The organism is Streptomyces sp. NPDC079020 (genome assembly GCF_044542225.1).
GTDB lineage: Bacteria > Actinomycetota > Actinomycetes > Streptomycetales > Streptomycetaceae > Streptomyces.
In genome coordinates this window covers 114814-168938 of record NZ_JBITUB010000011.1, presented here as the reverse complement: position 1 = coordinate 168938, position 54125 = coordinate 114814, and the positions used below count along the sequence as shown (strand labels likewise).

Here is a 54125-nt window from a genome sequence, read left to right as displayed (position 1 = left end):
CAGCGGATCGGTGTCGTGCACCTCCGTCCGCAGGCACGGCACCTGGACCATGCCGAGGTCCAGGAGCGCCTGAAGGTACTGCGCGCACTCCTCCTCGGTGGCACCCCGGTCCGTCGCCAGCCAGCCGGAGAGCTCGCCGTAGCGCAGGGTGCCGCGCTCCTCGAAGAGGCCGAGCAGGCGCTCCAGAGTGCCGCTGCGCCGCAGGAAGAACAGCCGGTCCTTCACCGCGTCGAAGGTCACGGCGGTGTCGTCGTCGCCCGCCGTGACCCAGCGGCGCACATAGCGCACCCGGTCGTCGTCACGGCCCCAGCCGGAGGCGAGGGCGACCGGCAGATCGGCGCGGCGCACCGGGTCGGCGATCACGGCGTCGGCGAGCCGGCCGAGGGCGACGACGTTGAGCCGCACCTGCCCCTGCCAGTCCGCCCCGACCCGTACGCCCAGCCCGCCGTCACCGTCCAGGGAGCCGAGCGCGACGCCGGTGAAGGTGGAGAACGGGCTGGTCTTGCAGACCGTCCGGTAGAGGTAGGAGAGCAGCGAGCGTTCGATCTTGCGCTGCTTCTTGCCGGGCGGACCGTCCGCCGCCCGGTGCGTGAAGGCGCCCAGCTGGGCGTCCAGGGTGGGCGAGGCCAGCAGCAGGCCCTTGCGCAGCCGGCCCTCCCCCGCCAGCCGGCGCAGTTCGGTGCGGCTGCGGCCGGTCTCGGCGGCGAGCAGGGCGGCGCCCTCGCTCCGGCGCTCGTCGAGCCCGCGCCGGCGCTCCAGCCAGCCGGCCAGCGCGTCACCGGCCGCCGGGTCGAGGCCGCGCACCAGGGCCAGGGCCCGGTCGGCCGTGTCGGACTGCGGCAGCCGGTTGTTGAAGACGTCCCGGCGGAGCTTCAGCAGGGCGCGGCGCAGCGGCTCGTCGTCGCTGCCGCCGATCAGCCCGTGCAGCCGGTCGCCGACCGCCTCGGCGTCCCGGCCCAGCCGCTCCGCCGTGTCGAGCATGTCGTCGGCCCAGCGGCGGCTTTCGGGGCAGCGCAGCGCCCGCACGCTCTCGACGGGCAGCCCGGCGACACGCAGCATGAACGCCGGCCGGGTGACCGCGGGGTTCGTGGATGTCTGTTTCATCGTCCGTACCCCCGGCTCAGGCGATCTCGTAGCGGAAGTCGGCGGGGGCGGGCCGTTCGTTGCCGACCATCATGATCAGCAGTGGCGCCTCGCCCGTCTCCGCGAGGCCCAGTTCCTCGATGTACGAGATGTTGTCGAAGCCGAGCGCCACCCCGCAGCCGAGGTCCACCGCGGAGGCCGCGGTGTACACGCTCTGCGCGACGGCCCCGATGGCGGCGTTGACCAGGCGGTAGCCCCGGTCGCCGACCGCGTCCAGGACGGCGGTCGTACGGACCGTGGGCACCAGGACCGCGCCCGCCTGCTCCAGGTTGTAGTTGGAGAGGAAGTAGTTCTTCTGGAGGAACTCCCCCGGCCGCCCCTCCTTGATCAGCCGCAGGCTGTGCGCCTCGGGGTCGTACGCGTAGCTGCCGGGGGCCAGCCCCTCGACATGGCTGACGAACGCGTACAGCTTCGCCAGCCGGGTGCCGCCGGTGTCCCCGCCGATCCGCGATCCGGTGGTGGCCGCGGCGAGGCAGGTGGCCAGCTGTTCCTGGCTCACCGGCCGTTGCGCGTCGAAGCGGCCGAAGCTGCTGCGCCGGTCGCGCAGGGCGGTGCGTACGTCGGTGTCCAGCGCCCGCGCGGGGGCGAGCGCCACTTCGGGGAGCGTCGGGTCGGCGGGGTGCGCGGCGGCCGGGGCCAGCGCGTCCGGGGCCGGGCGGGCCGCGGCGTGGGCGGAGGTGACCGCCTGCATCCTCTCCAGCGCGTCGAAGGTGAGGACAGTACGGGAGCGCTCGACGTCCCGGCGCCGCACGGAGACGGGAGCCGTGGTGCCCGCCGCACCGGACCGGTCCGCCGCACCCGCCCACTTCAGGGGGACGACGGCGAAGATGCCCTCCTCCCGGGTGCTCACCCCGAGCAGTGCGGCGAGGCGCTCCTCGTCGAACCAGAACGCGGGCTCGACCGCGAGGCCCCGGGCACCGGCCCACAGCCGCCAGGTCTGCACACACGCGCCCACGTCCATGGAGACGGCGTGGAAGGAGAAGTTGTTGTACTTGAAGGAGTTCTGCCAGTACTTGATGCCGAGCACCAGGTACTGATCGGTGGCGGGCCCCGGTGCCCCCTCCCCCAGCGCGGCCCGTACCTCGCCCGACACATCGCCGGTGAGCAGCCGCTGCATGGTGTGGTGCCGGGTGGAGTAGTAGTGCACCCCGGGCGGTACGGGCCCGGCGGCGCCGGAGACCCAGTGGACGCTCACGGGGTAGAGGCCGCCGCCGGAGGCGGAACCCCGGGACCAGTTGGCGAGCGGGTAGTGGGGCAGGGCGCTCAGGTCCGTGTTGGCCTGGACACCGAGCCGGCGGCCGGTGAGCCCGTAGGAGTCCCGGAGCATCCCGGAGAGGACGGACAGGTCGAACTCCCCGTCCGCGCCGGCGTCCTGGGCCAGGCCGCGGCCGAGCGTCGCGTGTGCCGGATAGCCGGCGGCGGGCAGCGGCAGGCTGTCGGCCCCCGGGTAGAACTTGGCCTTGCGCGGTCCGTCCGACCAGTTCGGTACGAAATCCGCGGGGTCCATCGGGACCCGGCCGCGCTGCATGATCGCGGCGGCGTATTCATGGGCGTACCCCATGGCGAGCTCCTTGGTCACGGGAAGGGATGGGGCGCGGGGTTGAGGTCGGCGTCGGTGAGGTCGGCGTCGCGCAGCCCCGCCTCGCGCAGCGCGGTGCGCAGCCGGGGCATGCCGAGCGCCCGCTGCCGGCTCCAGCCGAAGTCGATCGGCAGCAGCCCCGGCACGATGACGGAGACGGTGGTCAGGCCCAGGGCGCGCTGTTCCGGCATGGTCTGGTCGACGACGATCACGTCGAACCCCGCTGCGGTGACGGCGTCCACACACCGCCGCAGGTCCTCCCGCAGGTCGTCGGAGACCGGGATCACCGGGTGCCGCCCACCGCTCCGGTCACCGCCCGCGCCCGCGCCCCCGGCTCCGGCTCCTGCTCCTGCTCCTGCTCCTGCTCCGGCTCCGTACAGCTCGGCGAAGGACCGCTTCGGCGGGCGCGGCGCCCCCGGTTCGCCGAGCAGGAAGTGGGCGTTCTCGCCCATCTCCGGGATGCCGTAGGCCAGCGGGTGGTCGTGCAGCGCCTCGACCTTGTCGAAGTCGTACGCCATGGCGCGCAGCCGCGCCTCGTCGCGTTCGGTGCGCCCCTGGAGGTTCACGGCGTCCGTGGCGATCTCGCAGAGCGCGCCGGCCAGCGCCGCCTCCGGGTCGAGTCCGGCGCCCGCGCCGAAGCACATCCGGCCCGGCCCGCCGTCCGGGCGCACGGCGACGCCCGTGACGACGGGTACGGGGAAGGTGATCCGGGTGTCGAAGAAGCGGGCCTCGTAGCCGTACATCTCCAGCCGGTCCACCATCCGCCGGGTGGCCGGACGGCCGCTGGTGCGCACGTCGATCTCCGGCAGGGCGGCCCGCCCGTACCAGGCGAGCAGGAACGCGTCGCGCTCCACGACCTCCATCAGCCCGAAGTAGACGGCCTCCTCCAGACAGCCGCCGGACGCGCAGCCGTTGGAGCTCTCCTGCACGAAGCGGTTCTCCAGTCCGGGCGCGTGGTAGTACGTGAGCACCTCCGGGACCAGGACCGTGCGGTGCTCGCGCAGCGAGTAGCCGCGCACCCAGGGGATCCGCCGGTCCGGGGTGAACGGGGTGACCCGGGGGTTGGCCCGGTGGAAGGCGTCCGAGTACAGCCCGCAGACCCGCGGGTCGAGCGCGTGCTCGCCGCGCCCGCGCAGGCCGTGCAGGGAGTCGTGCACCTGGGCGCGCTTGGCCCGGGACCGCATGCCCGCGTACCGCTCAAGGCCTTCCAGGACCCCGATGCGCAGGCTCTCGGCGAAGGTGTCGGCGTGGCCGCCCCAGAACGTCTCGCGGAGGTACTCCCCCGAGCGCATCGAGAAACGGCCGATGGTGGCGGAGGTGGAGGCCGAGGCGATGTCCTGGACGACGGACGGGCCCAGCGAGCCGCAGACCGGGTTGGCGTACGGCTCGACGGGCAGCTCGTAGTCGGCGATGTCCCGGACCCGGAAGCTGCCGGGCTTCCGTTTGGGCGCGGGCCGCAGGGTGAGGGTGGCGGCCTCCTCCGTGTCCGGCTCCGGACGGCCGCAGTCGGGGCATTCCGGGTCGGGGACGAGCGGATGGCCGCGGACCGCGAGGGTCCGCAGATCGACGAGGTGGACGAAGGGGAAGGCGCCGGTGTCCGGGCCGGTTCCGCTCAGCCGGGCGGCGATGACACCCGCGAGGGTCTCGGCGCCGAACGGGGTGACATGGGGGGTCTCCCCGGCCGCCCGGGTGCCGGAGCCGAGCTCCAGCGCCTCGCGCAGGGCGACGGAACGGACCCCCTGCCAGCGCCGGTCCAGACAGCGCGCGCAGGGCTGCGGCACCCCGGACCCCTCGGCGGGGGCGGGGAAGGGGCCGACGACGGCGTGCTGTCCGTAGTAGCGGACGGGCACGGCGGGCGCCCGCGTCCCGTCCGGTCCGACGGCGTCCGGCCGGCTCCCCTCCGGTGCGGCGCTCCCGCCCGCCGTGCCGCCCGCGAAGGCGTCGTGCACGCCCAGCGGGGCGACGTCCAGCGGCGGCGGGTCGCCGAGGTGCCGGGCCAGCCCCTCCCCGATGAGCCCCGCGAGCAGACGGGTGGACTCCGCGAGTACGGCGTCCGCTGTCTCAACGGGCATCGGGGCCGCCCTCGCCGTCCACGGTGAGGAGCACCCGGGCGGTGCTGATGCCGCCCGCCGGGAGGTCGGCCGGGGTGGTGGACACGTACAGGGCGTCGCGCCCGGCCTCCCGCAGCCGGTCGAGCACCGCCTCGAAGGTGGTCGTCTCCCCCTCCGCCGCGACGGACTCCCCCGTCACCGCGACCGATCCGGCGGCGAAGTCACCCAGCAGCGGGTCGCCCAGGTCCGGTTCGGCATCCGGGTCCTCGGCCGCCAGCTGCACCTGGCCGAGCAGGTCCCGCAGGGCGGAGCAGGCCGCTGTGCGCCGTGACAGACCGGCCCCGACCGCCCAGCGCCCGCCCGCGGGGCCGCCGTCCGCCTCGCGGGCCAGCACCACATGGGCCGAGGTGCGGGCCGCCTCGCCCAGGTCGAGAAGCTCCACCGCGACATCCAGGTTGGCCGCCGACTTCAGCAGGAACACCAGTTCCGGGTCGGCCGCGTCGGCCGCCACCGGGCTCACCCCGGTGGTGCCCCGGACGGCCCGGAGCAGCGCGTCGTGCGCGAGCGCCGACATCAGGCCGCGCCCCGCCGCCTCCCGCGCGCTGCCGCCCGCGCCCGATCCGGCCGAGGTCGCCAGGTGCAGCCGGTCCCGGTTGTGGGCGCCGAAGGTGCGCACCGCGGCGGCGGGCACCCTGACCGGCTCCTTGCCGATCAGCGAGGTCGCGGTGACCCACGCCCGCGGGCGTACGCCGGTGCCGCCCCCGGTGGTCAGCGCCTCCGGGGCGAGTACGAGGTCCGCCGCGCCCTCACCGGCGGCCCCGGTGTCCACGGTCTCCACCGGCACGACGTGCTCGACGTACGCCTCCGCCGCCGCGTACAGCGCCCGCATCCGCGCGCCCGCCAGATGGTGCACGTCGAACGCGGCGATCCGGCGCCGCACCCCGGCCCCGAGCGCCACTTCGACCCGGCTGATCTTCAGCGGGGTCTGGGTCAGCCGCTCGTCGTCGTACCGGCCGAAGATCCCGGTGAACGGGCGTACCAGTGCCGTGCTGATCCGGTTGAGGTCCTCGACCAGCGCCTCCGCGTCGCGGGCGGTCTCCACGGTCGGGGTGACGGGGAGCGCCAGGCCCGGCGGCAGCGCGTCGGGCTCGCGGACGTCGAGGGCGGCGCAGCGGAGGCAGCGGGGGTGGGGCTGGACCGGCTCGGCCATCACATCGAGCGACTCCAGGTCCTGGACGAGGACCTGGCCGTCCGTCTCGGCGGGCAGGGCGCCGGTGGCGATGCGGAAGATCTCGTAGCCGAGGAGGTTGCCGACCATCGCGGCGACCGGGCCGGACAGCGCGTCCCCCGGGGCCGTGACCGCGCCCGCGGCCTCGCCCCAGAGCTCGGCGGCGGGCCCGGGAGCCACGTTGCCGCCCAGCCGCAGCACCGCGCAGGACCAGCAGCCGGTGGAGGTGGCGGTGGCGAGCGGGCCGACGACGAGACGGCGGCCGAACGGCCAGGCGGGGATCAGGGTCCGGCCCTCGGGCACTCCGGCGGCCAGCAGGCGGTGGGTGCGCGCGCCGGCCCCGGCGCCGGTCACCACGACCACGTCGTAGCCGTCCAGCGCCGCCCAGCCGGCGTCCGTGCCGGGGACGATCCGCCCGATGTGCGCGCCCGCCCCGTCCGCCTCGGCGGCGACGTCGTCGAACGCGGCGGCCGTACCGATCCGGGCGCACCCGTTGCGCACCAGGCTCAGCGCGCACCATCGGGCCACCTCGTCGTCGCCGAGGACGGCGACACGGGTACCGCGGAAGCGGGCGAAGCGTTCCGGGGCGCCGTCGGCGTAGTGGTCGACGTAGGCGATCTGGGCCGCGAACCGCTCGGCGACCGCGTCCGGCAGGGGCTGTGCCGTGCTGTCCGCCGCCGGTATGTCACGGGCGAACCCCCGTGCGTACAGGGTCTTGACGAGCTCGGCGGCCATCGCGCGCTGGGCCGGTCCGAAGCCCGCGCAGAGTTCGGAGAGCCGGTGGTGGCCGGTCAGGTGCGGGACGACGAGGGAGGCGAAGCGGTAGGCGGTGCGGCCGGTCAGATGGAAGCCGCCGTCGGCGTTGTGGAAGAGCACCCCGCCGGGGGTCTCGGTGAACAGCACGTCCTGGCGGATGCGCGGCCGGGTCCCGGCCAGCGAGTCGAACGCCCCGGTCCCCTTCCCGGCCGGCGTCCCGGTCGTGGCGGCTGCTCCGCCTGCGGCTACGGCTTCGCCTGCTACTGCTGCGGCGGCTTCGGCACTCTCGGCCATGGGTTCACACCTTCTCTGTGCGGCGGATGCGGATCCGGGCGGTTCTTCGTAGGTGGGCGCGGAGCAGGGCGTGGATGCGGTACGGACCGGGCGGGCCGTCCTCCAGCAGTCCGGCGTCGGCCAGTTGCTCCAGCGCGGCTTCGGTCTCCGGTGCGGTGTCCCCGGTCACCGGGATGTCCGGCGGGCCCGCCCCGACCCGGAACAGCGCCTCGGACAGCCGGGGGTCGAGCCGGTCGATCGCCCGGTCGAACAGACCGGTGACGGACAGGCCCGGGGAGTCGGTCAGGGTGAGCCGGGCGAGCGGGTCCTCGCCCAGCCAGTCGACGGCGTGGCCGAGTTCCAGTCCCGGCCGGGTCAGCAGCCGGGCGGTCAGGATGCGCAGGGCCGCGGGGAAGTGTCCGCAGAGCGCCGCCAGCCGGCGGGCGGCCACGGGTTCCGCCTCGACGCGTTCGGTGCCGAGCGCGGCGAGCAGCAGGGCGTAGGACTCCGCCTCCGTGAAGGCGGAGAGCCGGTGCACCCAGCCGCCGTGGGTGGCGATGAGTCCGGCCAGCCCCATCCGGCTGGTGACGACGACGGCGATGCCGGGGCCGTCGGCCGGGAGCAGCAGCGGGCGCACCTGATCGGCGTCCACCACGTCGTCGAGGACGAGCAGGGCGCGTTCGCCCGCGCTCGCGGAGCGCAGGGCCCGCGACACCTCGGCCGCGACCTCGGGGACGCGGCGCGGTTCACCGTCCGGCCGGGTCATCCGGACGAGCAGCCGCCCGGCCGGAAAGGAGTCCCGCACCAGGTGGGCGACCTGGTGGGCGAGCGCCGACTTGCCGATGCCGGGCGCGCCCGACACCAGGACGGCGAGCGGCTGCCGGTCCTTCGCCCCGGGTCCGGCGGCCGCGGTGAGCCGGGCGACCATGGCGGCCGTCTCGGCCTCGCGCCCGGTGAAGTGGGGGACGGGGGGCACGGGCTGGACCCCGGGGCCGTCGACGGCCTCCCCCTCCACGACCCGGACGGCGAAGGCCGCACCCCGTGCGGAGGCGGCACCCGGCGCGGGCGCGGGGGCGGGCCCCAGCGCGGGGACGGGCCCTCGTGCGGGGCCGGGCAGGGCGGCGGTCTCCGCCCCTCCCAGGTCCTCGCCGCGCAGGATCGCCAGTTCCAGCTGGCGCAGGGCCGGCGAGGGGTCCACTCCCAGTTCGTCCAGGAGGAAGCCCTTGACCCTGCGGTACTCGGCGAGTGCCTGGGACTGCCGTCCGGTCCGGTAGAGCGCCTCGATCAGCTGCTCGTGGAACCGTTCGTGCCCGGGGTATACGCGCGTAGCGGTCCACAGTTCGACGAGCGCCTCTCCACAGCGCCCCAGTCCCAGCAGCAGGTCGCAGACCCGCTCCACGCCGCGCAGCCGCTCCTCCGCGAGCCGTGGCACCTCGTCCCGGTGCAGGACGTCGGAGCGCACATTGGCGAGCAGGGAGCCCTGCCAGAGCGACAGCGCGTCCTTCAGCGTGTAGAGCTCCGCCTCCGGGTCGTCGGACAGGGCCACGGCCCGGCGTACCTGGTCGCGGAAGCCGAGGAGGTCCAGGGTGTGCGGTGCGGCGGTGATCCGGTAGCCGCCGGGCACCGCTTCGATCGAGGTCTCGGTGACCCCGTGCTTGGTGAACAGCCGGCGCAGCCGCAGCACACAGGTCTGGAGCGCGGCCTTGGCGGTGGCGGGCTGCTCCTCGCCCCACACGGCCCGCTGGAGATATTCGGCCGACACCACGGAGTTGGCGTGCAGCAGGAGAGCGGCGAGCAGGATCGTGGGCTTCGACGGCTGGAGTACGACGGTGTCGGGGCCGTCCGCGAGGGCCAGCGGCCCGAGGAGCTGAAACCGCATCACGGCTTCCGCCCTAGTCCCAGCCGTTGACCAGCTTGCACACCTGAACGGGCCCGGAGGAAACGGGCAGTCGCCCGATGAGCTCGTCCAACTGCGTACAGATCACCTGGACCGCGTGTTCGGGAAGCCGTTCCGGGGACCCCGTGGCGGCGGGGGCGGCCGAGGCGGCACCCGTGGAGAGAGCGAGTGAGACGAGCGTGAGAGCGGTGACGGCGACGGCGCCGCGCACCGGACCGCGCGGCTTCCGCGAAAGCGGAGACAGCAAAGACACAGTCACGTTTTCCCCTTCGGCTGTGGCGTCCTGCCGGGGAGTCCCGGCACGGATGAATATGCCAGCGGGGAACGGAGGGGGGCCGGGGCCGTGATGACAGCTTGCTGCACGGGGCGCGGCAGCTTCGTGCAGGGCGGGTGCGGGCCGGTTCGGGGGGCGAATGTGTTCGGCCCCGGGGCGTTTGGAGGAACGCCCCGGGGCCGGCACCGTCATTCTACGGTGACCGCTGTTGTCAGCCGTCCGTCGCGATCGCGTTCAGGACGTTCATCCGGCCCGCCCGGAAGGCCGGGACGAGTGCGGCGAACAGTCCGACGAACGCCGAGCCGACGAAGACCGTGAGGATGGTCGGCCACGGGATCTCCAGGACCCCGAGCCCCTCCAGCGCGAGCAGCTTCTGCGCCGAGGTGCCCCAGCCCATCCCCAGGCCGAGTCCGAGCAGGGCGCCGAAGAGGGCGATGACCACCGACTCCAGACGGATCATGCGGCGCAGCTGGCGCCGGGAGAGCCCGATCGCCCGCATCAGGCCGATCTCCCGGGTCCGTTCGACCACGGACAGGGCGAGGGTGTTCACCACTCCGAGCACCGCCACGATGATCGCCAGGGCCAGGAGCCCGTACACGATGTTCAGCAACTGGCCGATCTGGTCCTTCAGTTCCTGCTTGAAGTCCGTCTGGTTCTGCACCTTGTACTGCGGATAGGCGTCGATCGAGGCCTTGAGGGAGGCATAGGCCTCCTTCTCCTTGCCCTCCTGCGCCTTGGCGAACATGATCCCGTTCTTCGGCATCCGGTCGGCGGGGAGGTAGCGCTCGGCGGTCGTGATGTTGGTGTACATCGCGCCGGTGTCGACGCTCGTGTCGTCCGAGGTGATCGCGGCGACCTTCAGCTTCGCCGTGTCGCCGGCCTTGAACGCGACCGTGATCTCGTCGCCGACCTCGACGCCGTGCTCCTCGGCGTAGCCGTCGCCGACCGACATGGCGTTCTTGCCGTACGCGGCGGCCAGGTCACCGGCGACCGTCTCGCGGCGCAGGTCGTCCTTGTACGTCGGGTCGGCCGCGACGATCTCCTCGTCGTTCGCGACACCGTCGGGTGCGGTGATCCGGGCGTCGATGGTCCGGTACTCGGTGAGGTGCTCGATGCCGGGCGCCGCTTCCAGCGCCTTCGCGGCCTGGGGCACGATCAGCTGGCCGGTGGGCGACTGGACGATGAAGTCCGCGCCGACCGACTTGTCGAGCTCGTCGGTGGCCGAGGCCACCATGGACGAGCCGACGACCGAGAGACAGGCCACCAGGGCGAGGCCGATCATCAGGGCCGCGCCGGTCGCCCCCGTACGCCGGGGGTTGCGCAGCGCGTTGCGCTCCGCCAGCCGCCCGACCGGGCCGAACAGCCGCAGCACGACCACGCTGAGCGCCCGCACCACCAGACCGGCCAGCAGCGGGCCGATCACGATGAAGCCGATCAGGGTGAGGAAGACGCCGAGGCCGAGGAACAGCGATCCGTCGCTCGCCTTGTCGGCCTGGGTGGTGGCCCACAGCGCGGCGCCTCCGGAGCCCGTGAGGACCAGGCCGATACCGGCCCGGATCCAGCCGGACTTCGCGTCCGCCGGGGTTCCGGCCTCGCGCAGCGCGGCCATCGGGGAGACCTTGCCGGCCCGGCGGGCCGGGATGTAGGCGGCGAGGACGGTGACGACGGTGCCGAGCACGAGTCCGGTCACCGGGGTCGTCCAGGCGAGGGTGAGGTCGCCGGTGGAGAGTTCCATCCCGATGGAGCTCATCAGCTTCATCAGCCCGACGGCGAGCCCGACCCCGGCGGCGACGCCGAGGACCGATCCGACGATGCCGAGGAGTACCGCCTCCACCAGCACGGACCGGTTGACCTGCTTGCGGCTGGAGCCGATGGCCCGCATCAGGCCGATCTCGCGGGTGCGCTGGGCGACCAGCATGGAGAAGGTGTTGACGATCAGGAAGATGCCGACCAGGAGGGCGATTCCGGCGAAGCCGAGCATCGCGTACTTCATGACGTCGAGGAAGGACCCCATGGAGTCCTTGTTGGCGTCGGCGGCCTCCTGCTGGGTCCGGAGGGTGTACGGGGCCGGGTCACCGAGCGCCGAGGCGACGTTCTTCTTCAACTGCGTGTCGCTGATACCGGGTTCGGCGGTGATGGAGATGTGGGTGAAGGCGCCGGGCGTGCCGAGCAGCTTCGCCTGGGCGGTCGCGGTGTCGAGGTAGACGATCGCGGCGCCCGGGTTGGTCACCTTGAACGCGGCGATCCCGCTGATCCGTGCCGTGATGTCACCGGTGACGGCGATCGTGCGCAGTTCGTCGCCGATCTTCAGGTGGTGCTTCTCGGCGGTGTCGGCGTCGACCATCACCTCGGTGGGGCCGCGCGGGGCGTGACCGGAGGTGATCTCCATGGAACGGAGGTCGTTCCGGGTCCAGTTGCCCGCGAGCGTCGGGGCGCCGGTCTCCGACCCCATGTTCTTGTTGTGGCTGTCGACGACGGTGACCGACGCGCTCGTGACGGCGCCCTCGGCCTTCTCCACCCCCTCGGCCTTCCCGGCCAGCTGGACGACGGAGGCGGGCAGCGACTCGGGCTTCCCGCTGTCCGGCATGCCGTCACCGCCCTTCGGCGACTTCGGGCTGATGGTGACATCGGCCGACGTCGCCGCGAAGAGCTTGTCGAAGGTGGTGTTCATCGTGTCGGTGAAGACGAGCGTGCCGCACACGAACGCCACCGACAGCATGACCGCGACGGCGGACAGCGCCATCCGTCCCTTGTGCGCGAGGAAGTTGCGCATCGAGGTCTTCCAGACGGTCATGACGTCCGCCCGCGTGCGTCGAAGTGCTTCATCCGGTCCAGGACCTGATCGGCCGTCGGGTTGTACATCTCGTCGACGATGGAACCGTCGGCGAGGTAGAGCACCCGGTCCGCGTAGGAGGCGGCCACCGGGTCATGGGTCACCATGACGATCGTCTGGCCCAGGTCGTCGACCGACCGGCGCAGGAAGGACAGCACCTCGGCGCCGGCCCGTGAGTCCAGGTTCCCGGTGGGCTCGTCACCGAAGATGATCTCCGGCTGCGAGGCCAGGGCGCGGGCCACCGCGACGCGCTGCTGCTGACCGCCGGACAGCTCGGTCGGCCGGTGCTTCAGCCGCTCGGAGAGGCCCACGGTCTCCACGACCTGCCGGAGCCAGCCCGCGTCGGGCCTGCGGCCCGCGATGTCCATCGGCAGCGTGATGTTCTCGATCGCGTTGAGCGTCGGGAGCAGGTTGAACGCCTGGAAGATGAAGCCGATCCGGTCCCGGCGGAGCTGGGTGAGCTTCTTGTCCTTGAGCTTCGTGATCTCGGTCTCGTCGAGGAATATCTCGCCGGAGGTCACGGTGTCGAGGCCGGCCAGGCAGTGCATCAGGGTCGACTTGCCGGAACCCGACGGCCCCATGATCGCCGTGAACTGCCCCCGGGCGATGTCCACATCGACATGGTCGAGCGCGACCACCCGGGTCTCCCCCGCCCCGTACGCCTTGACGACCTGCCGTGCTCGCGCAGCGACGGCCGTACGCCCTCCAGTGCCCCCGTGCCTGGGAATGGTTACAGCCGTTGTCACGGTTTGACTCCTATGTCGGTCAATGGCGGAACGTCTCTGCGTACGGTCCGAGTCTCGGGTGTGGAGGGGGTCCGGCGCGATGGTGCTCAGCGCAGTCCTGTGGTGGGGTTTTCCCCACCCCGCCCCCGTTGCGGGCCGCATGCGCGACGTAGGAAAAGGCTAAGGAACGGGCCCCCGCCGTCACGTCCTCCGCCGGGAGGAACGGCCCCCGGGCACGACTGAGGACAAACCCCTAGGGGTCCTCGCCCCCCGGCGGGGTCCGGCGTAGGGGGCCGTGAACACCCCCGGCGCGGACCGGCCGATGCCGGATCCGTTCCCCATGGCCCTCCCGCCGGGCGACGCGCGGTGAGACAGTGTCCCGGGAAATACATGCATAGGGAAGGAAAATCTGTGGGCGGCACGGACGGCGACACCGAGGCGATATCCGGTCCGGCCGCGGAACCCCCCGGCCGCCCCGGAGCCACTCCCCCCGACGCGGTCCCGTCCCCCGGCCCCGGGGCCACGCCGCCCGGTCCGGACGCCGCCGCGCCCACCGGGGCGGCCGACGGGCCGAAGAGCGGCCCCAGCACTCCCCGGGGCCGCCGCCCGGTCGTCGCGGCACTGATGCTCGGCATGGCGCTGGCCGCCATCGACGGCACCATCGTCTCCACCGCCGTCCCCCAGATCGTCGGCGACCTCGGCGGGTTCGCGGTCTTCTCCTGGCTCTTCTCCGGCTATCTGCTGGCCGTCACCGTCACCCTCCCCGTGTACGGGAAGCTCTCCGACACCTTCGGCCGCAAGCCCGTCCTGGTCGCCGGGATCATCCTCTTCCTCGTCGGCTCGGTGCTCTGCGCCGCCGCCTGGAACATGGCCGCGCTGATCGCCTTCCGGGTCGTGCAGGGCCTCGGCGGCGGCGCCCTCCAGGGCACGGTGCAGACCATCGCCGCCGACCTCTACCCGCTCAAGGAACGCCCCAGGATCCAGGCCAAGCTGTCCACGGTCTGGGCCACTTCGGCCGTCGCCGGCCCGGCGGTCGGCGGGCTGCTCGCCGCGTACGCCGACTGGCGGTGGATCTTCCTGATCAATCTCCCGGTCGGGGGCCTCGCCCTCTGGCTGGTCGTCCGTCACCTCCACGAGCCGTCCCGGCCCCGCCCCGCCACCCGGCCCCGGATCGACTGGGCGGGCGCGCTGGCCGTCTTCGCGACGGGCGCCGTCCTGCTCACGGCGCTGGTCCAGGGCGGCGTCGCCTGGCCCTGGCTCTCCGCGCCCTCGCTCGCGCTGTTCGGGGCAGGCGCCGCGCTCGCCGCGCTCACCGTCGCCGTCGAGCGCCGGGCCGCCGATCCGATCATCCCGGGCTGGGTCTGGCGGCGCCGGACGATCGCCTCGGTCAACCTGGCCCTGGGCGCCATGGGGCTGCTGATGGTCGCGCCGACCGTCTTCCTGCCGACGTACGCCCAGGCCGTCCTGGGGCTCGGCCCGATCGCGGCCGGTTTCGTGCTCTCCGTGATGACGCTGAGCTGGCCGGTCTCGGCCGCGCTCTCCAACCGCGTCTACCACCGCATCGGCTTCCGGCTCACCGCGATCATCGGCATGAGCGCCGCCCTGCTGATCCTGCTGGCGTTCCCGTTGCTGCCCTACCCCGGCGCGGCCTGGCAGCCCGCACTGATCATGCTGCTGCTCGGCGCGGCCCTCGGACTGTTCCAGCTCCCGCTGATCGTGGGCGTCCAGTCGACCGTCGGCTGGTCGGAACGCGGTACGACGACGGCGTCCGTCCTCTTCTGCCGGCAGGTGGGCCAGAGCATCGGGGCGGCACTGTTCGGCGCCGTCGCCAACGGGGTGCTGGCCTCCCGGCTGACCGACACCTCCGTTCCCGGGCTGTCGGGCGGCCTGGACGCGGTCTCGCGCGCCCTGGACGAACCGGGATCGCTCTCCGCGGCTGCGACGGACCATCTGCGCCGGGCTGTCGACGCGGCGGTCGACCATGTCTATCTCGGCGCCGCCGGAGCGGCCGCGCTCGCCCTGCTCGTACTCGTCCTTCTCGCCCCGCGCCGCTTCCCGATCCTCGACGAAGGCGCGGAAAGCGTCCGTTAGGCAACCAGGAAGTGGACAACCTCCCTTCTGCCAAGGGTATTTAGGCGTACCCCCTCCCCACCCGGGGTACCCGTTAGTAATCTACGCGCATCAACCGGCGCCCCGGCGCCTCCGCTTCAGCCTTGCACGTCCACCCCTCGGGCCCCCCAGCCATGCAAGGAAAGGCGCAGTACCCGATGCCGACCAACGACCCGCACCCTCCCCCCTACCAGCACGACTACCTGCTGCCCTGGCAGAGTTCTCCACCCGGGACGGCCCAGCTGCCGCCCGCCCGGCCCCAGTGGTCCGCCCCGCGCGAGGACGCCCCTGCGGCCGGCCCCGGCCAGGAATCCGGCCGTCCCGGCGAACTGCGCCGGCTTCGCTCCGCCTACCGCGTCCTGCGCCGGGTGGCCACCTTCACCGCGCTCAGCTATTTCGTGCTCTTCCTCGCACTCTCCGCCTATGCCCCCGAGTTGATGACCCGCCGGATGGGCGGGGGCCTCACCCTCGGGCTGCTGATGGGCCTGGGCCAGCTCCCGGTCATCGGGCTCGCCATCCGGGTGTACGAACGGACCGCCGAACGGACGGTGGACCCGCTCTCGGAGGCGTTGCGCGACGACGGCCGCCCCCGTACCGGCGCCGCTGTCCACCGGCGTGCGCACGCCGCACCCACTCCCCGTACGCGCACCCGTACGGCCGACGACCGGGCGGGACGATGAACGGCTTCGACGAGTCCGCGCAGACCATGTCCCTGGTGGCGTTCATCGCCGTGGCCACGGTCGCCCTGCTGCTCTGTGTGATGACCGGTCCGGAACGCGACGACCTGGACACCTTCTACACCGGCTACCGCACACTCTCCCCACTGCGCAACGGCCTCGCCATCGCCGGTGACTACCTCTCGGCGGCCACCGTCCTCGGCGCCACCGGCCTCACCGCCCTCACCGGCTACGACGGACTCGTGGTCGCCCTGAGCACCGTGCTCTCGCTCGTCCTGCTGATGTTCCTGCTGGCCGAACCCCTGCGCAACGCGGGCCGGTTCACCATCGGGGACATGCTCACCCGCCGGGCACCGGGCCGCGCGGTCCGCATCACCGCCTGCGCCGCCGCGCTCGCGGCGCTCGTGCCCCTGATGGTCGTCCAGCTCGCGGGCAGCGGAAATCTGCTCTCCTTCATGCTGGGCTTCGACAGCTCCGGATTCCGCACCGGGTCCATCGTCGCGCTCGGCATCGTGATGATCGCGTACTCGGCGATCGGCGGCATGAAGGGAACCACCCTCATCCAGATCGTGAAGACGGTGGTGCTCCTCGGGGCCGCGCTGCTCGTCTCCGCACTCGTGCTCAACCGCTACGACTGGAGCCTCGGCGCCCTGCTCCAGGCCGCCGTACGCGGCAGCGGGGCCGGGGCGGCGTACCTGCACTCCGGGCTCCAGTTCGACGGCAACGACCTGGACATGATCAGCTCCGAGCTGACCCTGGTGCTCGGCGTCGCGTGCCTCCCGCACATCACCATGCGGATGACGAGCGTCAGCAGCGCCCGCGCGGTCCGCCGTTCACTGTCCTGGGCCGTCGCCATCGTCGCCGCCATCTGTCTGCTGCTCACCCTCGTCGGCTTCGGCGCGGCGGCGCTCATCGGCCACACGCAGATCGTCGAGGCCGGAGCCCAGGGCAACAGCGCCATCCTCCAGGTCAGCGGCGCGGTCGCGGGCGGCGGCGGAGCCGGGGCGCTGATCGTCACGCTCATGACCACGGCGATCTTCCTCACCCTGCTCGCCTCCGTCGCCGGAATGATCCTGGCCTGCGCGAACTCCCTCGCCCACGACCTGATCGCCCACGGTCTGCGCAGGCCGGGCAAGCCGCCCCTGAAGGAACGCACCGAGATGGGCATCGCGCAGGCCGCGGCCGTCGCCATCGGCCTGCTCACCATCGCCCTCGCGGTCCTCGCCCGGCACTGGAACCTCCAGGCCCTGGTGACGCTCTCCTTCTGCGTCGGCGCCTCGGCCCTGGCCCCGGCGCTCGTCTACAGCATGTTCTGGCGGCGCTTCACCCGGACCGGACTGCTCTGGACGCTCATCGGCGGCACCCTCAGCGTCCTGATCCTCTTCACCGGCACCAACCTGATCTCGGGCTCGCCCGACGCGGTGTTCCCGGACGACGACTTCAACTGGTTCCCGTACACCACGACGGGCCTCGTCTCCGTCCCGTTCGGCTTCCTGGCGGGCTGGCTGGGCACCGTGTTCACCCGCCGGGGAACCGAGGAACAGCGCGAGCAGTACGAGGCGGTGGAGCCCCTGATCCTCGCGGGCCCGCCCGGCCGGGAGCGGTGAGGGGGCCGGGCGGCCGGCTCGCCGCCATGGGTGCTGCACACCGCGTCGGTTCGCCCAAGGTGGCACGGGCCAAGCGGTGGGGTCGCCCCGGAGGACTGCGGAGCTGGATATGAACTGGCGCCCGCGGACAGCACGAAGCCCCACCATGCCGAACGCGGCGGGGCTGCCCGGCACAGTAGAGAACCGGGGGGCAGAAGCCCCCTCGTTCCCGAATCCGATGTGAGGCGTTCGTTACGGTGGCATCTGCCTTCACCGACTGCGAGTCCACAATGGCCACGGTCGGTTCCGTCTCCCTGCCCTCCGCCTGGCAGACACGCTCACGAAGCCGGTCATGCGGTTCCCGCACGAGGCCGTGCTCGCGCCGGCGGCGGAAGAACGCGTAGACACACGCCCAGGGCGGGAAGTCCGCGGGCAGTGAAACACCACTTGAGACTGCAACAACAAGGGCCTCCCTGTCGCTCCGGCTTCGACAACCGCGAGCTGCCAGGAGGCCCTTTCCTCATGCGCGCACAGCGGCGAACTCAAGCGGTCCAGAACCCTGTTCGATCAAGAAAGACCGCCCGATCAGAAAGACAACAGCTTGTCACCGCAGGTCACACCCCAACCACACGTTCGACCTCATCACGCCCAACAGCTGAGAATGCTCGCGCCCTGGTGGTACCCGGGCGGTACAGCTCGACCTTTGGCCGGAATCGTGAACTCGCATCCAGAGTAGCTACGTTCCCTTTTCCCTTTGACGCACAGATGGCCACGTCAAGCAATACACTCCCTACTAAAGGTAAGTGAGGGGGAGTCCATGACCACAGGGCTTGAAGTGACGTTGCAGCCGGGTAGCACCCGATTCGATCCGGAGGATCAGTCGTGGCATGACCAGGTCGCAATCTTGCACGCGGCGCTGCGCGAAGAGGTAGAGGCAGTCATTCGGCGCGGCGCACCGGAGGCGGGCCATAAAGGCGCCGTCGAGGCAACATTGCTCGCATTGGGGTCGTCCGGGGCGCTGACCGCAGCCGTGGCGTGTTTCAAGGCCTGGCTGGCCCGGGACAAGACCCGGACGTTGACCGTGACCTGGAGCGACAGCACAGGAGCCGAGCAGCAGCTCCACATCACCGGTGACAACATCGACCTCCATGCACTCACCAAGGCTCTTGAGACCCGGTCAGGGGACAGCTGATGGCGGAAGGCCGACGTTATCGGGGCCTACTGATCGGCAACGCCGTCTTCCCCTTCGATCCGAACGGCCTTCCCGCCCTCAACGGCCCCCGGGATGACGTCGCGCAGCTCAGGCAGGTGCTTACGGATGCGCAGGTAGGGCTGTTCGACTCCACCGATCTCGAAACTCTTGCCGACCACGGGATCCAGGACGTTCGGGAAGCGGTAGACGAACTTTTCACCAAGGCCAAGCGCGGGGACGTAGTGCTGCTGTACTACAGCGGCCACGGCCTGCTCGACGAGCGCGGCACTCTCTATCTGTGCGCCAACAACACCCGTTCCAGCGCCCTGCGGTCCACGGCGCTGAGCGCCATCGAGATCAACAACATCGTCGACAGCTCGGCGGCCTCCAGCACGGTCATCATTCTCGACTGCTGCTACAGCGGCGCGTTCAAGAGCGCCGCCGCCGAGGCTCCCCTCTCGGGCCGGGGCCGCTATGTCCTCACCAGCAGCAGATCCACCCAACTCACCCGTGCGGCGAACAGTCCCGGCCAGCCCAGCCCGTTTACCGGCCAGCTCGTGCGCGCCCTGCGCACGGCACAGCCTGACAAGGCCGCCGCGCACCTGAGCATCGTCGAGGTCTACCAGCAGGTGCACGACTGGGTGACCGTGGGGACCGTCATTGCCCCACAGCTGAGGTTCACCGGAGAAGGCGACGTGGCCTTCGCGCGCCGCCCAGCCCATCCCCTCCCCGCGCAACCGCAGAAAGACATGGTGACCGCAGTCGATACGCCTGAGCAGGCAGAAGACACAACCAACCAGCAGCTCGCGGACGGGAACAAGAAACGTGCGGCCCCCTCTCAGGCTCAACCGGCTGCGTCGAGAATGAGTCGACGCCGTGCGCTGGCCGCGCTCTCCTTCGCCGGGGTCGCAGCCGGAGGCGGGACGCTTTCCTGGGCCCTGTGGCCCAAGGGCGCCCAGAGTGGGGCCGACTCCAACAAGTCCACGTCCGCCGACCCCGGCAAGTCCACGTCCGCCGACCCCGGCAACCCCGTCTTCGAAGTGCCGAGCGGCAAAGGGAAGATCGACGCGGTCATGCAGGTGCCGGTGCCGGACGACCCACAGTCGGATGCACCACGCGACTACTGGCTGTTCGCCGGCAGCGACTACCTCCGGGTCAGCATTTCCTCCACCGCACAATATCCCGTGGATCGGGTTCTGAGGGGCACCACCAAGCTGAGCTCGTGGGGCGCCACCATTGGGCAGGCAAATCATTTCCCGGAGGGAATCGACGCCGTACTGCGCGTTCCGGGAGAGTCCAATCAGTACTGGGTGTTCTCCAAGAATCAGTACATTTGCATTGAGGTATCCCCCGAGAAGCCATACAACGACGAGCTGGTTTCCGGCCCCAGCCCCATCAGCGACTGGAGCGACGCCTTCCGTGGCTTCACCAGCATCGATGCGGTGATTCCAGTACCAGGTAATACGAATCAGGTCTGGGTGTTCTCAGGCAAAAATTACGTCCTGACCGAGCTCAAGGACAGCGGGGAGGCAGGAGGCGCGGCTCGGACGTACGGGGCCATTTCCGCCGGATGGAAAGGCAGCATTGGCTCACTCGAAGGATTCTCCACCGGGATCGACGCAGCGATTCCCCTGCCAGACCATCCCGATCAGTACTGGGTATTTTCTGGGATGCAGTACGTGAAGATCGAGATCCTCACGGACAAAGACCACACCGACTCAGTGCTCCAGGATCCCAGCACTCTCCGCACCGAGCCCACGTGATGAGCGCTCAGGGTCTTTGAGAGGTTTCGAGGTGGGCGGTTCGCCTGCCGAGAGGGCGGTTCGGCGGTTGTCGACGCCGGGGTGATCAGTACGTCCAGAAGCAGGCAGGGCGGGACCACGCAAGACTGCGACAACAAGGGCCTCCCTGTCGCTCCGGCTTCGACAACCGCGAGCTGCCAGGAGGCCCTTTCCTCATGCGCGCACAGCGGCAAACTCACTGGATCCAGCACCCTGTTCGATCAAGAACGACCGCACGATCGGACTCCGGCTCGCGGACGGACGTTCCGACAACGCCGCGAGGTGCCGTAGCTGTCGTCGCGCACCCGCCACGAATTGCGGGACACCCCTCAGGGGAGAATGGCGGCATGGAGTTGCATGGGGACAAGGTCGTGCTGCGTCCGGTGGCCGAGGGCGATACCGGGATCACCGGGATCCTCGAAAGGGTCGTACGTGAGCCGGAGGTCGCGGCGTGGTGGTCGCCGCCGGACAGCTACGAGGGCATGCTGGCCGTGGTGTTCGAGGGTGAGGTCATCGGCGCCGTCCAGTACGACGAGGAGACCGATCCCGAGTTCCGCCACGCCGGCATCGACATCTTCCTGACGGCGAAGTGTCACGGGCGGGGGCTCGGTGCCGACACGGTGCGCACGCTGGCCCGGTGGCTGGTGCGGGAGCGCGGCCATCACCGGCTGACGATCGATCCCGCCGCGGCCAACACGGCGGCGATCCGCTGCTACGGCAAGGTCGGGTTCAGACCCGTGGGGATCATGCGGGCGTACGGGCGCGACCACCGGACGGGCGCCTGGAAGGACGGGCTGCTGATGGACCTGCTCGCGGACGAGCTGGTCTGACACAAACGGCGGCGGTCACGGACCCGTACTCCGCAACCGCCGCCGCCCATGCCCGGTAACGCCGACGCCGGCGCCCGCCGCCGCCCGCGCCCGGTGCCGCTAGCGTCTGGGCCCGCCGGCCACGTACACCGCCGTGCCCACGACGGCCAGGACCGCGGCCGTCCAGGTGCCGGCCGCCGAGCCGGGCGGCAGCATCATCCAGGACAGCACCTGCGTCGCCACACCCGCCGTGGGCGGTACGACGAAGGAGACCGACACCCACGCGAACGGCAGGATCCACGCGTACTGCGCCCCGCACCAGGCCGCCCCGAGGGCGACGAGTCCTGCCAGGCCCGCGCTGTCGCGCACCACGAAGGCGGCGGAGGCCTCCTGCCCGCTCATCGTCCGCGCCGCCAGCAGCACCGCGCCGGTGATCACGCCGCAGAGCAGCACGTGCGCCGCTCTGCGGGGCATCCAGCGGATCGCGGCCGTCCGGTCCAGCCCGAGGTCCTGCCCGCCCAGACCGACCGAGAACGCCATGGCCCCCGCTGTGAGGATGAGCATGGTCACCTGCGGATCTCCCAGTGTCCCGCCGCCGATCCGGGCGAGTGACCACACCACCGCGACACTGAGCAGCACCGCGGCGAGCGAGGCGGGGACGTGCCGCGAACGCGCGTACAGCGTCAGCCATCTCACTGGACGGGACCACCGTTCAGTACGCTGAGCGCGTCGTCCGAGCAGGAGACCGCGGCAGCGTGCATGGCGCTGATCCGCTGCCGCTGCTCCGCCTTCGGCAGTGCGGCGAACTTCTTCCACACCGGGCGGGCCATGTTGTTCTGGTCCTTCGCGGAGTGCATGGTCCTGTCGAGCGGGCGGGGTTCTTCCCCGAGGACCCACGCGGTCGCGATGCTCTGGGCGACGGCGTCTTGCTGCGTGCCGCTCTCGGTTTCGCTGCGGGGACTGCACAGCGGGACCATTCCCTGCGCGACGAGAGCCCGGGTGAGAGGCCGCTCGCCCTTGGCCTCGCCGATCATCCGGTCGTCGAAGTCGAGGAGCACGGAGTCGCGCGACCGTTCCGGCCTGGCGCCGAACGCCTTCGGCACGGTGGTCTCGCGGATGGCGACGGGGGCCCGGTCGCCCAGAGCGCCGCGCATCAGTCGAAGCGCCTCCTTGCCGGGACCCGCCAGGCCGTCGAGCCGCGCCTGCCGGAGCGCCGTCACGCACACCGGACCGTCGCACACCTGCTCCGCCGCGGCCCGGTCGACGACGTACGTGTCACGGGCGGTGGCCGGCAGCACGAGCAGGGCGAGCACCCCGCCCGCCACCAGGGGGGCGAGGGCGAGCAGCCGGGTACGCGGGCGGGCGGCGGCCAGCAGAACGAGGCCGGTCGCGGCCAGGCCGAGCAGCCAGAACGTCTGCCCGAGGTGCACGGAGGCGGAGAAGGTGAGGAGCGGGTCGCGTACGTCCGCCGACGTCGGTGACAGCAGCGAGAGAGAGTTCGACACGAAGCCGGCGGTCGGCTGCGGGGCGTCCGAAGACTGGACCTGCCGAAAGAAGTTGTTGAACATGAGGGCGGCCACGGCCAGTGCGGGCGGCGTGAGGACGGAGGGCAGGGCCCGCGCGACCCCCATGCCGAGGACGGCCCCGGCGCCCAGCGCGAGCGCGCCCACCAGCGAGATGGGCAGCCAGCCGAGGTGGGTGTACGAGGCGTCGCCCGCGAGGACCTGCACCACGCCCACGACGGTGAGGAGAGCGAAGGCCGCGCACAGCGTGAATGCCGTCGTGCCCGCCAGAGTGGCCGCGCGGTGCCGTGCGGGCCGCGGGGTGCTGGTCAGCAGTTCGGACATCTTCGAGCGGTGGTCGCGCAGCCCCTGGAGCGCCCCGAGCCCCACGGCGAGCGGCCAGATGAAGAACAGCACGTACCGGGTCCACAGGGCCGTGGAGGTCCACTGGGCGGTCCACAGCATCGAGCCCTTGGACCACGGACCGGGGACGAGGAGGAGGAACGCGAGCGCGGCCACCAGGACGACGACACCGGCCCACGGGGCGACGGACCGTCGCAGCTCGATGCGCAGGATACGGGGATTCACCAGGCACTCCTCGTCTGTGCGGGATCGGCCAGCAGAGCCGAGTAGCCGCGCTCCAGCGGGCTGTCGCCCACGTGTTCCGGTCCGCCCGCCGCCGCCAGTTCGTCCGGGGTGCCCTGGAAGACCAGCCGCCCCTCGGCGAAGAGCACCACGTCGGTGCAGGCGGCGGCCACGTCCTCCACCAGATGGGTCGAGACGACCACGCAGGCGTCCGCCCCCAGTTCCTGGAGCAGCTCACGCAGGCGCAGCCGCTGGGCCGGATCGAGGCCGACCGTCGGCTCGTCGAGCAGCAGGACCGACGGGTCGTTGACGATGGCCTGGGCGATGCCGGCCCGCCGGACCATGCCGCCCGAGAGGGCCTTCATCCGTTCGTCGGCGCGGTCGGCCAGGCCGACCCGTTCCACGGCGCGCTGTGTCGCCGCGGGGATGTCCTCCTTGGGCACCTCTTTGAGCCAGGCCATGTACTCGACGAACTCCCGCACGGTGAAGCGCTTGTAGTAGCCGAACTCCTGCGGCAGATAGCCGATCCGGCGGCGCAGCGCACGGTGCTCGCCGAGCCCGCCGACGGACTCCCCGAGCAGTTCCAGTTCACCTCCGGCGGGGCGCAGCACGGTGGCCAGCGCCCGGATGAGGGTGGTCTTGCCCGCTCCGTTGGGGCCGAGAAGGCCGTGTACGCCGGTTCCCAGCGATATGTCGAGCCCGTCCACGGCCATGCGGTTTCTGCCGACCTTGACCTTCAGACCGGTCGCCCGGATCTCCCAGGCGTAGGCCGTGGGGGCCAGATCGGCCCTGCTCACTGCGGGCATGGTGCGCGTCCTCTTCTCTCGGGGTTCTGTCGGGGTTCTGTCGGATTTCTTCCGGTGGTGCCGCCCGCGGTTCTCACGGGCGTTTCATCGGTGGGCCCTCAGCACGGTGTACGCGCCCCTGCGGGCGATCACGACGGCGACGCCGAGCGCGAGGATCAGGCCCCACACCGGCAGGCCGTCCGTTCGCAGGGCGACGGCCGTACCGCTGGTGACCATGGCCGGTGCCGCCACCACCGCGCCCCACACGCTCACCAGGGCGACGGCGGCGCGGGTCACACCGATCAGCCCGCCGAGGGCCAGGGTCATCGAGGTGAAGGCCAGGCAGGGCAGCAGCCACTGCACGGCCGTCACTCCCGTGGCCCATCCCCCCGCCAGCAGGGCCGGGATCACCACGGCGAGCACGGAGGCGGTGCGCCGCAGCACCAGGGGCAGCCCCGCCCTCGGGGTGGAGGCCGTCAGCTCGTACGCCGGGTCCAGACCGCGCGACCACGAGGCGGCCACCCCGCACACGGGCAGGACGGGGGCGAGCAGCAGCACCAGCGACACCTGACCGGCGCGGGGTCCCGCCAGGTCCAGCAGCAGGGCGAGCAGGGTCACGGCCAGGACCATGGCGAGCCACGGGGTCATGGCGGGGGTCGTCCACGCCGACAGCCGGGTGCGGAGGCCGCGCGGCGGGGCCGGGGCGGCCGCGGCCAGTTGGGGTTCGAGTCCGGCCCAGACAGCTCCGGTCAGCGCCGCGAGGGCGGGCGCCTCCGCCGTGACGGCGGCCGACAGCCGGTCCCGGCAGAGGCAGCATCCCTCCAGATGGGACTCCAGGGCCCACACCTCGTCCGCGACGAGGTCCGTACCACCGCGGGCGTACCCGTCGATGAGCCGTGCCGACGCGTGTTCCCTCGTCATGTCAGCGTCTCCCGCATCGCGATCCGGGCCCGGCGGGCACGGGTCTTGACCGTTCCCTCGGGCAGTCCGAGCAGGACGGCGGTCTCCCGGACGGACAGTCCGTCGAGCACCATGGCCTGCAGTACGTCTCTGAGTTCCGGTGCGAGGCACCGCAGCGCGTCCCCGACATCACCGCCGACCGTGGCCACCAGCGCCTCGTCCTCGGCAGCCGGCGCCACGGGGTGCGGGGCGGCGGCGGGTGGCGGTTCCGCGTGGTGGGCCCGGCGCCGGAACGCGTCGACGAGGCGGCGGGCCGCGATCGTCCAGAGCCAGCCGACGGCCGTCCCCCCGGCCCGGCTCCCGGCGAAGGAACCCGCCGCCCGCCACACCGCCAGATACGTCTCCTGCATGACCTCGGCGACGATCTGCGGGTCCGCGCAGCGACGGCTCAGCCGTACCGCCAGCCACGGTGACGTACGCCGGTACAGCTCCTCGAAGGCGGCCCGGTCGCCCCGGGCCACGCGTCGGAGGAGACGCTCCTCGTCCAGTTCCTGCGGCGGTGCCGCCCCAACCCGTTTCACACCTGCTAGACGCCCTGCCGGGGCCACGGGTTTTCCCCGGGGAGTGATCCGGGTCACATCGAAGGGGTGGCACCGGCGCAGCGGCCCGGGCCGTGAACCTTTCCGGCCGCCGCGGGCAACAGGGGGTGTCAGACTCACCGACCGGCTCACCGGCCGATCACCCTGGGAGGCGCTGTGCCCGGACGACCACCACCGTCGGCCGAGCCCGACGACGCCGAGGTGATCGCCCAGTCCCTGGAGCGGCCGGAGCTGTTCGCGGGGCTCTACGACCGCCACGCCCCGGACATCCACCGCTACGCCGCCCGCCGCCTCGGGGAGGGCGCGGCGGACGACATCACGGCGGAGACGTTCCTCGTCGCGTTCCGGACGCGGGGGCGCTACGACACCGCCCACCGCCTCGCCCGGCCCTGGCTGTACGGCATCGCCGCCAACCTCATCGGCAGGCACCGGCGTACCGAGGTGCGGGCCCTGCGCGCCCTGGCACGTACCGGGCACGACCCCGTCGCCGCGTCCTGGAGCGAGCGGTCCGACGACCGGATAGCCGTCCAGGCACCGCTGGCCGGGGCACTCGCCGGGCTCTCGCCCGGGGACCGGCACGTGCTGCTGCTCGTCGCCTGGGCGGACCTCGGTTACCAGGAGGTGGCCGAGGCCCTCCAGATCCCCCTGGGCACGGTCCGCTCCCGGCTCAACCGGGCCCGTCGCAAGGTCCGCGAGGCGCTGCGCATCGATCCCTCGTTCACCCCGGACGACCTGGAGCTGACCCCGTCATGGACGAAATGACCCAGCTGCGCGACCTGCGGGCCGACGCCCCCGTACCGGACCGCGCCGCGCTGGCCCCCGGACGGCAACGGCTGACCGAGGCCATGGCGGGGGGCCGCCGCACCCGCCGGCTGCGGGCCGACTGGCGGATCGCCTCGCTGGGCGCGGCGGCGGCGATCACCGCGGCGGCCGTGTTCGGCACCCAGCTCACCGACGGCTCCGCCCCCCGGAACACCGGCCCGGCACGGATCGTGAGCGGCCTCGACCTGTCCGGCCCCGCCGCGACGCTGAACCGGGCCGCCGACTTCCTGGAGGGCGTACCGGCTCCGCCCGAGCCCCGTGACGACCAGTGGATCTACACCCGGTCCGTGACCGGGAGCCCCGAGATGAAGGTCAGGAGCGACCAGATCGCCGATGCCCGGAACACGAGCGACGCCTGGACCCGGTACGGGAACGCCGCCGCGGAGAAGGACCGGTCGGACGACGACCGCTCCGCCCGCGAGATCTACCGGGCCACCGCCGCCCTGCCCGAGGACCCCGCGGCGCTGCTGGCCGAGGTCCGCAGGCTCTACCCCTCGGACACGGGCCCGCAGGCGGACCCCGAGAGCGAGGAGGAGCAGACGTTCCGGGGCCTGGGCGTGCTTCTGTCGTCCTACCCGGTGGCTCCGGACGCCCTCGCCCGGATCTACCGGGCCATGGCCACGATCCCCGGTGTCGGGATCACCGGCCACCTCGTGAAGGACGCCGCGGGCCGCAGGGCCATCGCCGTCACCCGCGACGAGAAGGGCACCCACGTGCGCCGCGAGATCCTCCTCTCCCCGTACGACTACACGTACGCGGGCATGCGCTTCGTGGTCACGGAGGACTACGAGACGGAGATGCCCAAGGGCATGGAAGGCCCCACGCAGAAGTTCACCGCCGGTGACATCACCATCAACGAGGCCCGCGCGGCCGCCGCCGTCGTCGACGCCAAGGGCGAGAAGCCCTGAGCGCGGCGCCCTGTTCCTCCCGGCGGGTGCCGGTGTCCACTACAGGGGTGTGGACACCGGCACCCGCCGGGTGCCCCTCCCCCACGTGACCGAGCCCACCCCCCACCGCGTGGAAACTCCCGCAACAATGAGGTGGTGATCACTTCGCCGCCACGGAGCAGCCACCGTCGCACCGAGCACGCGCCGACGCCCTACGTCGACCTGTCACGCGCCGAGTGGAGCGCGCTGCGCGACAAGACTCCGCTGCCGCTGACCGCCGAGGAGGTGGAGAAGCTGCGCGGACTCGGCGATGTCATCGACCTCGACGAGGTACGGGACGTCTACCTCCCGCTCTCCCGGCTCCTCAACCTCTACGTCCAGGCCACCTCCGGCCTGCGCGGCGCCCTGAACACCTTCCTGGGCGACGCGGGCAACGGCCACGGCGAACAGCGCGGCACCCCGTTCGTCATAGGCGTCGCGGGCAGTGTCGCCGTCGGCAAGTCCACCAGCGCCCGTATCCTCCAGGCCCTGCTGGCCCGCTGGCCGGAGCACCCGCGCGTGGAACTGGTGACCACGGACGGGTTCCTGCTGCCGATGAAGGAGCTCAGGGCACGCGGCCTGATGTCGCGCAAGGGCTTCCCGGAGTCGTACGACCGGCGCGCCCTCACCCGCTTCGTGGCCGACATCAAGGCCGGCAAGGACGAGGTCACCGCACCGGTCTACTCCCACCTGATCTACGACATCGTGCCCGGCGAACGGCTCACCGTGCGCCGCCCCGACATCCTCATCGTCGAGGGCCTCAACGTGCTCCAGCCCGCCATGCCCGGCAAGGACGGCCGCACCAGGGTCGGTCTCGCCGACTACTTCGACTTCAGCGTGTACGTGGACGCCCGCGCCGAGGACATCGAGACCTGGTACCTCAACCGCTTCCGGCAGCTGCGCGAGACGGCGTTCCAGAACCCGTTCTCGTACTTCCGCAAGTACACCCAGGTCTCCGAGGAGGAGGCCATGGACTACGCGCGCACCATGTGGCGGACCATCAACAAGCCCAATCTGCTGGAGAATGTCGCGCCGACGCGCGGCCGTGCCACCCTGGTGCTCCGCAAGGGGCCGGACCACAAGGTCCAGCGGCTGTCCCTGCGCAAACTCTGACTCCGGGAGCGCCGTGCTGCATCTGCGTCTGATCGTGCCCGCCGACGCCACGGACGGGGTGGTCCGGCTTCTGGAGACCACCGTGGGCACCGCCCATCTGGTGGTACTGACGGGCGCGGCACGCGACCCCGCCGGCGATGTGGTCCTGTGCGACGTGGCCCGTGAGGCGGGCGACGAGCTGATCGGCGCGCTGCGCGACCTGGGCATCGACAGGACCGGTTCGATCACCGTCGAGAACACGGACCTGACGCTCTCCGCGCACGCCGACCGGGCTGAGAAGGCGGCGCCTGGCGAGGGCGCGGACGCGGTGCTGTGGGCGGAGCTGACGGAGGCGACCCACGAGGAGTCCACGTTCAGCGTCACCTACGTGGCCTTCCTCGCCGTCGCCACGATGCTCGCCGCCTGCGGTGTGATGCTCGACAACGCGATCCTGATCGTGGGCGCGATGGCGGTCGGCCCGGAGTTCGGCCCGCTGGCCGGGATCTGCACGGCCCTGGTCCGGCGCTCCCCGCACCTGGTGTGGCGCTCGCTGTGGACGCTGATCGCGGGCTTCGCCATCGCGATGGCGGTGACGGCGGGGTTCGCCTGGCTGATGGACGTCTTCGGCCTGTTCACCCGCGCGATGGTCGAGGGTGACCGGCCGAACACGGCCTTCATCTGGAAGCCCGACTGGATGTCGTTCGTGGTGGCGTTCCTGGCGGGGATCGCCGGGACGCTCTCGCTGACCTCGGCGAAGTCCGGGGCACTGATCGGCGTGGCGATCTCGGTGACGACGGTCCCGGCGGCGGCGAACGCGGCGGTCGCTTTCAGCTATTCGGACTACACCCAGACGATCGGCTCCTCCCAGCAGCTGCTGGCCAACCTGGGCGGCATCGTCCTCGCGGGCACCCTGACCCTGCTGGTCCAGAAGGGCCTGTGGGCGGCCCACCGCCGGTCGGAGGCCGCCGCGAAACGCCCGCGCGCCTGATCCCCACGGCTCTGTGATCCTCATGGTTCGAGGCGGTGCACCCGTACGCTGCCGTCGCCGCCCGCCGTGACGGCGACGGGAGGGCCGTCGCCCCGGGCCGTCGCGACGGCCCACACGGATCCGCGGGGCCGTGTCCAGGCTTCCGGAGACCGCGCCGGGACGGCCCGGGACGGTGGTGACCGCCGGGGCCATCCCCTGGTACGTGTGACGGCCGGAGGTTCACCGGGTACGGCCGGACGGTCCCCCGCCCGGCCGGACTCCCGTCCACCACCCGCACCCCGTGCCCGCACCCGTCCCGGTCGCGGTCGCGGCAGGCTCCCGGCCGCTATCCGAGCGCGGACTTCACCACATCGGCCAGCCGGCCGGCCACGGCCCGCGCCTGCTCGATGTCGGCCGCCTCGACCATGACCCGTACCAGCGGCTCCGTACCCGACTGGCGCAGCAGCACGCGTCCGGTGGAGCCCAGCTCGCGCTCCGCGTCCAGCACCGCGGCGGCCAGTTCGGCGCACGTGGCCACCCGGGACTTGTCGACGTCCGGCACATTGATGAGGACCTGCGGCAGGCGCGCCATGACCCCGGCCAGCTCGGCGAGGCTCCGGCCGGTCGCGGCGACCCGGGCGGCCAGCATCAGGCCGGTCAGGGTGCCGTCGCCGGTCGTGGCGTGGTCCAGCACGATGACATGGCCGGACTGCTCGCCGCCGAGCGCGAAGCCCTCGGCCTTCATCGACTCCAGGACGTAGCGGTCGCCGACGGCGGTCTGGACGAGCCGGATGCCCTCCCGCTCCATGGCGATCTTGAAGCCGAGGTTCGACATGACGGTGCCGACCACGGTGTCCTTGCGCAGCTTCCCGGCCTCCCGCATGGCGAGGGCGAGCACGGCCAGGATCTGGTCGCCGTCGATCTCCTCGCCCGCCGCGTCCACAGCCAGGCAGCGGTCGGCGTCGCCGTCGTGGGCGATGCCGAGGTCGGCGCCGTGCTCGACGACGGCGGCCCGCAGCAGCCCCAGATGGGTGGAGCCGCAGCCGTCGTTGATGTTGAGGCCGTCGGGCTCGGCACCGATCGTGATGACCTCGGCCCCGGCGCGGGCGAACGCCTCGGGCGAGACACGGGCGGCGGCGCCGTGCGCCTCGTCCAGGACCACCTTCAGCCCGTCGAGCCGGTTCGGCAGGACCGCGATGAGGTGGGCGACGTAACGGTCGAAGCCCTCCGTGTAGTCGGTGACCCGGCCGACCCCTGCGCCGGTCGGGCGCGCCCACGGCTCACCGGTGCGGTGCTGCTCGTAGACGGTCTCGATCCGGTCCTCCAGCTCGTCGGCGAGTTTGTGCCCGCCGCGGGCGAAGAACTTCACACCGTTGTCCGGCATGGCGTTGTGGCTGGCGGAGAGCATCACGCCGATGTCCGCGCCGAGCACGCCGGTGAGATACGCGACGGCGGGAGTGGGCAGCACGCCCACGCGCAGGACGTCCACGCCCGCGCTGGCGAGGCCCGCCACCACGGCGGCCTCCAGGAACTCTCCGGACGCGCGTGGGTCCCGGCCCACCACGGCGGTTGGCCGATGCCCCTCGAAGGTGCCCGCCTCGGCCAGTACGTGCGCCGCCGCGACCGAGAGACCGAGCGCGAGCTCGGCCGTCAAGTCCGCGTTGGCGACACCGCGCACGCCGTCCGTGCCGAAGAGTCGTCCCACTGGTGTCCTCCGAGATGCTCCGAAACCGCACAATCACAGCAACAAAAACGGGCAAAACGCAACAAGCCACAGCGGCGCGGCGCGCCACCGGACAGGGAAATGCCAATAAGCGTCTTATGCCGTTATACGCCCGCGAGGGGCGATAAACGAACGCCCCAGCAGCACGGAGTGTGCCGCCGGGGCGAACGTGTAAAACAGACGAGCAGGCGATTTAGCGCTTGCTGTACTGCGGGGCCTTACGGGCCTTCTTGAGACCGGCCTTCTTGCGCTCGACCGCACGGTCGTCGCGGGAGAGGAAGCCGGCCTTCTTCAGCGTGGCGCGGTTGTTGTCCACGTCCGCCTCGTTCAGCGCGCGGGCCACACCGAGGCGCAGGGCACCGGCCTGGCCGGAGACGCCGCCACCCGAGATACGGGCGATGACGTCGTAGCGGCCGTCGAGCTCGAGCACCTTGAAGGGCTCGTTGACTTCCTGCTGGTGCACCTTGTTGGGGAAGTAGTCCTCAAGGGTGCGACCGTTGATCTTCCACTTGCCGGTGCCCGGAACGATCCGGACGCGGGCGATGGCGTTCTTGCGACGGCCGAGGCCGGCCGCGGGCTGGGGGTCGCCGAAGCGGCCGGCGAGGGACTCGCTGGTGTACTCGCCCTCGACGGGGACCTCGGACTCGAAGGTGGTCACCTCGGCGAAGGTCTCTTCGCCCTCGGTGCCCGCCACGTCTTCGGTGGTCGTCTCAACAGTGGTCTCGGCCACGATGCTCCTCAGATCTTTCTGTATGTCTTGGGGGTGGCCGGAACTACTGCGCGACCTGGGTGATCTCGAACGGGACCGGCTGCTGAGCAGCGTGCGGGTGCTGGTCGCCCGCGTAGACCTTGAGCTTCGAGAGCATCTGACGACCCAGGGTGTTCTTGGGGATCATGCCCTTGATGGCCTTCTCGACAGCCTTCTCGGGGTTCTTCGAGAGCAGCTCGTCGTAGCGCACCGAACGGAGACCGCCCGGGAAGCCCGAGTGGCGGTACGCCATCTTCTGGGTCTTCTTGTTGCCGGAGAGGTGAACCTTCTCGGCGTTGATGATGATGACGAAGTCGCCCATGTCCATGTGGGGGGCGTAGATCGCCTTGTGCTTGCCTCGGAGGAGGTTCGCAGCCGTGGTGGCCAGACGGCCCAGGACGATGTCCTGAGCGTCGATGATGTGCCACTGGCGCGTCACATCTCCGGGCTTGGGGCTGTACGTACGCACGGTCGTAGCCTTCGCTTCTTCAGTGGATGGGGACCAGACACATGGCACCTCTGAAGCGATCATGCAGCTGGGGCTCACAAGGCCGGAAGCACTGTCCGTATGCGAGCCACTGGTAACTGCTCCAGAGAACCTACGTAAGGGCCCTTCGCGTGAGAACGACGAAGCCAATACGCATAACAATCACCGACACTACCCGTCGCGCCCCGGACGGGTCAAAACGCGCCGCCCCTACCGGGCCCGCTCCACCCTCCGCTCGTCCCACACCGGCTCGGTAGTCTCCCGGACCACCCCGTCCGAGCCGAACACCAGATACCGGTCGAAGGACTTCGCGAACCACCGGTCGTGCGTGACGGCCATCACGGTGCCGTCGTACGCCTCCAGGCCGTCCTGCAGCGCCTCCGCCGACTCCAGGTCCAGGTTGTCCGTCGGCTCGTCCAGCAGCAGCGCCGTCGTACCCGCCAGCTCCAGGAGCAGGATCTGGAACCGCGCCTGCTGCCCGCCGGACAGCTTCTCGAAGGGCTGGTCCCCCTGCCGCTCCAGCTCGTAGCGCCGCAGCACCGACATCGCCCCGCCCCGGTCCTTGGCGTGCTCCGTCCACAGGATCTCGACGAGCGTCTTGCCCAGGAGCTCCGGATGGGCGTGCGTCTGCGCGAAGTGCCCCGGCACGACCCGCGCCCCGAGCTTCCACTCCCCCGAGTGCGCCACCGGCTCGCCCGCCAGCAGCCGCAGGAAGTGCGACTTCCCCGACCCGTTGGATCCGAGGACGGCGACCCGCTCCCCGTAGAAGATCTCCAGGTCGAACGGCTTCATGAGCCCGGTCAGCTCCAGCCCCTTGCAGGTCATGGCCCGCACACCGGTGCGCCCGCCGCGCAGCCGCATCTTGATGTCCTGCTCGCGCGGCGGCTCCGGCGGCGGCCCGGCGTCCTCGAACTTCTTGAACCGGGTCTGCATCGCCCGGTAGCGCGAGGCCATGTCGGGGCTGATCGCCGCCTGCTGCCGCAGCCGGTGCACGAGCGCCTTCAGCCGGGCGTGCTCCTCCTCCCAGCGACGCAGCAGCTCCTCGAACCGGGCGAACCGGTCCTTGCGCGCCTGGTGGTACGTGTCGAAGCCCGCACCGTGCACCCACACATCGCTGCCCGCCGGGCTCGGCTCCACGCTCACGATCTTCTCGGCGGCCCGGGACAGCAGCTCCCGGTCGTGGGAGACGAAGAGCACCGTCTTACGGGTCTCCTTCAGCTTCCCCTCCAGCCACCGCTTTCCGGGGACGTCCAGATAGTTGTCCGGCTCGTCCAGCAGCAGCACCTCGTCCGGCCCCCGGAGCAGCGCCTCCAGCACGAGCCGCTTCTGCTCACCACCGCTGAGCGTCCGCACCTCCCGCCACTGCGCCTTCTCGTACGGGACGCCGAGCGCGGCCATCGTGCACATGTCCCAGACCGTCTCGGCCTCGTACCCCCGGGCCTCCGCCCAGTCGCTCAGGGCCTGCGCGTACGCCATCTGCGCGGCCTCGTCGTCGACCGCGAGGATCAGCTCCTCGGCCACGTCCACGGCCTTCGCCGCCTCCCGGATACGCGGCTGGGCCACGGACACCAGCAGGTCGCGCACGGTCCGCTCGTCCCGTACGGAACCCACGAACTGCGCCATCACCCCGAGCCCGCCGCTCACCGAGACCGTGCCGCCATGCGGCTGGAGCTCGCCCGCGAGCAGGCGCAGCAGCGTGGTCTTGCCCGCGCCGTTGGCCCCGACGAGGGCGACGACGGCCCCGTCCGCCACCCGGAACGAAGCATCGCCGAGCAGCACCCGCCCGTCCGGTAGGTAGTACTCCAGGTGGCCTGCTTCAAGATGTCCCATGCACAGCATTGTCACGGTCTGCGAAGCCCTGGCCCAACCGGATTTCCGAGGCTCTAAGATTCGCCGCATGAGCTTTGGGCAAGGGGGGCCCTCCTGGGGGCCGGGAGATCAGCACACTCCGGACTGGGCCGCACTGGCCGACGAGTCCGCCGCGCGCGGCCGACGCAAGAAGTGGCTGATGATCGGCGGCGGTGTCCTCGCCACCGCCGTCGTCGGCGCGATCGTGGCCACGGCCGTCATCTCGACCAACAACGGCAACAAGCCGTCCGGCTCCGACAAGAACGCGAGCGAGCTGCCGGCCCCGGCCGAGCTGCCCTCGGACACCTCCGAGCCCGCACCGTCCTTCTCCTCGGTGGCGCCACCGCCCCCGCCGGACCCGAAGGACTACATATCCGACGCCAAGAAGGACAAGGCGCCGATCACCGTCGACGGCTTCTTCCCCGGCAAGAAGCTGACGATGGGCGACCGCGTCCACATCAAGGGCGCCACGAACCGCACCACCAACTGCGCCGCGGGCACCCAGGGCGCGCTCGGCGGGGTCCTCACGAACAACGGCTGCGAGCAGCTCATCCGCGCCACGTACCGCAAGGACGGCATCGCGGTCACCGTCGGCGTCGCGGTGTTCCGGACCGAGGCGCGGGCGCAGAAGGCCGCCAAGCAGGCGTCCGGCGGCATCGCGTCGCTCGGCGGTGAGGGTGTCCCCACGTTCTGCCGTGCCGGTACGGTCTGCCGCCGCACCGCCAACTCCTACGGCCGGTACGCGTACTTCACCGTCGGCGGGTTCACCGACGGCAAGCGCGTCACCACGGCCGACAAGAACGTGTACGCGGTCGGCGACGACCTGACGGACTTCACGTTCCGCCAGATCAGGCACCGCGGCGAGGTCCAGGCGTCCAACGCGGCGGCGGCCCCCGCCGGCTGACGCCCCGCCGGGCACCGCCCCGCAGGAACGGTGCCCGGACGGCCGGGGGCGCCGGAGCGCTTCAGCAGCAGCCCGCCCCCGGCAGCGTCCTGACGTTCCGCGCCTCCAGGGCCCGCGCGGCCAGCAACTCATCGGCCGGGTACGCCACTTCCTCCAGCGTCAGCCCGTGCGGCCGCACCACGTGCACCGCGGGGTCCCGTACCTTCGCCGCCAGGACCTCGGCGGGCCACCCGGCCGGCCGCCGCCCGTCGCCCACGAACAGTGCCGCGCCGATCAGCGCCCGCACCATGTTGTGGCAGAAGGCATCGGCCTGCACGGTCGCCGTCAGCACCCCCGACGCCTCGTCCCGCACCCAGCTCAGCTTCTGGAGCGTACGGATGGTGGTCGCGCCCTCGCGCTTCTTGCAGTACGCCGCGAAGTCGTGCTCCCCGACCATGAGGGCGGCCGCCCCGTTCATCGCGTCCACGTCCAACGACCGGTCGTGCCACAGCACATGACCGCGCGTCAGCGGGTCGACGCCGCCGGGGCGGTCCCCCACCCGGTAGGCGTAGCGCCGCCACATCGCGGAGAACCGCGCGTTGAACCCGGCCGGAGCCACCGCGGCCCGCCAGATCCGCACATCCAGCGGCAGCCGCCCGGCCATCCGCCGCAGCAGCTTCTCCTCGTGCTCGGCCCACACCTCGGCCGGCAGGTCGACATGCGCCACCTGCCCCCGCGCGTGCACCCCGGCATCCGTACGCCCCGCCACGGTCAGGTCGTAGGTGCGCGAGGACCGCGTCACGGTCCGCAGCGCGTCCTCGATCTCCCCCTGCACGGTCCGCCTGCTGGTCTGCTTCGCCCAGCCGGAGAAGTCCTTCCCGTCGTACGAAAGGTCCAGCCGCACCCGTACGAATCCGGGCTCCGCCTCGTCACTCACCACGCGTCCCCTCTCGAAACCCGTTCCACCCCGTCACAGCAGAACGGGCCCGCACCGCCCCGAAGGGTGGTGCGGGCCCGTCCCGTGGTCTTCAGAACGCTCAGGCGTCCTTGGACTCCGCGTCGGCCTCGGCCGGCTTGGCGTCCTCGACGACCTCGGCCGGAGCCTCGTCCTTCTTGAGGGCGTCCTCCTTGACCGCACGCTTCGTCGCGGCCTCGGCCTCACCGGTGGCCTGCTGGGCCACGGTCAGCGCCTCGACCAGCTCGATGACGGCCATCGGGGCGTTGTCGCCACGACGGTTGCCGATCTTGGTGATGCGGGTGTAACCACCGGGGCGGTTCTCGTACCGCGGGGCGATCTCGGTGAAGAGCGTGTGCACGATGCTCTTGTCCGTGATCGTCTGCAGCACCAGGCGACGGTTGTGGATGTCGCCCTTCTTCGCCTTGGTGACCAGGCGCTCGGCGACCGGACGCAGGCGACGGGCCTTGGCCTCGGTCGTGGTGATGCGACCGTGCTCGAACAGCGACTTCGCCAGGTTGGCGAGAAGCAGACGCTCGTGCGCGGCGCTGCCGCCCAGACGGGCACCCTTTGCGGGACGCGGCATGGTGTTTCTCCTTGTGTGCTGCACCGGCCGTATCAGGTACCGGTGTCAGTTCCCGTGCGGCGGTCGCCACACGGAAGTCCAGGTGCTGGAAGCATTCCAGCCCGACCCGTCCGGGGCACCCGAAGAACCCGGGCACCCCGTCCGGGGGCGTTCTAGTACTGCTCGGTCTCCACGAAACCGGCGTCCGCGTCGTCGTCGGCGCCGAAGGCGTCGGCGGCGGCGGTCGGGTCGAAGCCGGGAGGCGAGTCCTTCAGCGCGAGGCCCATACCGGCCAGCTTCGCCTTGACCTCGTCGATCGACTTCGCACCGAAGTTGCGGATGTCGAGCAGGTCGGCCTCGGAACGCGCCACGAGCTCACCCACGGAGTGGATGCCCTCGCGCTTGAGGCAGTTGTACGAGCGGACCGTGAGCTCCAGCTCCTCGATCGGCAGCGCCAGATCGGCGGCCAGGGCCGCGTCCGTCGGCGAGGGGCCCATGTCGATGCCCTCGGCGTCGATGTTGAGCTCGCGCGCCAGACCGAACAGCTCGACCAGGGTCTTACCGGCGGACGCCATGGCGTCGCGCGGGCGCATGGCCTGCTTGGTCTCGACGTCGACGATCAGCTTGTCGAAGTCGGTGCGCTGCTCGACACGGGTCGCCTCGACCTTGTACGTGACCTTGAGCACCGGCGAGTAGATGGAGTCGACCGGAATCCGGCCGATCTCCTGGCCCGCCTGCTTGTTCTGGACGGCGGAGACGTAGCCGCGACCGCGCTCGACGGTCAGCTCCATCTCCAGCTTGCCCTTGCCGTTCAGCGTGGCCAGGACCAGGTCCGGGTTGTGCACCTCGACACCGGCCGGCGGGGCGATGTCAGCAGCGGTGACCAGGCCGGGACCCTGCTTGCGCAGGTACATCACGACCGGCTCGTCGTGCTCCGAGGAGACGACCAGCTGCTTGATGTTGAGGATGAGGTCGGTCACGTCCTCCTTGACGCCCGGCACGGTGGTGAACTCGTGCAGGACACCGTCGATCCGGATGCTGGTGACAGCGGCGCCGGGGATCGAGGAGAGGAGCGTGCGGCGCAGGGAGTTGCCGAGGGTGTAGCCGAAGCCCGGCTCCAGCGGCTCGATGACGAACCGGGACCGGAACTCGTCGACGACCTCTTCGGTCAGCGACGGACGCTGAGCGATCAGCATGAGAGGAATCCTTCAGTCGTGGGCACCCACTATTTGATGCCCGACAGATGAAACAAGGGTACGGGCGGCACACCCCCGAAGAGATGTACCGCCCGGTCCCACAGGTGCGCGTTACACGCGGACAGCCGTTACCGGCGTCCGTGCGTCAGACGCGACGACGCTTCGGCGGACGGCAGCCGTTGTGCGGCGTCGGGGTGACGTCCTGGATCGAACCGACCTCGAGGCCCGTGGCCTGGAGGGAGCGGATCGCGGTCTCGCGGCCGGAGCCCGGACCCTTGACGAAGACGTCAACCTTGCGCATGCCGTGCTCCTGCGCGCGGCGGGCGGCCGACTCGGCGGCCATCTGCGCGGCGAAGGGGGTGGACTTGCGCGAGCCCTTGAAGCCGACGTGGCCGGCGGAGGCCCAGGAGATCACGTTGCCCGAGGGGTCCGTGATCGAGACGATGGTGTTGTTGAACGTGCTCTTGATGTGCGCGTGGCCGTGAGCGACGTTCTTCTTTTCCTTGCGACGCACCTTCTTGGCTGCGCCCTGACGACCCTTGGGGGGCATGTCTTGACTCCAGATGGAGAGGGGAGGTGATCGGTCCTACAGCGAAGACCGCTGGATGCTGCGGATGTCCGGGATCCGGACGCTCGCAGTACGTCCGCTGAGGACTACTTCTTGCCCGGCTTCTTCTTACCGGCGATCGCGCGACGCGGGCCCTTGCGGGTACGCGCGTTCGTGCTGGTGCGCTGGCCGTGGACCGGCAGACCGCGACGGTGACGGATGCCCTGGTAGCAGCCGATCTCGACCTTGCGGCGGATGTCGGCCTGGATCTCGCGTCGAAGGTCACCCTCGGTGCGGAGGTTGGCGTCGACGTACTCGCGGATCTTGACCAGGTCCTCTTCGGCCAGGTCACGAACGCGGGTGTTCGGGTTCACGCCGGTGGTGGCGAGGATCTCCTTGGACCGGGTGCGCCCGATGCCGAAGACGTAGGTGAGGGCAACCTCCACGCGCTTTTCGCGCGGGATGTCAACACCTGAAACGCGTGCCATTCAATGGCTCCAGTTGTTATATCGGGGGTCTTCCGCAGTGCCGCTCCCGGCCGCCGACCTCTCGCTCGGAGAGGTGGTACGTCCGGGTCCCCGGCCCCCGCCGGAGGTGTCGTCAGCCGTGGCTTGGACGGGCTCTGCGTATGTACGTATTACGTGCGTCGCGCGAAGTGCTGCGAGATGCAGGTGGTCGTGCGTCAGCCCTGGCGCTGCTTGTGGCGCAGGTTGTCGCAGATGACCATGACCCGACCGTGACGGCGGATCACCTTGCACTTGTCGCAGATCTTCTTGACGCTCGGCTTGACCTTCATGGGATGTCAGGTTCTCCGGGTCAGTGCCATCACCGCGCCGAAACGGGGTGGGGGCAAGATCTACTTGTACCGGTAGACGATCCGGCCACGCGTCAGGTCGTACGGAGAGAGCTCCACCACGACCCGGTCGTCCGGGAGGATACGGATGTAGTGCATCCGCATCTTGCCGGAGATGTGCGCGAGGACCTTGTGACCGTTCTGGAGTTCCACCTTGAACATGGCGTTCGGGAGGGACTCGATCACGGTGCCCTCAATTTCGATGGCACCTTGCTTCTTGGCCACGCTTCGCCTTTCGAATCGGCTACCTTGATCGACTCCCGTCGCCGTATGCGGACACACGGATGCACGAGAGCCGACGAGTCAGTCTACGTCAGCGGACTCCAAAAGACGAATCCGTCAAGTTTGCCCAGTGCGGGTGATCCTTAGACCTGCCGCAGGGCAGCCCCGTCGAAGGACCGCCCCGCGGCGGGCTCAGCCCAGCGGGTCGGGGGCCGCCGTGATGCCGTACTCCGCGAGCTTCGCCCGGCCGCAGTCCACGGCGGTCAGGACCAGCGGGCCGTTCTCCGTCAGGGCGATGGAGTGCTCCCAGTGCGAGGACCAGGTGCCGTCCGTCGTCAGGACGGTCCAGTCGTCGCTGAGCACCTTCGTCTGCGCCGTACCGAGCGAGACCATGGGCTCGATGGCCAGGCAGACGCCCGGAACCAGCTTGATGCCCTTGCCGCGCTTGCGGGAGACGTAGTTCAGCAGGTGCGGGTCCATGTGCATCTCGGTGCCGATGCCGTGGCCGCCGTAGTCCTCGATGATCCCGTACTTGCCGGTGGCCGGCCGGGGCTGGCGGCGGATGTAGGACTCGATCGCCTTCGAGATGTCGACCAGCCGGTTGTTCACCTTCATCGCGGCGATCCCGGCCCACATCGACTCCTCGGTCACCCGGGAGAGCTCGATCAGCTCCGGAGCGTGACCGGTCCCGACGAACGCCGTGTACGCGGCGTCGCCGTGCCAGCCGTCGATGATCGCGCCGGCGTCGATCGAGATGATGTCGCCGTCCTTGAGGACGGTCTTCTCGTCGGGGATGCCGTGCACGACGACCTCGTTGACCGAGGTGCAGATGGTCGCGGGGAATCCGCCGTACCCGAGGAAGTTCGACTTCGCCCCGTGGTCGGCGATCACCTTGCGCGCGACCTCGTCCAGGTCCTTCGTGGTGGCGCCCGGCACGGCCGCCTCACGGGTGGCGGCGTGAATGGCAGCGACCACCAGGCCGGCCTCGCGCATCTTCGCGATCTGCTCGGGGGTCTTGATCTGCACCATTGCTCGGCGCCTCTCTGCATCGAAGGATGGCGGCTGCGGCCGTACCCAACGATACGGCGCAAACAGTCGGCCGCGGCGCCCCTGGGGCGCCGCGCCCGACTGCGGAGATGAAACGGGGCGTCGCTAGTCCTGGTCGGACTTCTGGAGCGCCTCCATGGCACGCGCGGTCACATCGGTGACCTTGCCGAGCGCGGAGATGGTCACCACCAGGCCCTGGGCCCGGTAGTAGTCGATGATCGGCTCGGTCTGCGTGTGGTAGACCTCCAGCCGGGTACGGACCGTCTCCTCGCTGTCGTCGTCCCGCTGGTACAGCTCGCCGCCGCAGGCGTCGCAGACACCCTCGGTCTTCGGCGGGTTGTACGTCACGTGGAAGACGTGCGCGCTGTCGCTGCGGCAGATGCGGCGGCCCGCGATCCGCTTCACGACCTCGTCCTCGGGGACCTCCAGGTCGAGGACCGCGTCCAGCTCTACGCCCTCGTCCTTGAGCATCGCGTCAAGGGCCTCGGCCTGACCCACGTTGCGCGGGAAGCCGTCGAGCAGGAAGCCGTTCACGGCGTCCGACTGGGCCATGCGGTCCTTGGCCATGCCGATGGTGACCTCGTCCGGCACCAGCTGGCCTGCGTCCATGTAGGCGCGGGCCTGCTTGCCGAGGTCGGTGCCCCGGCTGATGTTGGCGCGGAAGAGATCGCCCGTCGAGATGTGCGGAATCGACAGGTTCTTGGCAAGGTACGCAGCCTGCGTTCCCTTGCCGGCACCAGGAGGCCCGACGAGGACGATTCGCATCAGCGGAGGAACCCTTCGTAATTGCGCTGCTGGAGCTGACTCTCGATCTGCTTCACGGTTTCCAGACCCACACCCACGATGATGAGGATGCTTGTCCCGCCGAACGGGAAGTTCTGGTTAGCACCGCCGAAACCTGCCAACGCCATCGTCGGCACCAGAGCGATCAGACCCAGGTACAGCGAGCCCGGCCAAGTGATCCTGTTGAGCACGTAGCTCAGATACTCGGCAGTAGGTCGACCAGCCCGGATACCCGGGATGAAGCCACCATACTTCTTCATGTTGTCGGCGACTTCCTCGGGGTTGAACGAGATCGCCACGTAGAAGAAGGCGAAGAACACGATCAACAGGAAGTACGTCGCGATGTAGTACGGGTGGTCACCCTTGACGAAGTGGTCCTGGATCCAGGTCGCCCAGCCCGCCTGGGAACCGGAGAACTGGACGATCAGGGCCGGGATGTAGAGCAGCGAAGAGGCGAAGATGACGGGAATCACACCCGCCTGGTTCACCTTCAGCGGGATGTACGTGGACGTACCGCCGTACGACCGTCGGCCGATCATGCGCTTCGCGTACTGCACCGGGATACGGCGCTGGGCCTGCTCGACGAAGACGACGAGCGCGACCATCACGAAGCCGATGAGGATGACCGTGCCGAATTCGATCCAGCCGTCGGCCAGCTTGCCGCTCTCCTTGATGGCCCACAGGGCACCCGGGAAGCTCGCGGCGATCGAGATGAACATCAGGATCGACATGCCGTTGCCGATGCCGCGGTCCGTGATGAGCTCACCGAGCCACATGACGGCGGCGGTACCGGCGGTCATGGTGAGCACCATGACGACGGTGGTGAAGATCGACTGGTTCGGGACGATCTGGTCACCCACGGAGCAGCTGCTGAACAGCGCACCGCTGCGGGCGGTTGCCACCAGACCGGTGCCCTGGAGGATGGCGAGCGCCACGGTCAGATAACGCGTGTACTGCGTGATCTTGGCCGTGCCGGACTGCCCCTCCTTCTTGAGGGCCTCCAGCCGGGGGATGACGACGGTCAGCAGCTGGAGAATGATGCTGGCCGTGATGTACGGCATGATGCCGAGCGCGAAGATCGTGATCTGCAGCAGTGCACCACCGCTGAACATGTTCACCAGGCCGAAGAGGCTGTTGTTGCCCTTGCTTGCCTGGTCAACACAAATCTGGACGTTCTCGTAGCTCACACCGGGCACCGGGATGTGTGCCCCGAGCCGGTAAAGCACGATGATGCCGAGCGTGAAGAACAGCTTCTTGCGCAGGTCGGGCGTCTTGAACGCCCGGGCGAACGCGGTGAGCACGGTGCCTCCTGCGACCCCCGCGCAATGCGTAGAGGTGACGGTCTTGAGGATCGACGAATACGAAACAGTCAAAGGTCCCCGGGCAGTTGCCCGGAGGGATAGCACAACAACGCACGCCACCTTACCGGCGACCATGCCCGCCTAGGAACGACCAACCGGGGATGCCCCATATGAGAGGCATCCCCGGTCGGATGTTCAGTACATCGAGTTGTCCGAGTTGTCTCAGACGAGCTCGGTGACGGTGCCGCCGGCGGCGGCAATCTTCTCCTTGGCGGAGCCGGAGACGGCGTCAACCGAAACCTGCAGCGCCACGGAGATCTCGCCCTGGCCAAGGACCTTGACGAGGTGGTTGTTGCGCACAGCGCCCTTGGCGACCAGGTCGGCCACCGTGACCTCTCCACCCTCGGGGTAGAGCGTCGCGAGCTTGTCCAGGTTCACGACCTGGTACTCCGTGCGGAACGGGTTCTTGAAGCCCTTGAGCTTCGGGAGACGCATGTGGAGGGGCATCTGGCCACCCTCGAAGCGCTCCGGAACCTGGTAACGGGCCTTCGTACCCTTGGTACCACGGCCTGCGGTCTTACCCTTGGACGCCTCACCACGACCCACACGGGTCTTGGCGGTCTTGGCGCCCGGGGCAGGCCGGAGGTTGTGGGCCTTCAGCGGGCTGTTCTCCGCCATGTCAGTCAACCTCCTCAACCGTCACGAGGTGGCGGACGGTGTGAACCATTCCGCGGAACTCGGGGCGGTCCTCCTTGACAACCGAGTCGTTCAGGCGCTTGAGCCCGAGCGTACGCAGGGTGTCGCGGTGGTTCTGCTTGCTGCCGATGTACGACTTCGTCTGCGTGATCTTGAGGCGAGCCATTACGCACCCGCTCCCGCACGCGCACGGAGCAGAGCCGCGGGGGCGACGTCCTCGAGGGGCAGACCACGGCGAGCCGCGATCTCCTCGGGACGCTGCAGGCCCTTGAGGGCCGTCACGGTCGCGTGCACGATGTTGATCGGGTTCGAAGAACCGAGCGACTTCGACAGGATGTCGTGAACGCCGGCGCACTCCAGAACGGCGCGCACCGGGCCACCCGCGATCACACCGGTACCGGGGGAAGCAGGCTTGAGCAGGACGACGCCCGCAGCCTTCTCGCCCTGGATCGGGTGAGGGATGGTGCCCTGGATACGCGGAACCTTGAAGAAGCTCTTCTTGGCCTCTTCAACGCCCTTGGCGATGGCCGCGGGAACTTCCTTGGCCTTGCCGTATCCGACACCGACGGTGCCGTCACCATCGCCCACCACGACCAGCGCGGTGAAGCTGAAGCGACGACCACCCTTCACAACCTTGGCGACGCGGTTGATCGCGACGACGCGCTCAACGTACGCGGTCTTCTCGGCGGCGCTGGCGCCACCGTCACGGCCCTTCCGGTCCCGCCGCTCGCCGCCACCGGCACCGCTTCCGCGGCGCTGGGGTCCAGCCATTGGAATTACCTCTCTCTGTTACGTCCGCTGTGCGTAGGAACCGGGGCTTAGAACTTCAGCCCGGCTTCACGGGCGGCGTCAGCCAGAGCGGCAATCCGCCCGGCGTACTGGTTACCACCGCGGTCAAACACGACGGCCTCGACGCCTGCGGCCTTGGCACGCTCGGCGACCAGGGCGCCGACCTGCTGGGCCTGGGCGCTCTTGTCACCCTCGCCACCACGGATGGAAACGTCCAGGGTCGACGCCGACGCGAGCGTGTGGCCCGCGATGTCGTCGATCACCTGAGCGACCATGTGGCGGTTGGAACGCGTCACGACCAAGCGGGGACGCTCCGGCGAACCGGAGATGTGCTTGCGGACGCGGATGTGGCGGCGCTTGAGAGCGGCGCGCTTGTACGCGTCGCCCTTGGCGATCTTCACACCGTATGCCATGGCTACTTACCAGCCTTTCCGACCTTGCGGCGGATGACCTCGCCCGCGTACTTGACGCCCTTGGCCTTGTACGGGTCGGGCTTCCGCAGCTTGCGGATGTTGGCGGCTACCTCGCCGACCTTCTGCTTGTCGATGCCCTCGACGCTGAGCTTCGTGGGCGACTCGACCTTGAAGGTGATGCCATCCGGAGCCTCGATGAGGATCGGGTGGCTGTAGCCCAGGGCGAACTCCAGGTTGGAGCCCTTCGCCTGGACGCGGTAACCGACACCGCTGATCTCGAGCGCCTTGCTGTATCCCTGGGTCACACCGGTGATCATGTTCGCCACCAGCGTGCGGGACAGGCCGTGGAGGGCCTTGTTCTGACGCTCGTCGTTCGGGCGGACGACGTTCAGAACGCCGTCCTCACCCTTGGAGACCTCGATCGGCGCTGCGACGGTGTGCGTGAGGGTCCCCTTGGGGCCCTTCACCGCGACCGTGCGGCCATCGATGGTGACGTCCACACCGGCGGGAACCTGGATGGGGAGCTTGCCGATTCGCGACATGAGCTATTCCTCCGTTCCCGACTACCAGACGTAGGCGAGGACTTCCCCACCTACGCCCTTCTTGCTGGCCTGCTGGCCGGTCAGGAGACCGTGGGACGTGGAGATGATCGCCACGCCCAGGCCGCCGAGAACCTTCGGCAGGTTGGTGGACTTTGCGTAAACACGCAGACCCGGCTTCGAGATTCGCTTGATGCCGGCGATCGAGCGCTCGCGGTTCGGGCCGAACTTCAGCTCAAGGATGAGGTTCTTGCCGACCTCTGCGTCCTCGACCTTCCAGCCGGTGATGAAGCCCTCCTGCTGGAGGATCTCCGCGATGTGCGACTTGATCTTGCTGTGCGGCATCGCGACGTCGTCGTGATACGCCGAGTTCGCGTTGCGCAGACGCGTGAGCATGTCTGCGATGGGATCAGTCATGGTCATGAGTTGGCCTTCGGCCTCTCTCGCCGGGGTTTCCTGTATGCGCCATCCCTCTCCCCACTCAGTGGCGGGACGGGTGCGGTGCGGGGACCTACGGCGTAGTAAGTCGGTCTTGGGCGGCAGGCGCCCAACCCTTCAAGCCTACGGCATGAAAGGAGGGGCTCCTGCCGACCAGATGCTTACCGAGAGTCTCCGGGTAATCCCAACGCCCAAAGGGCGAGGGGAAATTACCAGGAGCTCTTGGTCACGCCCGGCAGCTCGCCACGGTGAGCCATCTCACGAAGGCACACGCGGCAGAGGCCGAACTTGCGGTAGACGGAGTGGGGCCGGCCGCAGCGCTGGCAGCGGGTGTACCCGCGAACGCCGAACTTCGGCTTGCGGGCGGCCTTAGCGATCAGAGCCTTCTTCGCCACGGTCAGTTCTCCTTGAACGGGAAGCCGAGGTGACGAAGGAGGGCACGACCCTCGTCGTCGTTGGTCGCCGTGGTGACCACGGTGATGTCCATGCCCCGGACCCGGTCGATCTTGTCCTGGTCGATCTCGTGGAACATGACCTGCTCCGTGAGACCGAAGGTGTAGTTGCCACGGCCGTCGAACTGCTTGGGCGACAGGCCGCGGAAGTCACGGATACGCGGCAGCGCGAGCGACAGCGTACGGTCCAGGAACTCCCACATCCGGTCACCGCGGAGGGTGACGTGGCAGCCGATGGGCTGGCCCTCGCGCAGCTTGAACTGCGCGATGGACTTGCGGGCCTTGGTGACGGCCGGCTTCTGACCGGTGATCGTGGTGAGGTCCTTGACGGCCCCGTCGATCAGCTTGGAGTCGCGGGCGGCGTCGCCCACACCCATGTTGACCACGATCTTGACCAGACCGGGAACCTGCATGACGTTCTCGTACGAGAACTCCTCACGCAGCTTGCCGGCGATTTCCTCGCGGTAGCGCGTCTTGAGACGCGGCGCAGTGGTGGTAGTCATCAGATGTCCTCACCGGTGCGCTTGGCAACGCGGATCTTGTTGCCCTCGTCGTCAAAGCGGTAGCCGACGCGAGTAACGACCTTGTTGCCGTCCTTCTCAACAACCAGCTGCACGTTGCTGACGTGGACGGGAGCCTCGGTCGTCACAATGCCACCGGTCTGCGAACCGCGAGCGGTCTGACCGGCCTTCGTGTGCTTCTTGACCCGGTTGACACCCTCGACGAGGACGCGGTCCTGAGCAGGGTAGGCAACGATGACCTTGCCCTGCTTGCCCTTGTCCTTACCGGTGATGACCTGAACCAGGTCGCCCTTCTTGATCTTCATGCTTACAGCACCTCCGGCGCGAGCGAGATGATCTTCATGAACTTCTTCTCGCGCAGCTCTCGGCCAACCGGGCCAAAGATGCGGGTGCCGCGGGGGTCGCCGTCGTTCTTCAGAATGACGGCGGCGTTCTCGTCGAAGCGGATGTACGAGCCATCCTGACGACGACGCTCCTTGACGGTGCGAACGATGACGGCCTTGACGACGTCACCCTTCTTCACGTTGCCACCGGGGATCGCGTCCTTGACGGTGGCGACGATGACGTCACCGATACCCGCGTAGCGGCGACCCGAGCCACCGAGAACACGAATGGTGAGAATTTCCTTCGCACCCGTGTTGTCGGCGACGCGCAGTCGCGACTCCTGCTGGATCACGTCTATCTCCTGATCGTCTGCCGGTTCCCGGCGGGGAGTTCCATGAGCGGCCTACGAGAACGTAAGCGCCTTACGGAGACTCCCCACCGAGCCTGGCGGAACTTGCCTGAGGGGAATGCCCCTCAGGAATTACTTGGCCTTCTCGAGGATCTCGACGATGCGCCAGCGCTTCGAGGCGGACAGCGGCCGGGTCTCCATGATGATGACACGGTCGCCGACGCCGGCAGCGTTCTGCTCGTCGTGGGCCTTGAGCTTGTTCGTACGGCGGATGACCTTGCCGTACAGCGCGTGCTTGACACGGTCCTCGACAGCGACGACGACGGTCTTGTCCATCTTGTCGCTGACGACCAGACCCTCACGGGTCTTGCGGAAACCGCGGTCGGTCTTGGTCTCAGTCACAGTCTTCTCGCTCATCAGACGCTCTCCACCGTCTCGATGCCCAGCTCGCGCTCACGCATCAGGGTGTAGATCCGGGCGATGTCCTTACGGACGGACTTGAGCCGGCCGTGGTTTTCGAGCTGACCAGTCGCCGCCTGGAAGCGGAGGTTGAACAGCTCTTCCTTGGCCTCGCGGAGCTTGTTGAGAAGCTCCTCGTTGCCCAGCTCGCGCAGCTCGGACGCCTTGGTACCGGCCGACATCACGACTCACCTGCCTCGCGCCGAACGATCCGGCACTTCATCGGAAGCTTGTGAGCAGCGCGGGTAAGCGCCTCACGAGCAATCTTCTCGTTCGGGTAGGACAGCTCGAACATCACCCGACCGGGCTTGACGTTCGCGATCCACCACTCGGGAGAACCCTTACCGGAACCCATGCGGGTCTCGGCAGGCTTCTTCGTCAGGGGGCGGTCCGGGTAGATGTTGATCCAGACCTTGCCGCCACGCTTGATGTGGCGGGTCATCGCGATACGAGCTGCCTCGATCTGGCGGTTCGTCACGTACGCCGGAGTCAGCGCCTGGATGCCGTACTCGCCGAACGCAACCTGCGTGCCACCCTTGGACATACCGCTGCGCTTCGGGTGGTGCTGCTTGCGGTGCTTGACCCTACGGGGGATCAGCATTTCGGTCAGGCCTCCGTTCCGGTGCTCTCAGCAGCCGGAGCAGCGGCGGCGGGAGCGTCGGCCTTGGGGGCCTCGGCTGCCGGCGACTGCTGCGGCTTGCGGCCGCGACCGCCACGCTCGCCACCACGGCCACCGCGGCCGGCCGGGCGGTCAGCGCCGCCACGAGCCGGACGGTTGCCGGCGCGGGCTGCGGCGTTCTCGGCGCGGACCTCGGCGATGTTCTTGACGTCGCCCTTGTAGATCCAGACCTTCACGCCGATGCGGCCGAAGGTCGTCTTGGCCTCGAAGAAGCCGTAGTCGACGTTCGCACGGAGCGTGTGCAGGGGCACGCGGCCCTCGCGGTAGAACTCCGAGCGGGACATCTCGGCGCCGCCGAGGCGACCGCCGCACTGGATCTTGATGCCCTTGGCGCCGGCCTTCATCGAGCTCTGCATGCTCTTGCGCATGGCACGACGGAAGGAGACGCGGGAGGAGAGCTGCTCGGCGACGGCCTGGGCCACCAGCTGAGCGTCCACCTCGGGGTTCTTGACCTCGAGGATGTTCAGCTGGACCTGCTTGCCGGTCAGCTTCTCCAGCTCGCCACGGATGCGATCGGCCTCGGCGCCGCGGCGGCCGATGACGATGCCCGGACGGGCGGTGTGGATGTCAACGCGGACGCGGTCGCGGGTGCGCTCGATCTCGACCTTCGAGATGCCGGCCCGCTCCATGCCCTTCGTCATCATGCGACGAATGGCGACGTCTTCCTTGACGTAGTCCTTGTACAGCTTGTCGGCGTACCAACGGGACTTGAAGTCCGTGGTAATGCCGAGCCGGAACCCGTGCGGGTTTACCTTCTGGCCCATTACCGGGTTCCTTCCTTGCTGCTGACGACCACGGTGATGTGGCTGGTCCGCTTACGGATCCGGTAGGCACGGCCCTGAGCACGCGGACGGAACCGCTTCAGGGTCGGGCCCTCGTCCACGTACGCCTCGCTGATGACCAGCGAAGAGGCGTCGGTGTGGTCGTAGTTGTGTGCAGCGTTGGCGATGGCGCTGTCAAGCACCTTGCCAACCGGCACGCTCGCGGCCTGCGGGGCGAAACGCAGGACCGCCTGAGCCTCCGTGGCATCCATGCCACGGATGAGGTCCACCACTCGGCGGGCCTTCATGGGCGTGACGCGGATGTACCGCGCCTGGGCCCTGGCTTCCATGGTTGTCCCTTCGGTGTAAGTCATAGTCGTTTCCACCCCGCGCTAGCGGCGCTTCGACTTCCGGTCGTCCTTGACGTGGCCGCGGAAGGTGCGAGTCGGCGAGAACTCGCCGAGCTTGTGGCCGACCATCGACTCGGTGACGAACACCGGGACGTGGATCTTGCCGTTGTGCACCGCGATGGTGTGACCCAGCATGGCCGGGACGATCATCGAGCGACGGGACCAGGTCTTGATGACGTTCTTGGTGCCTGCTTCGTTCTGTACGTCCACCTTCTTGATGAGGTGGCCGTCGACGAAGGGCCCCTTCTTGAGACTGCGCGGCATCTAAACCCGCTCCTAGCGCTTCTTGTTCGTCTTGCGGCGGCGGACGATGTACTTGCTCGATGCCTTCTTCGGCGAGCGAGTACGACCCTCCTTCTGACCCCACGGCGAGACCGGGTGACGTCCACCGGAGGTCTTGCCTTCACCACCACCGTGCGGGTGGTCAACCGGGTTCATCGCGACACCGCGGACGGTCGGGCGTACGCCCTTCCAGCGCATACGGCCGGCCTTGCCCCAGTTGATGTTCGACTGCTCGGCGTTGCCGACCTCGCCAATGGTGGCGCGGCAGCGGGCGTCGACCAGCCGGATCTCACCGGACGGCATACGAAGGTGGGCCATGGTGCCCTCCTTCGCCAGCAGCTGCACGGAAGTACCCGCGGAACGGGCGAACTTCGCGCCGCCGCCGGGCCGCAGCTCGATGGCGTGGATGGTCGTACCGACCGGGATGTTGCGCAGCGCCAGGTTGTTGCCCGGCTTGATGTCTGCGGCCGGACCGTTCTCGACACGGTCACCCTGCGACAGGCCACGCGGGGCGACGATGTAGCGCTTCTCGCCGTCCGCGTAGTGCAGCAGCGCGATGCGCGCGGTGCGGTTCGGGTCGTACTCGATGTGCGCGACCTTGGCCGGCACGCCGTCCTTGTCGTGACGACGGAAGTCGATCACGCGGTAGGCGCGCTTGTGTCCGCCACCCTGGTGGCGAACGGTGATCCGACCGGCGTTGTTACGGCCGCCCTTGCTGTGCAGGGGGCGGACCAGCGACTTCTCCGGCGTGGACCGCGTGATCTCGACAAAGTCGGCGACGCTGGAGCCACGACGGCCCGGGGTCGTCGGCTTGTACTTGCGGATACCCATTTCTCAGTCCTCGTCCGATTCCGGACGACTCGACCTCCGTCAGGAGGTCGGGCCGCCGAAGATGTCGATACGGTCGCCCTCGGCGAGGGTCACGATGGCGCGCTTGGTGTCAGCGCGCTTGCCGAAGCCGGTCTTGGTGCGCTTGCGCTTACCCTGCCGGTTGATCGTGTTGACCCCGGTGACCTTGACCGAGAAGACCGCTTCCACGGCCTGCTTGATCTGGGTCTTGTTGGAGCCGGGCGCGACGATGAACGTGTACTTGTTCTCGTCGAGCAGCGCGTAGCTCTTCTCGGAGACAACCGGCTTGACGAGAACGTCGCGCGGGTCCGAGTAGGTCTTGCTCGTGATGGTCGAGCTGGTAACGGTCGCCTCGCTCATCAGGCGTCGCTCCCTTCGGTCTCAGCGGTCTGGGGGCCAGACACGAAGGACTCGAAAGCGGCCTGAGTGAAGACCACGTCGTCAGAGACGATCACGTCGTACGTGTTCAGCTGGCCCGGCTCCAGGATGTGCACCTGGGGCAGGTTGCGTGCGGACAGCCACGCGGCCTCGTCGGCGCGGTCGACGACCAGGAGCACGTTGTTGCGCTCACTGATCTTGCCGAGCAGCGTCTTCGCGGCCTTCGTGGAGATCGCACCCTCGACCACGCCGGTGACGACGTGGATACGGGAGTGACGCGCCCGGTCGGAGAGGGCACCACGCAGGGCGGCGGCCTTCATCTTCTTCGGGGTGCGCTGCGAGTAGTCACGCGGCTGCGGGCCGTGGACGACGCCACCGCCGGCGAACTGCGGCGCACGGGTCGAACCCTGGCGCGCGCGGCCGGTGCCCTTCTGGCGGTACGGCTTGCGGCCACCGCCTCGGACCTCGGCGCGGGTCTTGGTCTTGTGCGTGCCCTGACGGGCAGCTGCCAGCTGTGCGACGACGACCTGGTGGATCAGCGGAACGCTGGTCTTGGCGTCGAAGATCTCCGCGGGGAGCTCGACGGTACCGGCCTTGTCGCCTGCCGGCGAAAGGATGTCAATGGTGCTCATTACCTCAAGCCCCCTTGGCCGCGGTACGGACCAGGACGAGGCCGCCGTTCGGACCGGGGACCGCGCCCTTGATGAGGAGCAGACCCTTCTCCGCGTCAACCGCGTGGATGGTCAGGTTCTGGGTGGTGACCCGCTCGTTGCCCATGCGACCCGCCATGCGCATGCCCTTGAAGACACGGCCGGGGGTGGCACAGCCACCGATGGAGCCGGGCGAACGGTGCTTGCGCTGCACGCCGTGACCGGCGCCGAGGCCCTTGAAGTTGTGACGCTTCATGACACCGGCGAAGCCCTTGCCCTTGCTCTTGCCCGTGACATCAACCTTGATGCCGGACTCGAACACCTCGGCGGTGATCTCCTGGCCCAGCGTGTACTCGCTGGCGTCAGGGGTACGGAGCTCCACCAGGTGGCGGCGGGGGGTCACGTCGGCCTTGGCGAAGTGGCCCTTGAGGGGCTTGTTCACCTTGCGCGGGTCGATCTCGCCGAAGGCGATCTGGACCGACTCGTAGCCGTCGTTGTCGTTGGTGCGGACCTGGGTGACGACGCAGGGCCCGGCCTTGACGACGGTCACCGGGACGACCCGGTTGTTCTCGTCCCAGACCTGGGTCATGCCGAGCTTCTCGCCCAGGACGCCCTTAATGTTCTTAGCCATCTCGCGCGTCACCTCAGAGCTTGATCTCGATGTCGACGCCCGCCGGCAGGTCGAGACGCATGAGCGAGTCAACCGTCTTCGGCGTGGGGTCGAGGATGTCGATGAGGCGCTTGTGCGTGCGCATCTCGAAGTGCTCGCGCGAGTCCTTGTACTTGTGCGGCGACTTGATGACGCAGTACACGTTCTTCTCAGTGGGCAGCGGCACCGGGCCCGCGACCGACGCACCAGTGCGGGTCACCGTCTCGACGATCTTCTTCGCCGAAGAGTCGATGACCTCGTGGTCGTAGGCCTTGAGCCGGATGCGGATCTTCTGTCCCGCCATGGCTACTAGTAGTCCTGTCTCTCGAAACGCTCTGGAACCCGGGGGTTCTCGTAACTCCTCCGCCGACCCACGCGGTCGGGCGTGTCGCATCCCCTCTACGAAAATCTCCCGAAGGAAATCCCAACCAAGGGGGTGCGGGCCCGAGGACCGCGGAACCGGGGGCGGAACACCCACCGGGTGCCTGGCCGGCGCCCTGCTTTACTTCCCGGAAGATTCCCGTACGTCCGGCCCGCATGGGGCCGACGAGTACTGTGGGACTCGCTTCCGGTCCTCCCGGCGGGAGGCGCGCAGCATTGACACTCAACCGAGCAACCTGGTCAGTGTGCCATACGGGGTGTGAGCCTGGCCAATCGGGCCCAGAATCTTACCCCCCGCGAGGGAGCGGTCAAACGCGGGCGCGCATTCGGCGCGTCCCCGGCCGGGCGTGGGCCTTGGACTGGGGCGCGCGTACGTAGAGGGGTCAGCGCCCGGAGGCGTACCCGGCGGCGTACGGGACGAAGCGCACCCACGCGGCGGGGGTAAGGGCGAGAAGCGGACCCTGGACGTCCTTGGAGTCGCGGATGTGGACGGTGTCCGGGGTGGTCGCGACTTCGACGCACTCGTTGCTGTTGCTGCTGTCGCTGTAGCTGCTCGTGAACCACTCCAGCGCAGAAACGTCCCGGGTCGAGGGCTTGCGGATCATGTCGCTCCCACGGCAGAGGGGGTCAGTGCCCAGCGGCGTACGAAACGAAGCGAGCCCACGCGGCGGGAGTAACGGCGAGGCGCGGGCCCTGGACGTCCTTGGAATCACGGACGTGGACGGCGCCGGAGGCGGTGGCAACCTCGACGCACTCGCTGCCGTTGCTGCTATCGCTGTAGCTGCTCTTGAACCACTTCAGCGCGGAAGCGTCCCCGGCGGTCGGCTTGTGGATCATGTCGCTCCCACCTCGGAAGGGGTCAGTGCCCGGCGGCGTACGAGACGAAACCAGCCCACGCGGCGGGAGTAACGGCGAGACGCGGGCCCTGGACGTCCTTGGAATCACGGACGTGGACGGCGCCGGAGGCAGTGGCAACCTCGACGCACTCGCTGCCGTCGCTGCTATCGCTGTAGCCGCTCTTGAACCACCGCAGCTCGGAACCGTCCCGGGCAGAAGGCTTGCGGATCATGTCTCTCCAAAGGCGGGTTCTTCGGACAGAAGCGCGCCCAGCCCGACATCGGCCAAAGGAAAGGCTGCGGCGTGGGTACGTAGAGAGGTCAGTGCCCGGCTGCGTACGAGACGAAACCCGCCCACGCGGCGGGGGTGACGGCGAGACGCGGACCCCGGACGTTCTTGGAATCACGTACGTGCACGGCGGCAAGGGCGGTCGCGACCTCGACGCAGTCGTTGCCGTCGCCACTGCTGCTGTAGCTGCTCTTGAACCACTTCAGCGCGGAAGCGTCCCCAGCAGAGAGCTTCTGGATCATGTCTCTCCCAGCACTTTCTCAATGAAGGCCCGTGACTCCCGTGGCGAGAGAGCCTGGGCCCGGATCATCCCACAGCGCAATTCCAGGATCCTGAGCTGCCTCGGGTCAGAGACTGGACGCCCTCCGAACGCGCCTTCGGACCGCCCCACCGCGCTGCCGTCGGGGAACTTCAGCACTTCGATCAGCCCGCCGGTCCCAGGGTGTTCCTCGCGATGGGTCGGCATCACCTGGATCGCCACATTCCGTAATTGCCCTACTTCCAGGAGGCGTTCGAGTTGTCGACGCCACACCATTGTGCCTCCGACCGGACGTCGAAGCGTCACCTCTTCCTGGACAAAACTGAGCGACGGGAGCGGGTCCCGGTCGAAGATGGCTTGCCGGGCCAGCCGAGCGGCCACCACGCGATCCATTTCATCCAGCGTGTAGGCGGGGAGCCATGAGGCGAACAGGGCTCGCATATGGCCTTCGGTCTGCAACAGGCCGTTGATGT

Annotated in this window: 64 protein-coding genes (2 of these 64 only partly in view); 11 read left to right on the top strand and 53 right to left on the bottom strand. The window is 69.7% G+C overall.

Annotated elements, in window-relative coordinates:
- The 8 genes from ACIGJO_RS23700 to ACIGJO_RS23665 all read right to left on the bottom strand — a co-directional run.
- Positions 1–1104, bottom strand: partial view of a lantibiotic dehydratase gene (locus ACIGJO_RS23700; protein ID WP_399961073.1) — the 5' end (the start) only. The gene continues 1623 nt to the left of window position 1, outside the view; the window shows 1104 of its 2727 coding nt (coding positions 1–1104); it begins with the start codon at positions 1102–1104; the stop codon falls past the left edge of the window.
- Positions 1105–1120: 16 nt separating this feature from the next.
- Complete coding sequence (locus ACIGJO_RS23695) at positions 1121–2704, bottom strand: nitroreductase family protein (RefSeq protein WP_399961269.1); 1584 nt, start codon at positions 2702–2704, stop codon at positions 1121–1123.
- 14 nt (positions 2705–2718) lie between these two features.
- Positions 2719–4794 carry a TOMM precursor leader peptide-binding protein gene (locus ACIGJO_RS23690; protein ID WP_399961071.1) on the bottom strand — a complete coding sequence of 692 codons (2076 nt, stop codon included), beginning with the start codon at positions 4792–4794 and terminating at the stop codon, positions 2719–2721.
- Positions 4784–7051 (bottom strand): TOMM precursor leader peptide-binding protein, encoded by a 2268-nt coding sequence (locus tag ACIGJO_RS23685; protein ID WP_399961069.1) that lies wholly within the window; start codon positions 7049–7051, stop codon positions 4784–4786. The genes ACIGJO_RS23690 and ACIGJO_RS23685 overlap by 11 nt, the downstream gene beginning before the upstream one ends.
- A 4-nt stretch (positions 7052–7055) precedes the next feature.
- Positions 7056–8909, bottom strand: coding sequence for a BTAD domain-containing putative transcriptional regulator (locus tag ACIGJO_RS23680; RefSeq protein ID WP_399961067.1), 1854 nt, complete (start codon positions 8907–8909; stop codon positions 7056–7058).
- A gap of 13 nt (positions 8910–8922) precedes the next feature.
- Complete coding sequence (locus ACIGJO_RS23675; RefSeq protein WP_399961065.1) at positions 8923–9186, bottom strand: hypothetical protein; 264 nt, start codon at positions 9184–9186, stop codon at positions 8923–8925.
- A 226-nt stretch (positions 9187–9412) separates the two neighbouring features.
- Positions 9413–11995 carry an ABC transporter permease gene (locus ACIGJO_RS23670; protein WP_399961063.1) on the bottom strand — a complete coding sequence of 861 codons (2583 nt, stop codon included), beginning with the start codon at positions 11993–11995 and terminating at the stop codon, positions 9413–9415.
- Positions 11992–12780 (bottom strand): ABC transporter ATP-binding protein, encoded by a 789-nt coding sequence (locus ACIGJO_RS23665; protein WP_399961060.1) that lies wholly within the window; start codon positions 12778–12780, stop codon positions 11992–11994. Before ACIGJO_RS23665 ends, ACIGJO_RS23670 begins: the two co-directional genes overlap by 4 nt.
- Positions 12781–13149: 369 nt before the next feature.
- Here ACIGJO_RS23665 and ACIGJO_RS23660 point away from each other — a divergent pair, with 369 nt between their 5' ends.
- From ACIGJO_RS23660 to aac(6'), 6 genes are all read left to right on the top strand, one after another.
- Positions 13150–14850, top strand: a complete 1701-nt coding sequence (locus ACIGJO_RS23660; RefSeq protein ID WP_399961058.1) for an MFS transporter — start codon at positions 13150–13152, stop codon at positions 14848–14850.
- A 176-nt stretch (positions 14851–15026) separates the two neighbouring features.
- A complete protein-coding gene (locus tag ACIGJO_RS23655) occupies positions 15027–15548 on the top strand; it encodes a DUF485 domain-containing protein (protein WP_399961056.1) in 522 nt (173 codons plus the stop codon).
- Positions 15545–17152, top strand: coding sequence for a cation acetate symporter (locus tag ACIGJO_RS23650; protein ID WP_399961054.1), 1608 nt, complete (start codon positions 15545–15547; stop codon positions 17150–17152). Before ACIGJO_RS23655 ends, ACIGJO_RS23650 begins: the two co-directional genes overlap by 4 nt.
- A 796-nt stretch (positions 17153–17948) precedes the next feature.
- Positions 17949–18323 (top strand): hypothetical protein, encoded by a 375-nt coding sequence (locus ACIGJO_RS23645; RefSeq protein ID WP_399961052.1) that lies wholly within the window; start codon positions 17949–17951, stop codon positions 18321–18323.
- Positions 18323–20086, top strand: a complete 1764-nt coding sequence (locus tag ACIGJO_RS23640; RefSeq protein ID WP_399961050.1) for a caspase domain-containing protein — start codon at positions 18323–18325, stop codon at positions 20084–20086. Before ACIGJO_RS23645 ends, ACIGJO_RS23640 begins: the two co-directional genes overlap by 1 nt.
- A 365-nt stretch (positions 20087–20451) precedes the next feature.
- Positions 20452–20934 carry an aminoglycoside 6'-N-acetyltransferase gene (gene aac(6'), locus ACIGJO_RS23635; RefSeq protein WP_399961048.1) on the top strand — a complete coding sequence of 161 codons (483 nt, stop codon included), beginning with the start codon at positions 20452–20454 and terminating at the stop codon, positions 20932–20934.
- Between the two features lie 99 nt (positions 20935–21033).
- Here the strand turns inward: aac(6') and ACIGJO_RS23630 are convergent, their stop codons facing one another.
- From ACIGJO_RS23630 to ACIGJO_RS23610, 5 genes are all read right to left on the bottom strand, one after another.
- Positions 21034–21609 (bottom strand): hypothetical protein, encoded by a 576-nt coding sequence (locus ACIGJO_RS23630; RefSeq protein ID WP_399961046.1) that lies wholly within the window; start codon positions 21607–21609, stop codon positions 21034–21036.
- Positions 21606–23003, bottom strand: a complete 1398-nt coding sequence (locus tag ACIGJO_RS23625) for a hypothetical protein (RefSeq protein WP_399961044.1) — start codon at positions 23001–23003, stop codon at positions 21606–21608. Before ACIGJO_RS23625 ends, ACIGJO_RS23630 begins: the two co-directional genes overlap by 4 nt.
- Complete coding sequence (locus tag ACIGJO_RS23620) at positions 23000–23806, bottom strand: ATP-binding cassette domain-containing protein (protein WP_399961042.1); 807 nt, start codon at positions 23804–23806, stop codon at positions 23000–23002. Before ACIGJO_RS23620 ends, ACIGJO_RS23625 begins: the two co-directional genes overlap by 4 nt.
- An 84-nt stretch (positions 23807–23890) precedes the next feature.
- Positions 23891–24706 (bottom strand): zf-HC2 domain-containing protein, encoded by an 816-nt coding sequence (locus ACIGJO_RS23615; protein WP_399961039.1) that lies wholly within the window; start codon positions 24704–24706, stop codon positions 23891–23893.
- Positions 24703–25206, bottom strand: a complete 504-nt coding sequence (locus ACIGJO_RS23610; RefSeq protein ID WP_399961267.1) for an RNA polymerase sigma factor — start codon at positions 25204–25206, stop codon at positions 24703–24705. The genes ACIGJO_RS23615 and ACIGJO_RS23610 overlap by 4 nt, the downstream gene beginning before the upstream one ends.
- 234 nt (positions 25207–25440) lie before the next feature.
- Here ACIGJO_RS23610 and ACIGJO_RS23605 point away from each other — a divergent pair, with 234 nt between their 5' ends.
- The 4 genes from ACIGJO_RS23605 (at position 25441) to ACIGJO_RS23590 (ending at position 29112) form a co-directional block, all read left to right on the top strand.
- On the top strand, positions 25441–26046 hold the full coding sequence (locus ACIGJO_RS23605; RefSeq protein WP_399961037.1) for an RNA polymerase sigma factor: 606 nt from the start codon (positions 25441–25443) through the stop codon (positions 26044–26046).
- A complete protein-coding gene (locus tag ACIGJO_RS23600) occupies positions 26034–27014 on the top strand; it encodes a CU044_5270 family protein (RefSeq protein ID WP_399961035.1) in 981 nt (326 codons plus the stop codon). The genes ACIGJO_RS23605 and ACIGJO_RS23600 overlap by 13 nt, the downstream gene beginning before the upstream one ends.
- Before the next feature lie 135 nt (positions 27015–27149).
- Positions 27150–28145, top strand: coding sequence for a type I pantothenate kinase (gene coaA / locus ACIGJO_RS23595; RefSeq protein WP_399961033.1), 996 nt, complete (start codon positions 27150–27152; stop codon positions 28143–28145).
- A gap of 13 nt (positions 28146–28158) precedes the next feature.
- Positions 28159–29112: a DUF389 domain-containing protein gene (locus tag ACIGJO_RS23590; RefSeq protein WP_399961031.1), complete on the top strand. Its 954-nt coding sequence runs from the start codon at positions 28159–28161 to the stop codon at positions 29110–29112.
- A gap of 325 nt (positions 29113–29437) precedes the next feature.
- On the opposite strand, the gene glmM is transcribed toward ACIGJO_RS23590, so the two are convergent.
- From glmM to ACIGJO_RS23570, 4 genes are all read right to left on the bottom strand, one after another.
- Positions 29438–30796 (bottom strand): phosphoglucosamine mutase, encoded by a 1359-nt coding sequence (gene glmM, locus ACIGJO_RS23585; RefSeq protein ID WP_399961029.1) that lies wholly within the window; start codon positions 30794–30796, stop codon positions 29438–29440.
- Positions 30797–31007: 211 nt separating this feature from the next.
- Complete coding sequence (rpsI, locus tag ACIGJO_RS23580; RefSeq protein WP_399961027.1) at positions 31008–31544, bottom strand: 30S ribosomal protein S9; 537 nt, start codon at positions 31542–31544, stop codon at positions 31008–31010.
- A 43-nt stretch (positions 31545–31587) separates the two neighbouring features.
- Positions 31588–32031: a 50S ribosomal protein L13 gene (gene rplM / locus ACIGJO_RS23575; RefSeq protein ID WP_037688030.1), complete on the bottom strand. Its 444-nt coding sequence runs from the start codon at positions 32029–32031 to the stop codon at positions 31588–31590.
- Between the two features lie 228 nt (positions 32032–32259).
- The gene (locus tag ACIGJO_RS23570; RefSeq protein ID WP_399961265.1) at positions 32260–33888 is read right to left on the bottom strand and encodes an ABC-F family ATP-binding cassette domain-containing protein; all 1629 of its coding nucleotides are present in this window, start codon (positions 33886–33888) and stop codon (positions 32260–32262) included.
- A gap of 58 nt (positions 33889–33946) precedes the next feature.
- On the opposite strand from ACIGJO_RS23570, the gene ACIGJO_RS23565 reads away from it, so the two are divergent.
- Complete coding sequence (locus ACIGJO_RS23565) at positions 33947–34801, top strand: hypothetical protein (RefSeq protein ID WP_399961024.1); 855 nt, start codon at positions 33947–33949, stop codon at positions 34799–34801.
- A gap of 61 nt (positions 34802–34862) precedes the next feature.
- Here ACIGJO_RS23565 and truA read toward each other — a convergent pair whose 3' ends face one another.
- The 36 genes from truA to ACIGJO_RS23385 all read right to left on the bottom strand — a co-directional run.
- The gene (truA, locus tag ACIGJO_RS23560) at positions 34863–35717 is read right to left on the bottom strand and encodes a tRNA pseudouridine(38-40) synthase TruA (RefSeq protein WP_399961022.1); all 855 of its coding nucleotides are present in this window, start codon (positions 35715–35717) and stop codon (positions 34863–34865) included.
- Positions 35718–35817: 100 nt separating this feature from the next.
- Positions 35818–36321 carry a 50S ribosomal protein L17 gene (gene rplQ, locus ACIGJO_RS23555; protein WP_266931740.1) on the bottom strand — a complete coding sequence of 168 codons (504 nt, stop codon included), beginning with the start codon at positions 36319–36321 and terminating at the stop codon, positions 35818–35820.
- Positions 36322–36473: 152 nt separating this feature from the next.
- Positions 36474–37496: a DNA-directed RNA polymerase subunit alpha gene (locus ACIGJO_RS23550; RefSeq protein ID WP_024755423.1), complete on the bottom strand. Its 1023-nt coding sequence runs from the start codon at positions 37494–37496 to the stop codon at positions 36474–36476.
- Positions 37497–37641: 145 nt separating this feature from the next.
- Positions 37642–38046 carry a 30S ribosomal protein S11 gene (gene rpsK / locus ACIGJO_RS23545; protein WP_003956432.1) on the bottom strand — a complete coding sequence of 135 codons (405 nt, stop codon included), beginning with the start codon at positions 38044–38046 and terminating at the stop codon, positions 37642–37644.
- A 104-nt stretch (positions 38047–38150) separates the two neighbouring features.
- Positions 38151–38531: a 30S ribosomal protein S13 gene (rpsM, locus tag ACIGJO_RS23540; RefSeq protein ID WP_018490826.1), complete on the bottom strand. Its 381-nt coding sequence runs from the start codon at positions 38529–38531 to the stop codon at positions 38151–38153.
- A 194-nt stretch (positions 38532–38725) separates the two neighbouring features.
- Complete coding sequence (gene rpmJ, locus ACIGJO_RS23535; protein ID WP_003956441.1) at positions 38726–38839, bottom strand: 50S ribosomal protein L36; 114 nt, start codon at positions 38837–38839, stop codon at positions 38726–38728.
- A 60-nt stretch (positions 38840–38899) separates the two neighbouring features.
- Entirely contained in the window at positions 38900–39121 is a 222-nt protein-coding gene (infA, locus tag ACIGJO_RS23530) for a translation initiation factor IF-1 (protein WP_003956442.1), read from the bottom strand.
- A gap of 189 nt (positions 39122–39310) precedes the next feature.
- Entirely contained in the window at positions 39311–40147 is an 837-nt protein-coding gene (map, locus tag ACIGJO_RS23525) for a type I methionyl aminopeptidase (protein ID WP_399961019.1), read from the bottom strand.
- A gap of 123 nt (positions 40148–40270) precedes the next feature.
- Complete coding sequence (locus ACIGJO_RS23520; protein ID WP_399961017.1) at positions 40271–40930, bottom strand: adenylate kinase; 660 nt, start codon at positions 40928–40930, stop codon at positions 40271–40273.
- Positions 40930–42249: a preprotein translocase subunit SecY gene (gene secY / locus ACIGJO_RS23515; RefSeq protein WP_266931743.1), complete on the bottom strand. Its 1320-nt coding sequence runs from the start codon at positions 42247–42249 to the stop codon at positions 40930–40932. The genes ACIGJO_RS23520 and secY overlap by 1 nt, the downstream gene beginning before the upstream one ends.
- 222 nt (positions 42250–42471) lie before the next feature.
- Positions 42472–42927, bottom strand: coding sequence for a 50S ribosomal protein L15 (gene rplO, locus ACIGJO_RS23510; RefSeq protein ID WP_014047794.1), 456 nt, complete (start codon positions 42925–42927; stop codon positions 42472–42474).
- A gap of 1 nt (position 42928) precedes the next feature.
- Positions 42929–43111, bottom strand: a complete 183-nt coding sequence (gene rpmD / locus ACIGJO_RS23505) for a 50S ribosomal protein L30 (RefSeq protein WP_399961015.1) — start codon at positions 43109–43111, stop codon at positions 42929–42931.
- The gene (gene rpsE, locus ACIGJO_RS23500) at positions 43111–43716 is read right to left on the bottom strand and encodes a 30S ribosomal protein S5 (RefSeq protein ID WP_399961013.1); all 606 of its coding nucleotides are present in this window, start codon (positions 43714–43716) and stop codon (positions 43111–43113) included. The genes rpmD and rpsE overlap by 1 nt, the downstream gene beginning before the upstream one ends.
- Positions 43717–43763: 47 nt before the next feature.
- A complete protein-coding gene (gene rplR / locus ACIGJO_RS23495; protein WP_266931745.1) occupies positions 43764–44147 on the bottom strand; it encodes a 50S ribosomal protein L18 in 384 nt (127 codons plus the stop codon).
- 2 nt (positions 44148–44149) lie between these two features.
- Positions 44150–44689: a 50S ribosomal protein L6 gene (gene rplF / locus ACIGJO_RS23490; RefSeq protein WP_266931746.1), complete on the bottom strand. Its 540-nt coding sequence runs from the start codon at positions 44687–44689 to the stop codon at positions 44150–44152.
- A 21-nt stretch (positions 44690–44710) separates the two neighbouring features.
- Complete coding sequence (gene rpsH / locus ACIGJO_RS23485; RefSeq protein WP_124716936.1) at positions 44711–45109, bottom strand: 30S ribosomal protein S8; 399 nt, start codon at positions 45107–45109, stop codon at positions 44711–44713.
- A 224-nt stretch (positions 45110–45333) separates the two neighbouring features.
- Positions 45334–45519, bottom strand: coding sequence for a type Z 30S ribosomal protein S14 (locus ACIGJO_RS23480; RefSeq protein WP_003948630.1), 186 nt, complete (start codon positions 45517–45519; stop codon positions 45334–45336).
- A gap of 2 nt (positions 45520–45521) precedes the next feature.
- Positions 45522–46079 carry a 50S ribosomal protein L5 gene (gene rplE / locus ACIGJO_RS23475; RefSeq protein ID WP_073718383.1) on the bottom strand — a complete coding sequence of 186 codons (558 nt, stop codon included), beginning with the start codon at positions 46077–46079 and terminating at the stop codon, positions 45522–45524.
- A complete protein-coding gene (gene rplX / locus ACIGJO_RS23470; RefSeq protein ID WP_018550616.1) occupies positions 46079–46402 on the bottom strand; it encodes a 50S ribosomal protein L24 in 324 nt (107 codons plus the stop codon). Before rplX ends, rplE begins: the two co-directional genes overlap by 1 nt.
- Before the next feature lie 2 nt (positions 46403–46404).
- Positions 46405–46773 carry a 50S ribosomal protein L14 gene (gene rplN, locus ACIGJO_RS23465; RefSeq protein ID WP_003966950.1) on the bottom strand — a complete coding sequence of 123 codons (369 nt, stop codon included), beginning with the start codon at positions 46771–46773 and terminating at the stop codon, positions 46405–46407.
- Positions 46774–46902: 129 nt separating this feature from the next.
- Positions 46903–47187 (bottom strand): 30S ribosomal protein S17, encoded by a 285-nt coding sequence (gene rpsQ, locus ACIGJO_RS23460; protein ID WP_399961010.1) that lies wholly within the window; start codon positions 47185–47187, stop codon positions 46903–46905.
- Positions 47187–47411 carry a 50S ribosomal protein L29 gene (gene rpmC, locus ACIGJO_RS23455; RefSeq protein WP_014047786.1) on the bottom strand — a complete coding sequence of 75 codons (225 nt, stop codon included), beginning with the start codon at positions 47409–47411 and terminating at the stop codon, positions 47187–47189. Before rpmC ends, rpsQ begins: the two co-directional genes overlap by 1 nt.
- On the bottom strand, positions 47411–47830 hold the full coding sequence (rplP, locus tag ACIGJO_RS23450; protein ID WP_014047785.1) for a 50S ribosomal protein L16: 420 nt from the start codon (positions 47828–47830) through the stop codon (positions 47411–47413). Before rplP ends, rpmC begins: the two co-directional genes overlap by 1 nt.
- Before the next feature lie 5 nt (positions 47831–47835).
- Positions 47836–48672, bottom strand: a complete 837-nt coding sequence (gene rpsC, locus ACIGJO_RS23445) for a 30S ribosomal protein S3 (protein WP_007446736.1) — start codon at positions 48670–48672, stop codon at positions 47836–47838.
- The gene (gene rplV / locus ACIGJO_RS23440; RefSeq protein ID WP_004571827.1) at positions 48672–49019 is read right to left on the bottom strand and encodes a 50S ribosomal protein L22; all 348 of its coding nucleotides are present in this window, start codon (positions 49017–49019) and stop codon (positions 48672–48674) included. Before rplV ends, rpsC begins: the two co-directional genes overlap by 1 nt.
- A gap of 42 nt (positions 49020–49061) precedes the next feature.
- Complete coding sequence (gene rpsS / locus ACIGJO_RS23435; protein ID WP_003966956.1) at positions 49062–49343, bottom strand: 30S ribosomal protein S19; 282 nt, start codon at positions 49341–49343, stop codon at positions 49062–49064.
- 12 nt (positions 49344–49355) lie between these two features.
- On the bottom strand, positions 49356–50192 hold the full coding sequence (gene rplB, locus ACIGJO_RS23430; protein WP_073718388.1) for a 50S ribosomal protein L2: 837 nt from the start codon (positions 50190–50192) through the stop codon (positions 49356–49358).
- 39 nt (positions 50193–50231) lie between these two features.
- The gene (gene rplW / locus ACIGJO_RS23425) at positions 50232–50570 is read right to left on the bottom strand and encodes a 50S ribosomal protein L23 (protein ID WP_031096361.1); all 339 of its coding nucleotides are present in this window, start codon (positions 50568–50570) and stop codon (positions 50232–50234) included.
- Positions 50570–51220 (bottom strand): 50S ribosomal protein L4, encoded by a 651-nt coding sequence (gene rplD / locus ACIGJO_RS23420; protein ID WP_073718389.1) that lies wholly within the window; start codon positions 51218–51220, stop codon positions 50570–50572. Before rplD ends, rplW begins: the two co-directional genes overlap by 1 nt.
- 4 nt (positions 51221–51224) lie before the next feature.
- Positions 51225–51869, bottom strand: a complete 645-nt coding sequence (gene rplC, locus ACIGJO_RS23415) for a 50S ribosomal protein L3 (RefSeq protein WP_329940671.1) — start codon at positions 51867–51869, stop codon at positions 51225–51227.
- Between the two features lie 13 nt (positions 51870–51882).
- On the bottom strand, positions 51883–52191 hold the full coding sequence (rpsJ, locus tag ACIGJO_RS23410; RefSeq protein ID WP_003948644.1) for a 30S ribosomal protein S10: 309 nt from the start codon (positions 52189–52191) through the stop codon (positions 51883–51885).
- Positions 52192–52651: 460 nt separating this feature from the next.
- A complete protein-coding gene (locus tag ACIGJO_RS23405; protein ID WP_399961007.1) occupies positions 52652–52873 on the bottom strand; it encodes a DUF397 domain-containing protein in 222 nt (73 codons plus the stop codon).
- 22 nt (positions 52874–52895) lie between these two features.
- Entirely contained in the window at positions 52896–53105 is a 210-nt protein-coding gene (locus tag ACIGJO_RS23400; protein WP_399961005.1) for a DUF397 domain-containing protein, read from the bottom strand.
- Positions 53106–53127: 22 nt separating this feature from the next.
- A complete protein-coding gene (locus ACIGJO_RS23395) occupies positions 53128–53337 on the bottom strand; it encodes a DUF397 domain-containing protein (RefSeq protein WP_399961003.1) in 210 nt (69 codons plus the stop codon).
- An 88-nt stretch (positions 53338–53425) separates the two neighbouring features.
- On the bottom strand, positions 53426–53635 hold the full coding sequence (locus tag ACIGJO_RS23390) for a DUF397 domain-containing protein (protein ID WP_399961001.1): 210 nt from the start codon (positions 53633–53635) through the stop codon (positions 53426–53428).
- Positions 53632–54125 carry the 3' portion of a helix-turn-helix domain-containing protein gene (locus ACIGJO_RS23385; RefSeq protein ID WP_399960999.1) on the bottom strand. The gene runs 439 nt beyond the window's last position, so only the last 494 of its 933 coding nucleotides appear in the window; its start codon lies off the right edge, out of view; its stop codon occupies positions 53632–53634. Before ACIGJO_RS23385 ends, ACIGJO_RS23390 begins: the two co-directional genes overlap by 4 nt.

Excerpts from the sequence above, each read along its gene's own strand:
- rplB (WP_073718388.1), bottom strand. The coding sequence starts at position 50,192 with ATGGGTATCCGCAAGTACAAGCCGACGACCCCGGGCCGTCGTGGCTCC.
- ACIGJO_RS23400 (WP_399961005.1), bottom strand. The coding sequence starts at position 53,105 with ATGATCCACAAGCCGACCGCCGGGGACGCTTCCGCGCTGAAGTGGTTC.
- ACIGJO_RS23520 (WP_399961017.1), bottom strand. The coding sequence starts at position 40,930 with ATGCGAATCGTCCTCGTCGGGCCTCCTGGTGCCGGCAAGGGAACGCAG.
- ACIGJO_RS23395 (WP_399961003.1), bottom strand. The coding sequence starts at position 53,337 with ATGATCCGCAAGCCTTCTGCCCGGGACGGTTCCGAGCTGCGGTGGTTC.
- rpsQ (WP_399961010.1), bottom strand. The coding sequence starts at position 47,187 with ATGAGCGAGAAGACTGTGACTGAGACCAAGACCGACCGCGGTTTCCGC.
- rpsE (WP_399961013.1), bottom strand. The coding sequence starts at position 43,716 with ATGGCTGGACCCCAGCGCCGCGGAAGCGGTGCCGGTGGCGGCGAGCGG.
- rplO (WP_014047794.1), bottom strand. The coding sequence starts at position 42,927 with ATGGCGGAGAACAGCCCGCTGAAGGCCCACAACCTCCGGCCTGCCCCG.
- rplP (WP_014047785.1), bottom strand. The coding sequence starts at position 47,830 with ATGCTGATCCCCCGTAGGGTCAAGCACCGCAAGCAGCACCACCCGAAG.
- rpmJ (WP_003956441.1), bottom strand. The coding sequence starts at position 38,839 with ATGAAGGTCAAGCCGAGCGTCAAGAAGATCTGCGACAAGTGCAAGGTG.
- ACIGJO_RS23660 (WP_399961058.1), top strand. The coding sequence starts at position 13,150 with ATGCATAGGGAAGGAAAATCTGTGGGCGGCACGGACGGCGACACCGAG.
- rplE (WP_073718383.1), bottom strand. The coding sequence starts at position 46,079 with ATGACTACCACCACTGCGCCGCGTCTCAAGACGCGCTACCGCGAGGAA.
- rplQ (WP_266931740.1), bottom strand. The coding sequence starts at position 36,321 with ATGCCGCGTCCCGCAAAGGGTGCCCGTCTGGGCGGCAGCGCCGCGCAC.
- rpsC (WP_007446736.1), bottom strand. The coding sequence starts at position 48,672 with ATGGGCCAGAAGGTAAACCCGCACGGGTTCCGGCTCGGCATTACCACG.
- rpsH (WP_124716936.1), bottom strand. The coding sequence starts at position 45,109 with ATGACCATGACTGATCCCATCGCAGACATGCTCACGCGTCTGCGCAAC.
- ACIGJO_RS23620 (WP_399961042.1), bottom strand. The coding sequence starts at position 23,806 with ATGCCCGCAGTGAGCAGGGCCGATCTGGCCCCCACGGCCTACGCCTGG.
- rpmD (WP_399961015.1), bottom strand. The coding sequence starts at position 43,111 with ATGGCTCGCCTCAAGATCACGCAGACGAAGTCGTACATCGGCAGCAAG.
- ACIGJO_RS23670 (WP_399961063.1), bottom strand. The coding sequence starts at position 11,995 with ATGACCGTCTGGAAGACCTCGATGCGCAACTTCCTCGCGCACAAGGGA.
- ACIGJO_RS23655 (WP_399961056.1), top strand. The coding sequence starts at position 15,027 with ATGCCGACCAACGACCCGCACCCTCCCCCCTACCAGCACGACTACCTG.
- ACIGJO_RS23690 (WP_399961071.1), bottom strand. The coding sequence starts at position 4,794 with ATGCCCGTTGAGACAGCGGACGCCGTACTCGCGGAGTCCACCCGTCTG.
- rpsJ (WP_003948644.1), bottom strand. The coding sequence starts at position 52,191 with ATGGCGGGACAGAAGATCCGCATCCGGCTCAAGGCCTACGACCACGAG.
- ACIGJO_RS23685 (WP_399961069.1), bottom strand. The coding sequence starts at position 7,051 with ATGGCCGAGAGTGCCGAAGCCGCCGCAGCAGTAGCAGGCGAAGCCGTA.
- ACIGJO_RS23550 (WP_024755423.1), bottom strand. The coding sequence starts at position 37,496 with ATGCTGATCGCTCAGCGTCCGTCGCTGACCGAAGAGGTCGTCGACGAG.
- ACIGJO_RS23650 (WP_399961054.1), top strand. The coding sequence starts at position 15,545 with ATGAACGGCTTCGACGAGTCCGCGCAGACCATGTCCCTGGTGGCGTTC.
- rpsS (WP_003966956.1), bottom strand. The coding sequence starts at position 49,343 with ATGCCGCGCAGTCTCAAGAAGGGGCCCTTCGTCGACGGCCACCTCATC.
- ACIGJO_RS23615 (WP_399961039.1), bottom strand. The coding sequence starts at position 24,706 with ATGACGAGGGAACACGCGTCGGCACGGCTCATCGACGGGTACGCCCGC.
- rplF (WP_266931746.1), bottom strand. The coding sequence starts at position 44,689 with ATGTCGCGAATCGGCAAGCTCCCCATCCAGGTTCCCGCCGGTGTGGAC.
- rplV (WP_004571827.1), bottom strand. The coding sequence starts at position 49,019 with ATGGAAGCCAGGGCCCAGGCGCGGTACATCCGCGTCACGCCCATGAAG.
- ACIGJO_RS23680 (WP_399961067.1), bottom strand. The coding sequence starts at position 8,909 with ATGCGGTTTCAGCTCCTCGGGCCGCTGGCCCTCGCGGACGGCCCCGAC.
- ACIGJO_RS23600 (WP_399961035.1), top strand. The coding sequence starts at position 26,034 with ATGGACGAAATGACCCAGCTGCGCGACCTGCGGGCCGACGCCCCCGTA.
- rplD (WP_073718389.1), bottom strand. The coding sequence starts at position 51,220 with ATGAGCACCATTGACATCCTTTCGCCGGCAGGCGACAAGGCCGGTACC.
- rplW (WP_031096361.1), bottom strand. The coding sequence starts at position 50,570 with ATGAGCGAGGCGACCGTTACCAGCTCGACCATCACGAGCAAGACCTAC.
- ACIGJO_RS23640 (WP_399961050.1), top strand. The coding sequence starts at position 18,323 with ATGGCGGAAGGCCGACGTTATCGGGGCCTACTGATCGGCAACGCCGTC.
- rpmC (WP_014047786.1), bottom strand. The coding sequence starts at position 47,411 with ATGTCGGCCGGTACCAAGGCGTCCGAGCTGCGCGAGCTGGGCAACGAG.
- rplR (WP_266931745.1), bottom strand. The coding sequence starts at position 44,147 with ATGGCATACGGTGTGAAGATCGCCAAGGGCGACGCGTACAAGCGCGCC.
- ACIGJO_RS23695 (WP_399961269.1), bottom strand. The coding sequence starts at position 2,704 with ATGGGGTACGCCCATGAATACGCCGCCGCGATCATGCAGCGCGGCCGG.
- rpsK (WP_003956432.1), bottom strand. The coding sequence starts at position 38,046 with ATGCCCCCCAAGGGTCGTCAGGGCGCAGCCAAGAAGGTGCGTCGCAAG.
- ACIGJO_RS23570 (WP_399961265.1), bottom strand. The coding sequence starts at position 33,888 with ATGCTGTGCATGGGACATCTTGAAGCAGGCCACCTGGAGTACTACCTA.
- rpsM (WP_018490826.1), bottom strand. The coding sequence starts at position 38,531 with ATGGCACGCGTTTCAGGTGTTGACATCCCGCGCGAAAAGCGCGTGGAG.
- ACIGJO_RS23645 (WP_399961052.1), top strand. The coding sequence starts at position 17,949 with ATGACCACAGGGCTTGAAGTGACGTTGCAGCCGGGTAGCACCCGATTC.
- ACIGJO_RS23565 (WP_399961024.1), top strand. The coding sequence starts at position 33,947 with ATGAGCTTTGGGCAAGGGGGGCCCTCCTGGGGGCCGGGAGATCAGCAC.
- ACIGJO_RS23405 (WP_399961007.1), bottom strand. The coding sequence starts at position 52,873 with ATGATCCGCAAGCCCTCGACCCGGGACGTTTCTGCGCTGGAGTGGTTC.
- rplX (WP_018550616.1), bottom strand. The coding sequence starts at position 46,402 with ATGAAGATCAAGAAGGGCGACCTGGTTCAGGTCATCACCGGTAAGGAC.
- ACIGJO_RS23390 (WP_399961001.1), bottom strand. The coding sequence starts at position 53,635 with ATGATCCAGAAGCTCTCTGCTGGGGACGCTTCCGCGCTGAAGTGGTTC.
- map (WP_399961019.1), bottom strand. The coding sequence starts at position 40,147 with ATGGTGCAGATCAAGACCCCCGAGCAGATCGCGAAGATGCGCGAGGCC.
- rplC (WP_329940671.1), bottom strand. The coding sequence starts at position 51,869 with ATGGCTAAGAACATTAAGGGCGTCCTGGGCGAGAAGCTCGGCATGACC.